Source organism: Streptomyces sp. NBC_00104 (assembly GCF_045160825.1).
In the GTDB taxonomy this organism is placed as follows: Bacteria; Actinomycetota; Actinomycetes; order Streptomycetales; family Streptomycetaceae; genus Streptomyces.
The window spans coordinates 1-57,671 of sequence record NZ_CP108215.1; the positions used below are offsets into that span (position 1 = coordinate 1).

The 57,671-nt window shown below is 70.1% G+C and carries 33 protein-coding genes and 3 pseudogenes (1 of these 36 running past the window's edge); 22 read left to right on the forward strand and 14 right to left on the reverse strand.

The genetic code is table 11. From position 1 onward, the window contains the following. Positions 1-581: 581 nt before the first annotated feature. Positions 582-2,948, forward strand: a complete 2,367-nt coding sequence (locus OG272_RS00005) for a Helicase associated domain protein (RefSeq protein ID WP_328222102.1) — start codon at positions 582-584, stop codon at positions 2,946-2,948. Positions 2,949-3,041: 93 nt separating this feature from the next. Here OG272_RS00005 and OG272_RS00010 read toward each other — a convergent pair whose 3' ends face one another. Continuing rightward, a complete protein-coding gene (locus tag OG272_RS00010) occupies positions 3,042-3,227 on the reverse strand; it encodes a hypothetical protein (RefSeq protein WP_327726184.1) in 186 nt (61 codons plus the stop codon). 158 nt (positions 3,228-3,385) lie between these two features. Between OG272_RS00010 and tap the strand changes: the two genes are divergently transcribed. The 10 genes and pseudogenes from tap to OG272_RS00060 form a co-directional block, all read left to right on the forward strand. Beyond that, entirely contained in the window at positions 3,386-5,503 is a 2,118-nt protein-coding gene (tap, locus tag OG272_RS00015) for a telomere-associated protein Tap (protein WP_327726185.1), read from the forward strand. A gap of 91 nt (positions 5,504-5,594) precedes the next feature. Then, on the forward strand, positions 5,595-6,152 hold the full coding sequence (gene tpg / locus OG272_RS00020) for a telomere-protecting terminal protein Tpg (protein WP_327726186.1): 558 nt from the start codon (positions 5,595-5,597) through the stop codon (positions 6,150-6,152). 214 nt (positions 6,153-6,366) lie between these two features. After that, positions 6,367-6,885 (forward strand): TniQ family protein, encoded by a 519-nt coding sequence (locus tag OG272_RS00025; RefSeq protein ID WP_327726187.1) that lies wholly within the window; start codon positions 6,367-6,369, stop codon positions 6,883-6,885. 35 nt (positions 6,886-6,920) lie between these two features. After that, on the forward strand, positions 6,921-7,208 hold the full coding sequence (locus OG272_RS00030; RefSeq protein ID WP_327726189.1) for a transposase: 288 nt from the start codon (positions 6,921-6,923) through the stop codon (positions 7,206-7,208). 92 nt (positions 7,209-7,300) lie between these two features. Next, positions 7,301-7,669 carry an IS3 family transposase gene (locus OG272_RS00035; protein WP_405892061.1) on the forward strand — a complete coding sequence of 123 codons (369 nt, stop codon included), beginning with the start codon at positions 7,301-7,303 and terminating at the stop codon, positions 7,667-7,669. Positions 7,670-7,741: 72 nt separating this feature from the next. Continuing rightward, complete coding sequence (locus tag OG272_RS00040; RefSeq protein ID WP_405895966.1) at positions 7,742-8,797, forward strand: tyrosine-type recombinase/integrase; 1,056 nt, start codon at positions 7,742-7,744, stop codon at positions 8,795-8,797. Further along, positions 8,791-11,145 (forward strand): tyrosine-type recombinase/integrase, encoded by a 2,355-nt coding sequence (locus OG272_RS00045; protein ID WP_405892062.1) that lies wholly within the window; start codon positions 8,791-8,793, stop codon positions 11,143-11,145. The genes OG272_RS00040 and OG272_RS00045 overlap by 7 nt, the downstream gene beginning before the upstream one ends. A gap of 19 nt (positions 11,146-11,164) precedes the next feature. Then, positions 11,165-11,449, forward strand: a pseudogene (locus OG272_RS00050) (DDE-type integrase/transposase/recombinase); the annotation flags it as partial. Positions 11,450-11,618: 169 nt separating this feature from the next. Further along, positions 11,619-12,818, forward strand: coding sequence for an IS30 family transposase (locus OG272_RS00055; protein ID WP_327726190.1), 1,200 nt, complete (start codon positions 11,619-11,621; stop codon positions 12,816-12,818). Positions 12,819-13,127: 309 nt separating this feature from the next. Next, positions 13,128-13,400, forward strand: a pseudogene (locus tag OG272_RS00060) (IS5/IS1182 family transposase); the annotation flags it as partial. Positions 13,401-13,750: 350 nt separating this feature from the next. On the opposite strand, the gene OG272_RS00065 reads toward OG272_RS00060, so the two are convergent. Together OG272_RS00065 and OG272_RS00070 are read right to left on the reverse strand one after the other, a co-directional pair. After that, positions 13,751-14,329 carry a TetR/AcrR family transcriptional regulator gene (locus OG272_RS00065; RefSeq protein ID WP_327726191.1) on the reverse strand — a complete coding sequence of 193 codons (579 nt, stop codon included), beginning with the start codon at positions 14,327-14,329 and terminating at the stop codon, positions 13,751-13,753. Positions 14,330-14,396: 67 nt separating this feature from the next. After that, the gene (locus OG272_RS00070) at positions 14,397-15,290 is read right to left on the reverse strand and encodes an SDR family NAD(P)-dependent oxidoreductase (RefSeq protein WP_327750275.1); all 894 of its coding nucleotides are present in this window, start codon (positions 15,288-15,290) and stop codon (positions 14,397-14,399) included. Positions 15,291-15,405: 115 nt separating this feature from the next. On the opposite strand from OG272_RS00070, the gene OG272_RS00075 reads away from it, so the two are divergent. Next, the gene (locus OG272_RS00075; RefSeq protein WP_327726193.1) at positions 15,406-15,633 is read left to right on the forward strand and encodes a hypothetical protein; all 228 of its coding nucleotides are present in this window, start codon (positions 15,406-15,408) and stop codon (positions 15,631-15,633) included. A gap of 225 nt (positions 15,634-15,858) precedes the next feature. On the opposite strand, the gene OG272_RS00080 is transcribed toward OG272_RS00075, so the two are convergent. The 3 genes from OG272_RS00080 to OG272_RS00090 form a co-directional block, all read right to left on the reverse strand. Further along, positions 15,859-16,251 carry a hypothetical protein gene (locus OG272_RS00080; protein WP_326585361.1) on the reverse strand — a complete coding sequence of 131 codons (393 nt, stop codon included), beginning with the start codon at positions 16,249-16,251 and terminating at the stop codon, positions 15,859-15,861. Between the two features lie 14 nt (positions 16,252-16,265). Continuing rightward, positions 16,266-17,219, reverse strand: coding sequence for an FHA domain-containing protein (locus OG272_RS00085; RefSeq protein WP_327726194.1), 954 nt, complete (start codon positions 17,217-17,219; stop codon positions 16,266-16,268). Between the two features lie 539 nt (positions 17,220-17,758). After that, on the reverse strand, positions 17,759-18,025 hold the full coding sequence (locus OG272_RS00090; protein WP_327726195.1) for a hypothetical protein: 267 nt from the start codon (positions 18,023-18,025) through the stop codon (positions 17,759-17,761). 331 nt (positions 18,026-18,356) lie between these two features. On the opposite strand from OG272_RS00090, the gene OG272_RS00095 reads away from it, so the two are divergent. Continuing rightward, on the forward strand, positions 18,357-19,292 hold the full coding sequence (locus OG272_RS00095) for an SDR family oxidoreductase (protein WP_326585358.1): 936 nt from the start codon (positions 18,357-18,359) through the stop codon (positions 19,290-19,292). 530 nt (positions 19,293-19,822) lie between these two features. Here the strand turns inward: OG272_RS00095 and OG272_RS00100 are convergent. After that, the gene (locus OG272_RS00100; protein WP_326585357.1) at positions 19,823-20,524 is read right to left on the reverse strand and encodes a phenylalanine--tRNA ligase beta subunit-related protein; all 702 of its coding nucleotides are present in this window, start codon (positions 20,522-20,524) and stop codon (positions 19,823-19,825) included. 802 nt (positions 20,525-21,326) lie between these two features. Here OG272_RS00100 and OG272_RS00105 point away from each other — a divergent pair. From OG272_RS00105 to OG272_RS00115, 3 genes are all read left to right on the forward strand, one after another. Further along, a complete protein-coding gene (locus tag OG272_RS00105) occupies positions 21,327-23,855 on the forward strand; it encodes an excinuclease ABC subunit UvrA (RefSeq protein WP_405892065.1) in 2,529 nt (842 codons plus the stop codon). A 338-nt stretch (positions 23,856-24,193) separates the two neighbouring features. Further along, positions 24,194-25,813: a BBE domain-containing protein gene (locus tag OG272_RS00110; RefSeq protein ID WP_326585355.1), complete on the forward strand. Its 1,620-nt coding sequence runs from the start codon at positions 24,194-24,196 to the stop codon at positions 25,811-25,813. A 572-nt stretch (positions 25,814-26,385) separates the two neighbouring features. Next, on the forward strand, positions 26,386-27,231 hold the full coding sequence (locus OG272_RS00115) for a methyltransferase domain-containing protein (protein ID WP_326585354.1): 846 nt from the start codon (positions 26,386-26,388) through the stop codon (positions 27,229-27,231). A gap of 134 nt (positions 27,232-27,365) precedes the next feature. Here OG272_RS00115 and OG272_RS00120 read toward each other — a convergent pair whose 3' ends face one another. The 5 genes and pseudogenes from OG272_RS00120 to OG272_RS00140 all read right to left on the reverse strand — a co-directional run bounded on the left by OG272_RS00120 (position 27,366) and on the right by OG272_RS00140 (position 41,697). Further along, positions 27,366-29,024 (reverse strand): MFS transporter, encoded by a 1,659-nt coding sequence (locus OG272_RS00120; RefSeq protein WP_327726197.1) that lies wholly within the window; start codon positions 29,022-29,024, stop codon positions 27,366-27,368. A gap of 165 nt (positions 29,025-29,189) precedes the next feature. After that, the gene (locus OG272_RS00125) at positions 29,190-29,927 is read right to left on the reverse strand and encodes a GPR1/FUN34/YaaH family transporter (RefSeq protein WP_327726198.1); all 738 of its coding nucleotides are present in this window, start codon (positions 29,925-29,927) and stop codon (positions 29,190-29,192) included. A 127-nt stretch (positions 29,928-30,054) separates the two neighbouring features. Further along, complete coding sequence (locus tag OG272_RS00130) at positions 30,055-33,183, reverse strand: non-ribosomal peptide synthetase (RefSeq protein ID WP_405892067.1); 3,129 nt, start codon at positions 33,181-33,183, stop codon at positions 30,055-30,057. Between the two features lie 125 nt (positions 33,184-33,308). Next, positions 33,309-39,632, reverse strand: a pseudogene (locus OG272_RS00135) (amino acid adenylation domain-containing protein); the annotation flags it as partial. A 94-nt stretch (positions 39,633-39,726) separates the two neighbouring features. Beyond that, on the reverse strand, positions 39,727-41,697 hold the full coding sequence (locus OG272_RS00140) for an AMP-binding protein (RefSeq protein ID WP_405892068.1): 1,971 nt from the start codon (positions 41,695-41,697) through the stop codon (positions 39,727-39,729). 385 nt (positions 41,698-42,082) lie between these two features. On the opposite strand from OG272_RS00140, the gene OG272_RS00145 reads away from it, so the two are divergent. The 6 genes from OG272_RS00145 (at position 42,083) to OG272_RS00170 (ending at position 54,223) form a co-directional block, all read left to right on the forward strand. Then, positions 42,083-42,808, forward strand: a complete 726-nt coding sequence (locus OG272_RS00145) for an alpha/beta fold hydrolase (protein WP_326585349.1) — start codon at positions 42,083-42,085, stop codon at positions 42,806-42,808. After that, on the forward strand, positions 42,805-45,909 hold the full coding sequence (locus OG272_RS00150; RefSeq protein ID WP_327726201.1) for a condensation domain-containing protein: 3,105 nt from the start codon (positions 42,805-42,807) through the stop codon (positions 45,907-45,909). The genes OG272_RS00145 and OG272_RS00150 overlap by 4 nt, the downstream gene beginning before the upstream one ends. A gap of 54 nt (positions 45,910-45,963) precedes the next feature. Beyond that, on the forward strand, positions 45,964-46,164 hold the full coding sequence (locus OG272_RS00155; RefSeq protein ID WP_326585347.1) for an MbtH family NRPS accessory protein: 201 nt from the start codon (positions 45,964-45,966) through the stop codon (positions 46,162-46,164). Positions 46,165-46,195: 31 nt separating this feature from the next. After that, positions 46,196-50,647: an amino acid adenylation domain-containing protein gene (locus OG272_RS00160; protein WP_405892070.1), complete on the forward strand. Its 4,452-nt coding sequence runs from the start codon at positions 46,196-46,198 to the stop codon at positions 50,645-50,647. Positions 50,648-50,714: 67 nt separating this feature from the next. Further along, positions 50,715-51,719, forward strand: coding sequence for a guanitoxin biosynthesis L-enduracididine beta-hydroxylase GntD (gene gntD / locus OG272_RS00165; RefSeq protein WP_326585345.1), 1,005 nt, complete (start codon positions 50,715-50,717; stop codon positions 51,717-51,719). Between the two features lie 26 nt (positions 51,720-51,745). Further along, entirely contained in the window at positions 51,746-54,223 is a 2,478-nt protein-coding gene (locus tag OG272_RS00170) for an amino acid adenylation domain-containing protein (RefSeq protein WP_405892072.1), read from the forward strand. 622 nt (positions 54,224-54,845) lie between these two features. Here the strand turns inward: OG272_RS00170 and OG272_RS00175 are convergent. Both OG272_RS00175 and OG272_RS00180 read right to left on the reverse strand, forming a co-directional pair. Next, a complete protein-coding gene (locus OG272_RS00175) occupies positions 54,846-56,120 on the reverse strand; it encodes a metallophosphoesterase (RefSeq protein WP_327726204.1) in 1,275 nt (424 codons plus the stop codon). 109 nt (positions 56,121-56,229) lie between these two features. Then, positions 56,230-57,671: the 3' portion of an FAD-dependent monooxygenase gene (locus tag OG272_RS00180; protein WP_327726205.1), read on the reverse strand. Its footprint extends 37 nt past the window's final position; only the last 1,442 of its 1,479 coding nucleotides appear in the window; its start codon lies beyond the right edge, outside the window; its stop codon occupies positions 56,230-56,232.

Consider the following 57,671-nt stretch of genomic DNA (forward strand, 5'->3'; position numbering starts at 1 on the left):
GCAGCGCTGGCGCGCTGCATAGTGACGCCCTCCGCTTCGCTTCGGGCGTGGCTCCGCTGACGCTCCGCCAGATTCCCCCGCAAGCGGGGGAATCGAATTCCGCAAGCGGAATTCTGAGTGCATGTCAATTCGCGCAGCGCGAATTGAGGGAATCCCGCAAGCGGGATTCCTGAGGCTGGCAGTAAGGGGTGGGTGCATCGCGCGCGGGACTGTGTAGGGCTTGGGATTCCCAGTCACCACCTCTGTAACGGATGTGACGGGTCGTCGGCCTGACGGAGTGCCGGCCTCGTTTGTAGTGACGGGTTCCGCTGCGCTCCACCCTGAACCCCTCCCCCCACTGTCTAACCTGTCCCGACGTGTTCACCAATGGCCTGTCAGCATACAGGGCAACCGGCCGTTCGTGAGTGAGATTGAGTCACTGTGCCACCTTCGGGTGCGAAGTTGGTGTGCGAGTGATGCATCACGAGTCGTGACTGTGTAGAGTCTGGGATCAGATGCTACACCCCTACCGTCGCGCACCTTGCGCCTTGGATTCCAATTGTTATTACGCGCCGCATTCCGCGAAATGGAGAGCACGGGGCATGGCCGTGAAGTTGCGTGATCACCAGATCGAGGCCGTTGCCGCTATTGTGCGGGGTCTTGATGTTCCGCCGGGTGGTATTCCCTGGAATGGTCTTCGTGGGCAGGTGCACGCGGCGTGTGGGACGGGGAAGACCATCATGGCTGCCGCGTCGGCGAGGCGGCTTGTGCCCAGGGGGCGTGTGCTCGTGCTGGTGCCGACGCTGGATCTTTTGGCGCAGACGGTGAGGGCGTGGCACGAGGCTGGACACAAGGGGCCGGCGGTGACGGTGTGTTCGCTCCAGGACGATCCGGGGCTGTGGTCGTTGAAGGTGCGCTCCACGACGAACCCGATCCAGTTGGCGCTGTGGCACGGGCAGGGGCCGGTGACCATCTACGCGACGTACGCCAGCTTGGGTGTCCTGGCGGAGGCTTTCGAGGGTGTCTACGGTCAGAAGCTTGATCCAGTAGACCTTGCGGTGGTTGATGAGGCGCACCGGACAAGTGGCTCAATGGGGAAGGCGTGGGCGGACATCCACGACCAGAGCGTCATCCCGGCCTACCGGCGGCTGTACCTGACGGCGACGCCGCGGATCTGGGAGGAGCGGCTGAACCGCGAGGTTACGGAAGGGGTGCGGGATCCGCTGCCGCGTGAGATGGCGGCGTCCATGGACGACGAGAGGGTCTTCGGGCCGGTCCTGTACAAGCTCTCGCTCGCCTCTGCCGTTTCCCGGGGCTTGTTGGCGCGGTACCAGATCATCGTCCTGGAGCTGAAGGACCCGGTCGTCACGCCGGAGCGGCTGATGGGCGAGGAGCGGCACAGCGAGGAGGTCCGCGGTCAGCGGCTCGGGGCGCTGCAGGCCGCGTTGCTGCACACGATGGCGCAGCACGACCTGTCGACGTGCATCACCTTCCACCACCGCACCATCGAGGCGCAGGCGTACGCCGAGGGCCTGGAGCGCGTCGCGGCGAAGCTGCACGCCGACCAGCCCGAGACATACCCGAAGCGGATCTGGGCCAACTGGCTGTGCGGCGAGCACGTCCCCGAACGCCGGCGGGAAGTCCTCGGCTCGTTCGGGACCACGGCGCAGCGGGCCGTGCTCTCCAACTGTCGGGTCCTGGGCGAGGGTGTCGATATTCGAAGCGTGGATTCAGTCGCCCTCCTGGACCCCAAGGGCGCGCCGCACGACATCGTCCAGGCCATCGGCCGGGCGCTCCGGCAAAAACCCGGGCAGGGCAAGCTCGCCTCTCTGATCGTGCCGGTATTTCTCCAGCCGGGCGAGCAGCCGGAGGACATGTTCACCTCGGGGTCGTATCGCCCTTTGGTGAAGGTATTGGAAGGTCTACGGGCTCACGACGAAGAGGCCGTGGAGTTGCTTGCGATTCCGCAGGAGCCGCAGAAAGACGTCGCGCAGCCGTCCGTGAACATCGGTGTCGCGCCGGAGGAGGGCGAGGAAGAATCCCGGCTGCTGCTCCGTTTCGCCGCCCCCAGGGATCCGGTGATGGTCGCGGACTGGGTGTCCTTCAACGTCATCGACACCGAACGCCAGGACTGGGCCCGCGGCTGGGCCGCACTCAAAAAATTCACCGAACGGGAGCGGCACGCCCGCGTGCCCTACGGACACCGCGAGGGCGCGACACCGCTTGGACAATGGGTCGCGGAACAACGACGGGCCTACGGGGCGGGGCAGATGACCGGCCAGCGCGCGAGGCGACTCGAGCAGTTGGGCATGGTGTGGTCCCTGGCCGATGAGCGGTTCCAGGAGAACCTGGAAGCCGCGAAGGCCTACTACGACCAGCACTGGACGCTGTGCGCGCCCCGGCCCGCGACCATGCTCGACCGGCCGTTGGGGATGTGGCTCGCGAATTTGAGGCGGCCAGGTGCACTCGACGGACACCCTGAGTGGAAGGCGGCGCTGGAGGCCGTGGACGAGGACTGGAACCCGGAGTGGCCGGCGGAGTGGCAGCGGCACTACGCCGCGCTGCGCGAGCTCGTACGCGACGAAGACGGACAGGCCGACGTCCTGCCCGGCCTCACCGTCCACGGCATGGACATCGGGAAATGGCTGGCCCGACAGCGGAAACCGGCAGTCTGGCAGGCCCTGACCGACGGACAGCGCGAGCGCCTGGAGCAGCTCGGCATCACACCGCTCGCCCCGGAGCCGGAGGAGCCCGCAAGGGCTTCTACGACGTTCGAGCGGGGCGTCGCGGCCCTCGCGCAGTACAGAGCCCGCACCGGCACCGTGACCGTCCCACGCGGGCACACAGAGTGGCTGGAAGACGGAACCGAGGTCCGACTCGGGGTATGGCGCAGCAACATGCGCAGCAGGCGAGACTCGCTGCCCGATACGCGGCGCCAGCTGCTCGCGGACCTCGGTCTGTTCGACTGAGGGATGGCTCAGTGGCTGGTCGACGCGCTGCGTGGCGGGGGGCTGCTGGACGGGACTTCTGATCGCAGAGTTCTGTCTACGTCCCCGCTTCGCTCAGGAAACCGGCTCGGGAACGTCACCCGGCTTGACCGGCACGATCTCGACACGTGTGCAGCCCACAGCTTTGAGTTCGGTGCGGCGACACTTCGCCGACCGTTTGTCGTACCTGCCGGCCGACGCCTGCGGGGCACCGTCAGGGTCGGTCCACAGCAGACCGTAGTGCTGCATCACGCTCGTCATGGCGATCACACTTCCCCTCCCCCGACGGCCATAAGCACGCTGCGCGAAGCTCACCGCCGGCAAACTCACCGCACCCGCCGCGCTGGAATGGGCGCAGAAAGGTTAAGGAGTGGGATAAGTTTGTGGTTAAGGACTGCCTGGAGCAAGGGTGCAGGGTCATGCCATCCGAGGAAGAGCTGTTCGCGTCCGTTGACGCTCTGCTGAACGAGGAGCCGCACCTGCCGCCACCGGCGGAGCGTGCCCGGCTGCGTGAGGCCGCCGGCATCACGCAGGCCCGCCTGGCGGCCGCGTTGAAGACGACGACCCAGTCGGTGAAGAACTGGGAGAACGGCCGCAGCGAGCCGAAGTCGCCGCGCCTGGATGCCTACCAGCGGCTGCTGAACGGGTGGGCGGCGAAGTACCCCGCCCCCGGCACAGCTCCGACAGCTCCGGTTGCCGCGACCGTGCCTGCGGCGTCTGCCGAACCGGGTGCGTCCAGGGCGGAGACGGCAGATGCCCCGGCCCCGCAGGCTTCCGCCGTTCCGGCTGCGGCGCCGGCACGCCCCGCCACCCCCCGGCCCGCCACCGCATCGCGGCGTCCGGCCACGAAGAGGGCGGCGCAGCCGGCAGCAGATCCGCGCTTCCCGCACGGCCCGCTCGCGGTCCTGGACGGTGACGGCTGCGCGTACGGCACGGGCGGGATCGTGCTGGACTGCCCGGCGGCCACCGTTCCGGAGTTGGTGGAGTGGACGCTGCGCGAGTCCGGCCTCGGTGCCGCGAAGCTCAACCGCTACGGCAAGGACTCCGACCCGCTGATCGTCCTCACCGCCGCAGCCGCCGTGAAACTCGGACTGCCCGAGCGCCTGGAAGGCCACGAACAGCGCCGCTCCCTGCGCCTTCCCGAGGATCACCCGGTGGTCAAACAGGTGGTGAAGGCGAAGTGGCGGCTCACCCAGCGCGGGTTCGGCCCGTGGGCAAGGATCTACCGCAAGGCCCAGGGCCGCGACCGGCAGTGCGTGCAGCTCGCGATCCTGTCCTGGGACGCGCTCGATGAGCGGTCCTGGCCCGGGGTGGCGGAGATGGAGCCGGCCGACGTCGCCCGCGTCCTCGGCGTGTACGCGACCCGGGTCATCACCCCGCGCGGCTCCACAGCCGTATCGGGCCTTGAGCTGATGACCGCGCTGCGCCCGCCCACCCGCGCGGTGCGCGACGAGGCGAGCGGGAACTGGGTGCCCGGCCACAACCCCGGCAGCCTTGGCACCGAGCCGATGGACCCGGCGCCGCCGGAGGCCACCCCCGAGCACCCGGTCGTCGTGGACAGCGGCTGGAGCGGCGGGTTCTTGAACGAGGAGGCGTACCAGTGGGTGCGGCCGGTGGACCTGCTGAGCGATGAGGAGTGCACACTGCCCTTCGCGGTCGGCCTGGACCTGAACACGGCGTTCCTCGCCGCCGCGGCCCGCCTGGTCGTCGGCCTGTCCGGCCCCGACCACTTCCACGCCCCGACGTTCAACCCGAAGATCCCCGGGAGCTGGCTGGTCGACCTGTCCCACGTCGAGGTGGACCCGCGCCTGCCCTCACCGTTCACCCCGGACGGCACCCGGCCGACCGGACCTGCCTGGTACCAGACACACACCGTCGCCTACGCCCAGGAACTCGGCCACAACGTCCAGCCCCTGGAGGGGTACCTGCGCCGCGAGACCGGCGCCTACCTGGACCCGTGGCACGACCGCCTCAAGGAGGCGTACATCGACACCCTCGCCGACCTCGGCGTCACCAAGGAACTCACGGACGTGCAGTTCCTGGCGGCGATGGAGCGGCACAAGGACACCGACCCGGCCATGGCGGCGGTGCTGGCCGCCATCAAGGCCACCGTCAAGGGCGGCATCGGCAAACTGCGCGAACGCCCCCAGGGCAAGAAATACAAGGAGGGCGAACGGTGGCCGGCCCTCCAACGCCCCACCTGGCGCCCCGACATCCGCGCCGCCGTCATCTCCAAAGCACGGGTCAACATGCACCGCAAACTGCGCAACATGGCCACGATGACGGGGCTGTACCCGCTCGCCGTACTCTCCGACTGCGTCGTCTACCCCTCGCCAGGGGAGAGCCCGCTGGACTTCCTGCCCTACGCCGCATCGGGCAAGCCCCAGCCCGGCGGGTTCCGCCTCGGACCCACCCCCGGCCTGGCCAAGCTCGAAGGCGTCCAGTCGATGCTCTGGGCGGTCGACCTCATGGAACAGGGCCACAACCCCGCCCGCCACATCAAGGGCGGCGACGCCGTCCACGACGAAGGAGAGTAGGCCAGTGCCCGACACCGGCCCGACGCACACGACCCGGACCCCGCCGGCCGACACGAGCGGCCAGGCCCCCACCGTCGAGAAGGGCTGAGCCGTGGCAGAGATCGACGACGCCATCGAACGCGCCGACCGGGAAGCCTTCACCCGCCAGCCGCCCAAGACACTCAAAGGGCAGATCGGCTACCTGATCAAGCAGCTCAAGACGACCCGGGCTGTCGCTGAGGAGATCGGGGTCAGCCAGCGGTCGGTGGAGCGCTACCGCAAGGGCGAACGCAAGCACCCGCCACGCGCCATCGCCGAACGGATCGACGCTGCCGTACGGACCCGCTGGCAGCCCCAGGTCCGCAAGCGCCGACAGAAGCAGGCCGCCACCGCGACCGGGATCACCGTGGAGACCCGGGCCCGGTTCGGGTACACCGCACCCGTCGGCACCACCGACGACGGAAGATTCCGGCGCCTGACGGTGCACCTCCCCCCGGCGTACGCACAACGCCTGTTCGACGCCCGCAACACAGGCGCCAGCGACCAACAGATGCGCGGGATCATCGCCGAGGGATTCAAAGAGATCTACTTCCAAGACGGCGGAACCCGCGCCACAGGACTCTCCGACGTCACCCTCAACGACATCGACTACCTCGACCTCGACTACTGACGTGACGCTGGCCGCAGGCCAACACCTGCTTTGTGACTCAGCGGCGGACGAGGGCGGCAAGTTGGGAGGTGGCCTCTAGCCTTGTGCAGTCGGCCCTCGGAACCCGGCCAGCCCGCCGGACGCGAGCCACCCAGGCAGGGGCCCGCAGGCTGGTTGTGAGGCGCGTGGGGGGCTGGCACTGAGCAGGAGCAGGAAACGGCATCGGGGGTGTGGTGTGGCAGCGGGCGTGTTGCGGACCGTGCCGCTGGCCGGGGAGCTGACCGCATCGTTGATCAGCCGTGTGGCGGCCCGCTACGGTCTCCCGACCGCCGGTGTGCTGCGGCTGTGGACATGCCGCAACTCTCCCGCCCGGCACGACGGCGGCGGTGCGCGGGCGGACGCGGAGGTCGTCCTCAACGGGGCCGGGCGGGGTGTGCTCGCCGAGCTGTGCAGGGTGGAGCCCAAGGTACTGGCGCGCGCTTTGCCTGCCTTCACCATGGACGACCCCAAGATCAGCACCGGCCGGGAGGCCGGGGTGGCACAGGCACGGTGGCGGGCGGCGGGCACGATGGCGGGTCCGGCCGCGTTCGGCTGCCGGCTGTGCACCGCGCGGCGCACCGGGCAGGCACTGCGAGCGGTGCGCTACCTGCCACGCTGGCATCGGGTCTGCCATAAGCACGGGCGCTGGCTGCTGGACGCGGACGCCGATCAGCCGCTGGAACACCTCGATCTGCGCCTGTCCCTCCCCTCGTAGCGTGAAGACCGTGACTGCAGGGGAAGTTGGGAGTCATGGCGGAGAAGCGACGGAAGTTCGATCCGGAGTTCCGTGAAGGTGCGGTACGGATCGTGACGGAGACCGGGAAGCCGATTGCCGAGGTCGCCAAGGATCTGGGCATCAACGAGACCACGCTGGCCAGCTGGGTCTCGCGCGCTCGCCGGGCAGGGACGGCGCCGGCCGGCGGGAGTGACGAGCTGGAGCGGTTGCGGCGGGAGAATGCCCAGCTCAAGCGGGACAACAAGGAACTGGTCATGGAGCGCGATGTCCTCAAACGCTGCATGGTCCCGTGGGTGAAGTAGCCGTGGCGGACCCGTCCCAAGTGGTCGGGGTGATCAGCGACTTCAGGACCGAGCACGGTATTTCGCACCGAGTCTCGTGCCGCGCCCTGGGCGTGAGCGAGTCGTGGTTCTACAAGCACCGCACCCGTCGGCCAACCCGGCGTGAAGTACGCCGTCGGCAGCTGGCCGAGGCGGTACGGGAGGAGTTCATCGATTCCGGTGGCACCTACGGCTCGCCGAAGATCTGGATCCAGCTGGTGCGGCAGGGCTGGCGGGTCTCGGTGAACACCATCGCCAAGCTCATGGCCGAACTCGGCCTGGTCGCCCGCAAGGTCAGCCACCGGCGCGGACTGACCCGGCCGGGAAGACGACCGGCCGCCCCGGACTTCGTCAACCGGGACTTCACCGCCGAAGCGCCCGACCTGGTGTGGTGCGGGGACATGACGGAGATCGAGACCGGCGAGGGCAAGGTGTATCTATAAGTTACGTGGAATCACGCTGACGGATGGACCTTACGGCCGGGGCGGTACGACGGTGCCAGTGTCGCGTTGAACGTGTCCGTGACGGTGTTGTCGGAGAAGTGGCCGGTCCTGGGGCGGCATGAGCGGGCGGCCGAGTGGCTGCAGATCTGGTCGGATCTGGGGCGGGCGCCTCGGACGATCGACGCCTATGCCCGGGGACTGGGTGAGTTCCTGCTGGTCTGTGAGCGGGAGGGGATCGCCCCGGAGGCGGCCAGTCGCGTCCATGTTGCCGCGTTCGTACGGGAGTTGAGGACACGACCGAGTCGCGGTGGTGCGAACGTTCTGGCCCTGGACTCGGGAGCGGGCCTGTCCAACGCCACCCTGCAGCAGCGGCTCGTGCCGGTGCGGCTGTTCTTTGACTTCCTCGTCGAGGAGGGCGTGCGGGAGTCGAATCCGGTGGGCCGCGGCCGCTACACCCCCGGCCGGACCGGTGGCGGGACGGCGCGGGGGCTGGTGCCGCGGATGGTGAAGCTGCCCTGGATCCCGTCGGAGGACGAGTGGTTGCGGATCTTGGAGGTCTTCCGGGCCGAGCCGGTGCGCAACCGGCTGATGCTGGCTCTCGCCTACGACTCGGCGCTTCGCCGCGAGGAGTTGTGCTCGCTGCGGACCGACGACATCGATCCGGCCCACCGCACACTGCGGGTGCGGGCGGAAACGACCAAGACGCGTCAGGAACGGGTGGTGCCCTACTCGGCGTCCACCGGCGTGCTGCTCGGCGAGTATCTGCGGCACCGTGCTTCGTTGTCGCGGGCGCGGGGGCCGTTGTTCCTGTCGGAGTCGCGGCGCAACGCGGCCCAGCCACTGACCTTGTGGACGTGGTCCAAGGTCGTACGCCGGATCGCGCTCACCGCGGAGGTGACACGGTTTTCCACGCACACCACGCGGCACCTGTGTCTGACGGATCTGGCCCGGATGGGCTGGGAGGTGCACGCGATCGCCTCGTTCGCCGGACATCGCAGCACCGAGTCGACCCTGCGTTACATCCACCTCTCGGGCCGGGAGCTCTCCGCCCGACTGAACGCCTCGATGTCGCATCTGCACGCCTGGCGGGTCGAGACACTCACCACTGCGGGAAGGTCCCCGTGGTGATCCCGTCCCAGGTCAGGCCGCTGATCTCGACACCCGAGGTGGGGACGCAGCGGCTGAGGGTGTTCGCGCTGGACGGCTTCGACTGCCGTCCGCAGCTGCTCGGCCGGGAGCGGGATGCGCTGGCGGCCATGGACCTGCGGGCCTTGCGCCGGCAGCGGGCTCACGGCGGGATTCCGCGTCGGACCGCCGTGCACTGGAGGGCCCTGACCCGGCTGGTGGACCCTCTCGACCAGGCCCGCGGCGTCCTGCACCACGACGGTGAGGTCAGCCACCGCCGGGCCGGAGCCCAGGCCGTGGCGATCGTACTGGCCAACTGCCGCACCCTGGACCGTTCTTGGTGGGGGTGGACGCCCTGGGACTGGGCCGGGCTGTGTTCCACCGGCAGTACCGCGTTCCGCACAGCCCAGCCACTGCCGACGGACACCGCAACCCGCCCGTTCCTGATCGCCCTGGCCCATCTCCTCGGCGGCTTCACCGACTACCAGCACCTGGGCTACTTCAACCGGTTCTACCTGGCCGAGCTGCTGTTCGGGCCACAGATGCTGCAGACGGCGATGGCCGAGGTCGCGAAGGTCTCGGAGGGCTGGGGCTACCGCAGCCAGAGCCGCGAGGATGGCCGCTACCGGCTGCCCGGAGTGCTGGCCCAGGCGCTGCTGATCAACCGCAGCCCCCGCCTCGAGGACTTGACCACCGAGGCGTTCGCCCGCCTGCAGGCCCACCCGGCCACCGGCCCCCGCTATGCCTCCGGGTTCTACGCACTGCAGAAGGTCCTGGCCGATCTCGGGCACTGCCGGGTCCCGGTCCGACCCGGCTTCAACCACGCTCCGGGCCTGGCCGGAGTGCCCGAGCCGTGGGCCGGCTATCTGCAACGCTGGTACGACACCTCCACGCTCACCACGGCCGTTCGCAACAACATCCGTACGAACATGGCCAAGACCGGCCGCTGGCTGGCTGCCGAACATCCCGACGCCGTCGATCCGGCCCACTGGACGCGGTCGACCTGCGCGAACTGGGTCGCCGCAGTCGACAAGATGGCCGTCGGAGACTACGTCCAGCGCACCGACCACCTCCACGAGCGTCTCGGCGACCCGATCGCCCCACGCACCAAATCCCACATCCTGATGGGCACCCGCACGTTCCTGCGCGACCTGCAGGAATGGGAATGGATCCCCAGGCGTTTCGACACGAACCGAGCCCTGGCGGTGCCCCGCACGATCGCCGCCCTGATCTCCACCGACCCTCGCGTCATCGCCGACGAGGTCTGGGCGAAACTGCTGTGGGCCGGACTCAACCTCCAGGCCAGCGACCTCCCCGGCACCTCAGCGGGCAGCTACTACCCCCTGGAACTGATCCGCGCTCTCGCTCTGACCTGGCTCTTCTCCGGCCTGCGCAGCGACGAGATCTCCCGGCTCCGGGTCGGCTGCGTCCGCTGGCAGCACGACGGACACCCCATCGACGGTGCCTCCCGTGAGGTCCTGGCCGAACAGGCTGTCTGCCTCCTCGATGTCCCCGTGAACAAGACCAGTACGGCGTTCACCAAGCCCGTCGACCCGATCGTCGGCCAGGCCATCGAAGCCTGGCAGGCCCAGCGGCCCACCCAGCCCAAGCGCCTCGACGCCAAGACCAACGAGCGCGTTGACCTGCTCTTCTCCGTCCGGGCCCACCCCGTCGCGAAGAACTACATCAACCGCACCCTGATCCCCTCGCTCTGCGAGAAGGCCGGAGTGCCCACCGCCGACGTCCGCGGCAACATCACCAGTCACCGGGCACGCTCCACCATCGCCAGCCAGCTCTACAACGCCAAGGAGCCGATGACGCTCTTCGAACTGCAGGCATGGCTCGGGCACCGCAGCCCGACCAGCACCCAGCATTACGCGAAGATCACACCGAACACGCTGACCAGGGCATACACCGAGGCCGGATACTTCTCCCGGAACCTGCGGACCATCGAGGTCCTCGTCGACCGCGACGCGGTCGCCTCGGGCGCCGCCGCAGGCGGCGAGCCCTGGCAGCACTACGATCTCGGCCACGGCTACTGCACCTACAGCTTCTTCGAGCAGTGCCAGCACCGCATGGCCTGCGCACGCTGTGACTTCTACACGCCCAAGGACTCCAGCCGGGCTCAACTCCTGGAAGCCAAAGCCAACTTGCAGCGGATACTCGTCTCCATCCCGCTCACCGATGACGAACGCGCCGCCGTCGACGACGGCCAGGCAGCCCTCGACTCCCTCCTCGACCGGCTCGCCGACACCCCCACACCCGCCGGCCCGAGCCCCCGCGAGCTGAGCGGACCCATCACCGCCCAACTGCTACCGATCATCGAAGTCCGGCAAAGCTCCCAGAACTGAAGTCGCAGGTCACAGATTCCACAGAATGGCCACGGTCATCGATCTGTTCTCCCGCCGCCTGCTCGGCTACGCGATGGGAGAGCGGCACGACGCGGGCCTAGTCGTGGCCGCCCTGCACATGGCCGCAGCCACCCGCGGCGGAAACGTGCGGGGCGTCATCTTCCACACGGACCGCGGCAGCGAGGGTGGATTCAACTGGTCGTCGCAACACTTTGATCTCGGAGGTGTGCGACGTGGCCACGGCGGACTGGAGTTTGAAGACCAGCGATGTTCCGGAGGGTCGGCGTCGGCAGTGGCGCGCTGATCGTGCGTTGCGGCCGGCGATGCGTTCGCCGGGGCGGCCTGATCCGTCTCGAGTCGTGCAGCGCCAGTTCTGGCGGCTGATCGCCACGGGGGTCACGACGGTGGAGGCGTCGTTGGCGGTCGGCGTGTCGTGGCCGGTGGGTGCGAGGTGGTTTCGTCACGCTGGCGGCATGCCTCCGATCTCGTTGGCCGAGCCCACGGGCCGGTACCTCGCGTTCGAGGAGCGCGAGGAGATCGCGATCCTCAGGGCGATGAACAAGGGCGTGCGCGAGATCGCCCGCGCCCTGGGGCGTGACCCCGGAACGATCTCTCGCGAACTGCGCCGCAACGCCGCCACGCGCGGCGGCAAGCAGGAGTACCGCGCGACGGTCGCCCAGTGGAAAGCACAGCAGGCCGCCAAGCGCCCGAGGACCGCGAAGCTCACAGGCAACGACAGGTTGCGTGAGTACGTGCAGGACCGGCTCGTCGGCAGTGTCCGCCGCCCCGACAACACGATCGTCGCCGGGCCCAGGACGCCCGCATGGAAAGGGCTGAACAAGCCGCACCGGCAGGACAGACGATGGGCGACGGCATGGAGCCCGGAGCAGATTTCGCACCGTCTCCATGTCGACTTCCCCGATGATGAGTCCATGCGCATCAGCCACGAAGCGATCTACCAGGCGCTGTTCATCGAGGGCCGTGGCGCGCTCAAGCGGGAACTGGTCACGTGTCTGCGCACCGGCCGGGCGCTGCGGACTCCCCGTGCACGGTCACAGAACAAACCGCAGGGGCATGTCACCGCGGACGTCATCCTCAGCGAACGCCCCGCCGAGGCCGCAGACCGCGCGGTCCCCGGACACTGGGAAGGCGATTTGATCATCGGGACGGGTCGCTCCGCGATCGGCACGCTGGTCGAGCGCAGCAGCCGCTCCACGCTCCTGGTGCACCTGCCCCGGCTCGAGGGCTGGGGCGAGAATCCGCCCGTGAAGAACGGCACCTCACTCGGGGGCTATGGCGCGATCGCGATGAACGCGGCGCTCACGACGTCGATGACGCAGCTGCCCGAGCAGCTACGCAAAACCCTCACCTGGGACCGCGGAAAGGAACTCTCCGGCCACGCCCAGTTCGCCATCGATACCGGGACGAAGGTGTTCTTCGCCGATCCCCACTCACCCTGGCAACGACCGACGAACGAGAACACGAACGGGCTGCTGCGTCAGTACTTCCCGAAGGGCACCGATCTGTCCCGGTGGTCGTCCACGGACCTCGAAGCCGTCGCCATGGCGATCAACAACCGGCCCCGCAAGACCCTCGGCTGGCGGACACCCGCCGAGGTCTTCGAAGAGCAGCTACGCTCGCTGCAACAGCCCGGTGTTGCAACGACTGGTTGAACTCGCCGAGTACGCCTCGCGGAGGTTCCGCCGGTCCTGCCGCAAGCTGGGCGTTTTCCAGTCCATGGGCCGGGTCGGATCTTGTTTCGACAACGCCGTCAGCGAGGCGTTCAGCTGGATCCAGCCGCGACGCATGCTGTGGCCGGTGATGCGGCGGACGGCGGCGCGGGCGGAACGCATCCTCGCGCGCCAGGTCTTGAGGATGGCGTTGGCTTTTCGGCGGTGGGTGCGGCGTCGGTGGCCGCGAGCGCCTCCTGGCCCGGGCGGCGGCGGCGCGCTCCGTACTCTCCAGTCAGCGTCACCGCACCAGTGATCATCCACGGGGCGGTGAAGGACATCACCGTCGAGGTGGTCCGACGCAACCCCGACGACGAAGGCAAGGGCTTCGTCCCGCAACCGAAGCGGTGGGTGGTCGAGCAGGTCAACGGCACCCTCATGCTGCACCGGGGCCTCGCCCGCAACTACGATCACCGACCCGACATCGCGGCCTACCGGGTCTACTGGGCCTCCACCGCCGGCATGCTCCGCCGCCTCACCACCCCTACCCCCACCGGGCGGGACGACGTGGAGCCGGCCGCGTGAACGCCAGCGAACTCCTGCGGCTGCTGCAGACCGAACACGATGAGACCGCAGCCCGCGCCGACAACCTGCGCGAGCAGATCGATCGGCTCACCACCGCCCTCGCCGAGACCGAAGCCCGCCTGGCCGAGCTCGCCGCCTGTCAACGGTCACGAAATTCTCCGCTTTCGGCCGGTTCCGCGTCACGAGATTCCCCGCCTTCGTGGTCACGGTTCCCCATGGGGACGGCGGTCGCGGACCTGTGCGCCATGCAGTCGTCGTTGGGGCGGGCAGCCGTCTCCTGCTGGCGATCGGACTGCCCACACCGGCGGAGGGCACCCGAAGCACCCCCGGTTGGTGTGCGGGCGGTGCTCTCACGGGTGCTGTGGCGTGGCCCGCAGTCCTTCGAGGAGTGCGGCCAAGTAGCGGTGTGCGGTGTCGAGCCGGTCGGCAGGTGTGCCGCCATGGACGTTGACGGAGTAGGCGATGCCGCACATGAGCGGGACGAGGTCGGTGGCGGCCAGGTCACGTCGAACCGCCCCGGCGTCGCGCGCCCGGTCGAGGAGTGCGGTGCCGACCGACTGAAGCGTCTCTTTGAGTTCCGTGGTGCGCGGCAAGGTGTCGGTGGCTGCGGCGGCGACCGGGGCCAGGGACGCGTCCGTGACCTGCGCTTCGACGGTGCGGAACAAGAAGGCTTCGAGCGCGCGCCGGGGATCGGTGTCGGCCAGCGCCTGCCGGCCGTGGGCGGCCAGGGCTTCCAGGCAGGGAGTGGCGACGGTCTCCAGCAGCGCCTCGGGGGTGGCGAAGTGGCGGTAGACAGTGCCGACTCCGAGTCCGGCGCGGCCGGCGACGTCGTTCAGTTGCAGGGGTGTGCCCTGGTCGACGAGGGCACGGGCGACAGCGACGATCCGGTCCCAGTTGCGGGCCGCGTCCTTGCGAAGGGGCGTCGTCATGGGGGACATGCTAATCGGATGACCCATCCGGATGATGTCGCCGCCGGTACCCGTGCCGCTCGGCGGGTCAGGTTGTCGTGAGGGGCGCGTGCCGTTCGCTGAGCCGGCGCACGTCCTGGGCGACGCGGGGGTCTGTGGCTGCGCGCAGAGGTTTCACCGGGTGGGTCTGGGCTCCGATGACGATGCCGGTCCGGCCCGTAAGGGTGGCGTCGGTGGCGGCGACGATCGAGGGCCGGGCAGCCAGGGACGCCGGACCCGAAGTAGAGCGTTCGAACTTGCGGCGTACCAGCGGCCAGAGCAGCCGCAGGGCTGGTGAGACGATCTTCGGATCGGTCATGGTGCCGTTGGTCATGTCGGTTGCGGCGCCTCCGGGGTCGGCGGCGAAGACAGAGACGGCCGTGCCTTGGAGCCGGGTGGCAAGGTCGAGCGTGTAGGCGAGGTTGGCGAGCTTGGCGCGGCCATACCAATGGAAGCCGTAGTAGCCGCCGGGCGGCTCAACGGTGTCGAAGGACCGCTTCGCAAGCCCGACTGCACTCGATGTCACGTTCACGATCCTGCTGGGGGTGTCGGCCGTCAGCGTGGGCAGTAGCAGTTCCGTCAGCAGGTACGGCGAGAGGTGGTTGACGAGGAACGACGCTTCGATCCCGTCCAGGGTCTGTGGCTGCGAGAACATCGCGCCGACGTTGTTGACCAGCGCGGTCAGGGGGTCGCCAGAAGTGGCATGTTCGGCGGCGATCTGGTCAGCGAGCGCGCGCACCTGGTCGAGCGAGCCGAGGTCGGCGGGCAGGAACCGCGCGGGATGGGACGGGTTCATCGCGTTGATTCGGTCGACCGCCTGAGCACCCCTGTCGGCGTTGCGTCCGACCACGGTGACGAAGAACCCGGCGTCGGCCAGCCCCAGGGCTGTCTCCAGTCCGATACCGGCTGTCCCCGCCGTGACCACGGCTGTCTTCTTCGTCATGTGCCCCTCCACCCGGTTATGCGGATAGCTCATCCGTTTACCGGGGACCGTAACACGCAATCGGATAAGCTATCCACTTATGTTTCCGGGCCGCGAAACAGGGCTGCAGGACGGCATGAAGCCGCTCCGATCCGAGCACGCCGGACGACCTGGGTGCCCGCCCATCGACCTGGCGGCCTACCAGCTCCACCACAACGGGCACCGGCCCCACCAGGCCCGCGACCAGCTACCACCCGACGCCCGCGAAAAGCCCGCCACCGTGCACGACCTCGACACCCGCAAAGTCCTGCACACCCGGATCACCGGTGGCCTCATCAACGAGTACGACGGATATACCGCGTGACGTGCAGCCACGACTTTTCGAGCGGCACAGGCGCCGGGGACCCTGCGAGGACGGGCTGACGACACCGAATCTCGCACCCCAGTAGTGGTTACCGAGGTTTTTATTCCGTTTTCGGTGGTGGCAGATGGTGATCCCTGTGGTGAGCGGCTGAGGCCGGGCCTTGTCGGACCCGCGTGGCCCGTGTCCAACTCCGGGGTCAGGGCCCTCTCCGTCAGCCTCCTCCCATCAGCCTGCGATCGCCCGCAAGATCGGCTGGCCGAGTGCGCCAAGCCAGCCCGCGAGCGCTCCGAGCGGCCCGATCAGCCCGGTGCCGGCCGTGACCAGCGCACCCGCCGAGGACAGCAGCCGGGTGATCCGGCCGAGCCGGCCCGCCACTGCCTCCCGGTCCGGCTCCGGCCGGGCGACCTCCTCGTCCAGCGAGTCCAGCTCGGCCCGCACCTCGGGCTCGATTGCCGGCGGCAGCGCCGTCCGCTCGATCGACGCCCTCAGTTCCCGGACCAGGCCGCGCACCTCCTGCCCGCCCGCCGTGAAGACGGCCGACTGGCCACCGTGAACGGTCTGGTTCCCGGCGACGTTGTTGACCACGCCGCCCTGCTGGTTGCCAATGTTGAAGGCCATGGCTCCCCATCTCCTCACCGCTGCCGCCAGGACGCCTGCCGCTCGGCATCCTCGAAGCGGCGGCGCCGGGACGTCGTCACGATGTGCAGAACGATCCCGATGACCGTCAGAACCGTCCCGATAGCCGCCATCGCGAACCCGACCGCCCCTACCGGCACCCCGGCCACCTTCGGTCCGAGCAGCTCCGGGGAAGAGTCGAAGGTCGAACTCCCCGACGAAATATCGTCGTTGGTCCCGGAAACGAATCGAATGATCACCCAGCCGTAGATCCCGCCCCCGACCAGAAAGAGCAGGAAGCCGAGCATGATCAGGTGTCGCGCCCTGGTACGGGTCGCGGCGATCTCCCTGAAAAAGCTCTCGCGCTGCGCCTGCTGAACGTAGTTGTACTGGTCCCCGGCGACATTGCTCAGCCGGTCGGCCTGCTGCTCCCCGATGTCGAACCGCCGCTCGCCGCCGGGCGGCGTACGGCCGGCCTCGCGCGGTGCCTGGCGGCCCGGCGGGCCGGAGGGCGGCGGCCCTGCGGCGGGAGCGCCGTGAGGCGTGGGCCCGGGCTCGGGGGCGGGGCCCCAGCCCGGCATGGTGTCCGAGGTACCGCCCGGGGTGCCGCCGGCTCCGGGCTTCGGGGCCTGAACGGTCCGGTCGGCGGAGCGCAGCTCTTCGTAATGCACCTCTAAGGGACCAAAATCCAGCACGTCACCCGAGTGCAGCACCTGCTGCCCGAGCACCGGGTGACCGTTCAGCATGGTGCCGTTGGTGGAGGCGAGATCCTCGACGGTGGTCCGGCCCGAGGCCCGCCACACCACCGCGTGCCGTCGGCTGACGCCCGGATCGCCCACCTGGATCTGGCAGTCGGAGTCCCGCCCGACCAGCATCGGCTGGTCGTCGAGGACGAAGACCCGGCCGCGCAGCCGGTCCGGGCGGTCGACCACGAGGTGCGGTAGGTCGCGCTCTCGCGGAGGAGGGTCCATGGCACGACCTCCTGCCTTGGCGAAGCATCCGGCGTCGGGCGAAACGATTCGGTCGCCTGTTCCGGTGATCCTCACCTTCCAGTAAAGGCCGATCGGCCCCGTCCTGCCACAGCATCCGGACGGCCGGAACTCGGCAGTGCGTTCGGCCGCCGTCCCCTCGGCCCGCAGCCCTCCGATCCCGACGGGCTGGTCTCCGCGACTCCGGCCCGTGCCCGTCCGGGCCGCCCGCCTCTCAGCGATCCACGGCGCCTTGATCCAGGACGCCGCAGCACCGCCGTGATCGCGCCGAAGGCTAGGCCGCGGGTCAGGTCACCGACTGTGCTGCCTGTCCGCTCGCCTCGGCCCGCTCGCCAGGCAGCCACGTCGGCGTCGGTGATCCGGTACAGCACCAGCGCCACAAGCAGCGTGAGGCGGATACCGGGCCGCTTGGCCTCCGGCACGTCGGCTGGGGCCGCCCCGGCCGGGTCCCCGCCCCATCGCTGGAAGCCGATGCTCTCCCACAGCGCGGCGATCTTCTTCTTCGCCTGGCGCCGGTACGCCTAGGTGAGCTGCTCGCGGTCCTCGAGGTATTCGCCCATGGCCGGGTACGCCCCACCGCGCAACAGCCGCCGGATCGCCTCGGCCGCCAGGATCAGTCCTGGTCCGAAGCCCCTCCATGCCTTGTCGAGATGGACACGGTCGAGGATCAGCAGATCACCGACGGGATGAGTGACCGCCTTCTCGAACGCGGCACTGTAGCCCGTGCGTCCGGACCGGCCGAGGACAGCTGAAGCGATGACCTCGAGATCGCCAGATTCGGCATCCATGCAGTGGTCCTTCGTGGATTTGTCAGATCGGTAACCAGCGCAGCCGGGCGGGGGCGCTTTCGCCGGAGCGGATGGAGCAGTTGTCCGCCATCGGTATGCGCTGGGTTCAGGCCGGTCCGGTGCGGTCGACGGGTGAGGGGGCGCCTGGTGTGGAAGGCCTGGTGCGGGAGGGGTGAGGTCGCGTGTGGCATCGGGTCGGCCGCTTTCGGTGGTGTCGGTGAGATGGGTGCGGAAAGGCGACACAAGGTGTCGGGTATGGGGGTGAGGATGGTGTCACCGGTTGGCGTCGATGGCGGACGTGGGCCGGCCGTACAGAGAGAAAAGGACTTTCATGGGATTGACGCCCGACACATCGACACCGGACCTCCGCGGAAAGATCGCGCTGGTTGCGGGGGGCACGCGGGGCGCCGGGCGGGGCATCGCCGTCCAGCTCGGGGCGGCGGGTGCGACGGTCTATGTCACCGGCCGTACGACTGCGGAACGGCGTTCGGAGTATGACCGGGCCGAGACGTTCGAGGAGACCGCGGAACTCGTCAGTGCCGCGGGCGGAACCGGTATCGCGGTGGCGACCGACCACCTGGTGCCGGAGCAGGTCCGTGCGTTGGCCGAGCGCATTGGCGCCGAGCAGGGGCGGCTTGATGTGCTGGTCAACAATGTCTGGGGTGGTGAGCGGCTGTTCGAGTTCGAGAAGCCGGTGTGGGAGCACGACCTCGACAACGGGCTGCGGCTGCTGCGGCTGGGGGTGGAGACCCATGCGATCACCAGCCACTTCCTGCTGCCTCTGCTGGTGCGGCAACCGGGTGGTCTCGTGGTGGAGATGACCGATGGCACGTCCGCGTACAACGGGGTGAACTATCGCAACTCGTACTTCTATGACTTGGTCAAGAACAGTGTGCTGCGTATGGCGTTCGTGCTCGCTCACGAGCTGAAGCCGCATGGTGGAACGGCGGTGGCGCTGAGTCCGGGCTGGCTGCGTTCGGAGATGATGCTCGACGCGTTCGGTGTTGCTGAGGACAACTGGCGGGACGCGTTGGCCACGGTGCCGCACTTCTGCATCTCGGAGAGTCCGGCGTATGTCGGGCGTGCGGTCGCGGCGTTGGCCGGTGATGTTGATGTCGCTCGTTGGAACGGTCAGTCGCTGTCGAGCGGGCAGCTCGCCCAGGAGTACGGCTTCACCGACCTCGATGGTTCGCGTCCGGACTGCTGGCGCTACCTGGTCGAGGTCGACGACGCCGGTAAGCCCGCGGATGCGACCGGGTATCGGTGAGGGGCGGACCGTCGGCGGGCCGCGGTGACCATGCTGCGGCCCGCCGGCGGTGCCTGCGCGGTCGTGGCCGGGTGAGCCCTTGTGCCTGTGGGGGCGGGCGCGGTCTTCGGTGCTGTCAGCTCCGCGCTGTCCGTGGGCGGTTCCCTCGTTCGGTCACGTTCGTCACGGTCTCGGCAGGCCGGTGGGATGACCGGTGGGATGACCGGTGGGTTCGTGGCCTCGGCGGTCTTCGTGGGCTGTGCGTGCGGCGCCGTTGCTGTCGCTGCTTGTGACGAGCACGCCGGGCCCGGCCTTGTGCCCTTTCGCCGGCCGGGGATGTCCGGTCCGCCCGGGGCGGGTTGGTCGTCTCACCTGGCCGCGAGGTGGGTGCGGCCAGGTGGTGGGTGGCTCAGTGGTTCATCACGCGCAGGCTGGTGGCCGGGGGTGCGGAAGCCGTCGAGCCGGCCGGGCATTGCCTTCTTGCTTCAGGGCGGTCGGGGACGGGGTCAGCGCCGCCTGGTCGCGCTCCGGGCGGAGTCGGGCGGGCTCGCTCATCGGTCGGGGTGGGGGGCGTGCACGGTGATGTGTGCGCCGGGGCTGAACTTGGCGAGCAGTTCGGCGAGTTCGGCTGCGGCCGTCTCGACGTCGGTGACGGGCATCGGCGCCAGGCTCTCCAGCAGGAAGATGCCCGAGGTGGTCTTCTCGGTGAGCCTCGTGCGCGGGCCCTGGCGCCAGTTCCAGCGGCGGCAGGTCACGCCGGTCTCGTCCCGCCAGATCACTTCGCCGGCGTCGGGGTGTTCGATGACCTCCTCGCCGCCGGTGACGGTCAGGAAGTCCTCGTCGCCGGTGGCGCGTACCAGGCGCATGCCGCCCTGGACGTGGTCGATGTCCTCGCCGCCGACGGGGATGAGGTGGGCGACGCTGATGGCGTTGTACAGGTCGACGAGCAGGTTGATGCGGGGCAGTCCCGCCGGCGACAGGGCTCGTTTCGCCAGCGCCTCCGCCGAGTTGCGGGTGCGGGACGGCTTGGAGCCGAACGCCGTGTAGACCTCGCGCCAGGCGGCGATGTGCGGGTCCTCGTGCGGGGCGCGTCCGTCCAGGCGTACAGCGAGGCGGCGGGCGGCGTCGTCTAGGAGGACGGAGCTGGCATCGGTGCTGGGTCCGTTGGTGAGGTCGTGTGCCTCGACGGCGACGTGCGTGAAGCCGGGCGCGAGGGTGCGCACCTCGTCGGACACGGTGAGCGAGAGGGACATGGCCTGCCTCGGAGTGTGGTGGGGGTCTGTGAGTGGTGGCGGCGGTCCGGGGGCGTCGTGAAGGCGCTCAGGACGGCCGAGCGAGGTACAGCATAGAGGACTGGATAGTTCATTTCATTCGATGTCGGGTCGGGTGTGCGAGCCGGGCGGGGGACCTGTGGGTCCGGGCCCGCTCTGTTCTCCTGCCTGGCCCCTGGTACGGGAGGCGGCCGTTGTCGGTGGTGGTTGGTGTTGTCCCGGGCGGGGCGGCGGGTACCGCTGTCGGTGCTCGGTGGAGGCGCAGCGCGATGGGCACGGTCAGGGCTGTCAGGGCTGTGCGGATGGTGCTGCCGCCGGTGGCGCTGGTTTCGCTGGTTTCGATCACGTCGCTCCTTCAGGGCCGGGGGCCCGGGGGCGGGGTCATGAAGAAGGTAACGGGGGGGACGGTCCGCGGCGCCGGTGCTGCGGGCCTTGGCTCTCGCCGCGCGCGGCGGCCGGCGCCGGGTTCTTTGTGACGGATCGCGTGGTCGGTGTCGTCGGCTGGGGTGCCGTCACCTGGGGCCCGCGGCGAAACCGCTCGTGGATGCGGTGCCCGCGGCCCCGCTTTCGCCCCGGAAGGGGGCTCGTCGTCGCACGCCGGACGGGGCTGGTCATCCGGCGTGTTCAAGTGGGACTCAAGTCGGGTTCGAGAGGGTCTCGAGCCGTCCTCGACCCGACGGCAACCGGGCTGCGAATCGCCCGTAGTAGCGTGATCGATCCGTTCGGGGTGCGTGGGGGTGACCTCCCCGCTCATGCCCTGCAACGTCTGAGAGGGTGGCGGGACTTGACTGAATTCGTGCGGGACGTCGCGAGCATGGGCCGCGAGACCATCGACGTCGTGGGGGCTCGTACCAACAATCTGCGGGACGTGTCGCTGAGCATCCCCAAGGGGCAGCTCGTCGCCTTCACCGGGGTGAGCGGCAGCGGCAAGACCTCGCTGGCCGTCGACACCCTGCACAACGAGGCCCAACTGCGGTACCTGGAGGGTCTTTCGCCGTTCGTCCGGCAGTACATCACCCAGCGCAACCGGCCGAAGGTCGACCGTATTCTGGGGCTCGGCCCGACGCTCGCGGTCGACCAGCGCCGTCTGAACCGCAACCCCCGTTCCACGGTCGCGACGATCACCGGTATCGACGGGCATCTGGGGCTGCTGTATTCGCGGCTTCCCGCGTTGGGCGCGGACCCGGTGGCGGTGAGCGGGGGCGGTCTTCTGACGACCGCGCACTTCGACCGGCACTCGCCGGAGGGGAGCTGTCCCGACTGTCACGGGGTGGGCGGGCGCTGGCAGGCGCAGGAGGAGCTGATCATCACCCGGCCGGAGCTTCCGCTCTTCGAGGGGGCCTCGCCCTGGTTCGCGAAGTGGCGGTCGGGGGAGCACGCGTTCGTACCGGCGCTTGCCGAGAAGCGGGGCGTGGACCTCGGCCGGCCGTGGCAGTCGCTGCCGGAGGAGTTTCGTCACTGCGTGCTGTACGGCACGGGGGACGAGAAGATCGAGGCGACCATCGACATGCCGAACAAGAACGAGACGGCGTCGATGACCTACCGCTCGACCCAGCCGCTGCGGGGCGCGCTCGCCGAGGTGGAGCGGGTGTTCGTGAACGCCCAGACGCCCAGTGCCAAGGAGCGCTATCTGCCGTACATGCGTAAGCAGCCGTGTGCCACGTGCGGTGGCAGCGGGTACGACGAGGTGGCCCGGTCCGTGCGGCTCGGCGGGATGACGTATCCCGGCCTGCTCGGGGTCGAGGTGCGGGAGGTGCGTAGCTGGGCGGAGCATGTGGCGGACGACCTGGGTGCCGGGCAGCGTGAGGTGGGTGAGCCGCTGCTGCAGGATCTGGTGCGCAGGCTCGGGGTGCTCGAGCGGCTCGGTCTGGCCCATCTGCAGCTGTCCCGGAGCGCGGCCACGCTGTCCGGGGGCGAGTTGCAGCGCACCCGGCTCGCGGCGCAGCTCAGCACCGAACTGAGCGGCATCATCTTCGTCCTGGACGAACCCGGGACGGGGCTGCATCCGGCGGACAAGGCGCATCTGCTCGACATCGCCCTGGAGTTGCGCGAGGCGGGCAATACGGTGCTTCTGGTCGAGCACGATCCCGAGCTGATCGCCCGGGCGGACTGGGTGATCGACATGGGGCCGGGGGCGGGCCGCCTCGGCGGTGAGGTCCTGGTGTCGGGTCCGCCGGCCGACGCGGCCGCCCATCCCACGTCGCTGACCGGGCGGTATCTGGCCGGTGACGGGCCGCGGCTGCGGCGCGGGCGCCGGCCGGTCGGGGACGGCACGGGCTGGGTGGAGCTGCACGGCCTGCGTGCGCACAATGTGACCGCGGAGCGGGTGCGTTTTCCTGTCGGCCGGCTCACCTGTCTGACCGGGGTGAGCGGCAGTGGCAAGAGCAGTCTGCTCGGCGCGCTCGGGGCGGGTGTGGAGGCCGCCTTGAACGGGACGGCGACCGACACGGTGCGCAAGGTGACCGGTCTGGGCGGGCTGAGCTGGGTCGCGGTCGTCGACCAGGAGCCGCTCGGCCGGACCCCGCGGTCCAATCCGGCCACCTACAGCAAGGCGTTCGACATCGTCCGCAGGCTGTTCGCCGAGACCGATGCGGCCCGCGGGCGCGGGGTCAGTGCCTCCTGGTTCAGTTTCAACACCGCGGGCGGGGGCCGCTGCGAGACCTGCACCGGTTACGGCCGCAAGCTGGTCGACATGCACTTCCTGCCGGACGTGTGGGTGGTGTGCGACGCGTGCGAAGGCCGGCGTTACAAGCCGGAGGCTCTGCAGATCGCCTACCAGGGGCTGACCATCGATCAGGTTCTGGAGCTGACCATCGCCGAGGCCGTGGAGCGGTTTCCCGCGCCGCGGCAGCTCGCGGAAACGTTGGAGGCCCTGAACCGGGTCGGGCTCGGTTATCTCCAGCTCGGGCAGAGTGCCACCGAACTGTCGGGCGGAGAGGCGCAGCGGCTGAAGCTGGCATCGGCGATCCAGCGTGGCGCGGCAGGCCGCGGCGCCGGTCTGGTCGTGCTCGACGAGCCCGTCTCGGGCCTGCATCCTTCCGATATCCAGCGCATGGTGGACGCACTCGATGTGCTGCTGGACTCGGGCAACACCGTCGTCGTGGCCGAGCACGACATCCCCGTCGCCGCGTCCGCGGACTGGGTGATCGACCTGGGGCCGGGAGCCGGCCCCGACGGAGGTGCCGTGGTCGCGCAGGGCACTGTGGACACCGTCGCCGACGCCGACACCCCGACCGCCACGTTCCTGCGCCGGCACGCCGCCGGCCTGCCGCTGCTGGAGGTGCGGGCGGCGGCCGGCCGGTCCCGGGTGTGAGGACGGGCCCCGTTCAAGGGGTGCAGGGGGTGCTGGGGTTCTGCCGCCGGGTACGGCGTCCGGGCCGGCGGCAGGGATCGTGGTGGCCCGTGGGCGGGGCGCTGGGGTTCTGCCGCCGGGTACAGCATCCGGGCCGGCGGCAGGGATCGTGGCCCGTGGGCGCCGCGCCCCCGGGGTTCGGTGCGTCCCGGGTCCGCCGTGATGTGAAGAGGGGGCCGGAGTGCCGGCCGTCCGACTGCCCGTGAAACAGAAGGCGGGCCGACCCGCCGCGGCGCCGCTCCCCACGACGACCTGTCGCGGCGCCTGCCAATGATCGTCAACAGCAAGGAGTCTCATCCATGTCCGAATTGAAGCGCCGGGGATTTCTCACCGGTGCCGCAGTCGCCGGGGCCGGTCTGGTGTCGGCGGACGTCCTGGCCGGTGCCCGGCCCGCGGCCGCGGCCGCGGCGGGGGCGGCCGGCGGAGCGTGCACACCGGCGTTCGGCTCCGTCACCGTGCAGCCCGGGGACACCCGGTACGACAGTTTCCTGCGCGGGCACAACACCCGTTTCACGGGCCGGCCCGACCAGATAACCATCGCGACTTCCCCCGGCCAGGTCGCCGAGGCGCTCGGCCGGGCCGTCGCGGCCGGTCGACGGGTCGCCGTGCGCTCCGGGGGCCACTGCCTGGAGAACTTCACGGCGTCCTCCGAGGTCAAAGAGATCATCGATCTCTCCCAGATGTCGGACGTCTACTTCGACGAGTCACGGAAGGCGTTCTCCGTGGGGCCGGGCGCGATCGTGGCTCCGACGCAGAACACGCTCTTCAAGGGCTGGGGCGTGATGATTCCCTCCGCGGGCTGCTCGGAGGTGGGTCTGGGCGGGCACATCCTGGGCGGCGGCTACAACTTCTACTCCCGCATGCACGGGATCGCCGTCGATCACCTCTATGCCGTCGAGGTGGTCGTGGTGGGTGCCGACGGAACACCCCGTACCGTCGTGGCAACGCGAGAGGCCAACGACCCCAACCGGGGCCTGTGGTGGGCGCACACGGGCGGTGGCGGCGGCAACTTCGGTGTCGTGACGCGGTATTGGCTGCGTACGCCGGGGGTGGTCTCCACCGATCCCGGCACACTCCTTCCCCGGGCCGGGAATCAGCGGGTCCGGACGGTGCAGTGGTCGTGGGAGTCCCTGTCGCAGCAGTCGTTCACCACGCTCATCCGCAACTACTGCCAGTGGTTCGAGCGCAACAGTGCTCCCGGGGCGAAGGAGACCCAGATCTGGGCCACGTTCTCCGGGTCGCACCGGTCGGCCGGCACGATCGGCCTGATGGCCGGTGTCGAGGACACGGTCGAGGGCGGGGAGGCGCTGCTCGACAGGCTGTTCGCGGACGTCACCTCGGGCGCCGGTGTCAAGGTCGCGTCGGACACGAGGCACGAGCTGCCGTGGCTCGACCGGGACAACTGGTACTGGGGTCCCCCCGGGCGCCAGAAGGACAAGACCTCGGATCTGCGGAAGAGTTACACCGATGAGCAGATAGCGACGATCTACCGCTATCTCAACGACGACTCCATCAGCAATCCGGGCGCCCAGGTGAACCTGGCCGCTCTCGGCGGGAAGATCAACACCATACGCCCGGACGCGACCGCCTATGTGCATCGGGACTCGGTCCTGCGCGTCTATTTCACCCCCGGTGTATGGAGAACGCAGAGCGAGGACGCCGCGCACGTGGCGTGGGTGCGCAAGCTCTACCGGGACGTCTACAGCACGACCGGGGGTGTTCCGGTGCCCAACGACATCAACGCCGGGGCGTACATCAACTATCCGGACGTCGATCTCGCCGACCCGGCGTGGAATACCTCCGACACACCGTGGCACACGCTGTATTACGGAGCGAATTACGCGCGGCTGCAGCAGGTGAAAAAGGCTTACGATCCGCGTGACGTGTTCCGTCACGCACTGTCCATACGCCCCGCCTGATCCGGCATCGGTACGGAGCGCTCACCGGCCGGTTCATGTCCCGGCCGGTGGGTGCCCCGTCTTCGGAGGCGGCGTGGGCGCTCTCGATTCGGTATCCGTTTCGGTTCCGTTTCGGTATCCGTTCCGGTGTCAAGGGCGTGCCGCCACGGGAGCTTTTCTCCGCCAGGTGGAATCGGGGGCTTCACATGAAGCCCCCGATTCTGAATCCCGGACCGTTCGGGGTGTGGCGGGACTGGATGGCTGCGTATGCGTCTGGCGTCGGGAAACCCGCGGCCGGACGGCAGGAGCGGGCCGGGGTGGTCTGTGCCCGTCTCTCGGGGGCCGGCCTTTCTCATGCCGCTGGCCGGTCGCTTTCGGCCGGACCGGCTCGGCCGGGGCTGATACGGAATGCCTTGACAGCCGATGCCGGCCGTGATGTTTGTTTACGCGTAAGAGCACCATGTATCGAGCACCCCGGGAAATACTGCCGGCCGGCCCCGTTCTTTCCGCAGTGGTCCTCATGGCCTCTGCGGTGGTCCGGCCGGTCGAGCGGCCAGGGGCAGGGTGTCGCAGACACGACAGGGAGATCAGAAATGGCTGACAAGCTGTTATCCGGCGTTGACGATGTCGCGGGTTTCTACGAAGGCCTCGGCCAGGTTCTCAACGCCGCCTGGGGCGAGAACCTGCACTACGGCTACTGGGAGGACGACGCCGACGACAGCAGCGTCGAGGTCGCCACGGCCCGGCTGACCGACCTGCTGATCACCCTGCTCGACCCCGCCCCCGGCGCCGCGGTCCTCGACATCGGCTGTGGTGTGGGCAAACCCGCGCTGCAGCTCGTCGCGGCCAGGGACGCGCACGTCACCGGCATCGCCATCAGCGACGTCGAGGTGGAGCAGGCCACCGAACGCGCCGTGGAGGCGGGCCGGTCGGACGTGACCGCCTTCCACAACGCCGACGTGATGGCGCTGCCGTTCGGTGACGACTCGTTCGACGACGCGTGGGCGATCGAGTCGATGCTCCACGTGCCGGACCGGGGCCGGGCGCTCGCCGAGACGGCCAGGGTGCTGCGCCCCGGCGGGCGGCTGGTGATCGCCGACACCGTCGAACGCCCGCCGGTGAGTCCCGAAGGCCGCAAGGTGCTCGACGACATCTGCGCCGCCTACCACGTGAGCCCGTTCGCCACCGCCGCCGAGTACTCCGAGCTGCTGGCCGCCCATGGGTTCGTCGACGTCGAGATCCGTGACATCAGCGACCACGTGGTCCGGACAGGGATGATCATGGCCGATGTCGTCGAGGCCCGGCGCGACGAACTGGCCCGGCTCGACGGCCCGGAACCGGTCGACCAGTACATCGACCTCATGCGCCGCGCGGCGGCCAGCCCGGACAACGGATACCTCGTGATCGCCGCGACGCTGGACCCGGCATCCGGCTCCTGACCTCGGCCTGCCGTGCGGGTGCTGCCCGACATCCCGCTGCGGGTGTCGGGCAGTCACAGTTCGCAGCGCAGTTCGCAGTTCGCAGTTCGCAGTTCGCAGCGCAGTTCGCAGTTCGCAGTTCGCAGTTCGCAGCGTCAGTCGGTGGTGCGGCCGCCGGCTTCCTGCAGTTCCGCCGACGCCTCGCCGGGCTTGCCTGCCTTGCCGGGCTCTTCGGACGCGCCGGCCCTGCCGGCCTCGTCGGCTTCGCCCGCCTCATCGCTCCCGACGACCGCGGGCACCCTGCGCAGGCCCAGCGTCATGAACACGGTCACCACCGTCAGGACCCCGCAGATGACGCTCACCAGCACCATCCCGTGGGTGAACGCCTCCCGTGCCACATCCAGCGCGGCTGTGCCGAGGTCCTCCGGCAGACGGGAGACCTGGTCGACAGCGTTGCCGATGGTGTCCTGGATCCCCGCAGCGGCCTCCTCGGGCAGCCCGGCGGGCAGTTCGCCGGAGACCTGACCGCGGTATGCCGCGTTCCCGATGCTGCCGAGTACGGCGATGCCCAGGCCCAGGCCCAGTTCGTGAGAGGTGTCCGAGATGGCGGAGACCGCTCCGGCCTTCTCCGGCGGCGCGGAATTGATCATCATGTCGGTGCCGAGCACGATGGCGGGACCGACGCCGAAGTTCAGCAGCCCCAGCGCGACCATCACCGTGACCGGCCCGCTGTCGGCACCTGCCTGGGCCAGGACCACGAAGCCGACCGCGGTGATCGCGAGGCCCACGGTCATCACATGCGCCGCACGCGTCCACCGCAGAGCCACCGGGGCGAGCAACGCCCCCGTCACACCCCCGACGCTGCCCGGCAGCGACGCCAACCCGGCCTCCAGCGGCGACAGTCCCACCACCATCTGGATGTACTGCGCCATGAAGAACTGCGATCCCGACATCACGAAGAGGGCGAGCCCCATCGCACCGAGGGATACGGAGAAGGTCCGCTCGCGGAACAGCCCCATGTCGATCAGCGGGTGGGTGAGCCTGCGCTGGCGCACGACGAAGGCCACGCCCAGGGCGAGACCGGCGAGGAGGGCCAGGACGGGGACCGCGGCCATGCCGTCGCCGGCGAGCTTCTTGAGACCGTAGACGGTGGCGAGCAGGGAGAGCACGAGCAGGCCCGCGCTCGCCCAGTCCAGGGGGCCCGGCTCGGGGTCGCGGTACTCGGGGAGCAGCACGGGACCGAGGATCAGCGTGAGCACCATGGCCGGCACGCTCAGCAGGAAGACCGAGCCCCACCAGAAGTGTTCCAGCATCGCGCCACCGACGAGCGGGCCGATGGCGCCGCCCACCAGGAAACAGGCGATCCAGACGCTGAAGGCCACGGCACGCTGCCGGGCGTCGTGGAACATGTTGCGGATCAGCGACATCGAGGAAGGCGTCAAGGTCGCCCCGGCGATGCCGAGCAGCGCACGGCTGACGATCAGCATCTCGGCACTGGTGGAGAACGCCGTCAGCAGCGAGGCGGCACCGAAGCCCACCGCGCCGATCAGCAGCAGCCGGCGGCGCCCGATCCGGTCGCCCAACGTACCCGCGACGACCAGCAGGCTGGCGATCAGAAAGCTGTAGACGTCGACGGCCCACAGCAGTTGCAGACCGCTGGGGTTCAGGCTCGCGTTCAGGTGCGGCACGGCCAGGTGCAGCACCGTGTTGTCGAGGGTGATGAGCATCGCCGGCAGAGCGAGAACACCGAGAGCCGTCCATTCACGTTTTCCGGCGCGCGCGGGGGAAGAGACGGTCGTTTCCTGTGGAGTCATCGAGGAGAGCCCAGTCAGTGAGAGTGAACGTGCCCCCAGACAGGCCGGCCGGCGTCGAGGGCCGGCGATTCCCGGCCTGCGGGCGGGGCCGGAGGGCCGGGCACCGGGGGCGGCGTGACCTGCCGCGGTTCGGTGCCCGGCCGAGGGGGTCCTGCGAGGCCTGGACTACCGGGACTTGATGAACGGCTTGCCCAGCGGTATGCGCTTGGCGCCGGTGGCGCTGTGCACGGCGCTGGCGAAGATGTACATGCCGATGGCGATGAAGAGGAACATGGTGCCGATGCCCACGTAGACGAGCCACGGGTCGTCGGGCTTCGCCGGGTTGTTGATCATCTGGTCGATGGCCTGCTCGATCGACCCGAAGAGGACGAGCAGCGTCGTGGAGACCACCACGAACAGGAACGTGAACGCCTTGGGCAGGCGCAGGGTCGTCAGGGTCAGCAGAATGATCACAATGGCCCAGACGAGGACGAAGTTGGCCGTGGCCCTGCGCTGTTCGATGTTCTCGAATTCGCCCATCCAGTTGTTGTTCAGCGCGATGCTGAGCACCGAGAAGCTCAGCCAGAACGTGCCGAACAGGCCGTACACCGCGGCGAACACCCCGTCTCCCAGGCGCATGGCCCAGCCGGCGGCCATCAGCAGCAGGATGGCGCTGCTGAACACCATGATCGGCAACTGGGCGACCAGGGAGTTGGCCGGGATGCTGACATCCTTCAGGTAGAACGCCAGCGAGAGGGAACCGAGCAGGAAGCCGGCGAATCCCAGCATCGCGGGCTGCGGCGCGTAGAGGCCGGTGGAGGCATCCGGCTTGGGTGCGGCGGAGGTTGCGGGCACGGTCGCCTTGGCGTCACCGACGCCCGCGCCGACCGGGGAGGTGTGGAGTATGTGCTCTGTCTGACTCATCGTTTTCTCCTGGTTCGCGTGTTCCAGTGGTCCTGCTGATGGCTGTGTTGGCCGTGGCGGCCGTGGTGGTCCTGTTGGCTGTGGTGGTCCTGTTGGCCGTGGTGGTCCTGTTGGCCGTGGGGTTCGTTCAGCTCGATCCGGCACGTCCCAGGACCCGGCGTACGCGGGGAATGGCGGCCTGGGCCGGCCATGTCGCCGGATCGGGCAGCTGGGTGGCGAGGTCGGCGAGGACGGGGTACTCGAACAGCAGGTTCAGCGGGACGTCCATGCCCGTGCGCGTGGCGAGCCTGCTGGTTACGCGGCTGGCCAGGATGGAGTGGCCGCCGAGGGTGAAGAAGTCGTCGTCCGCGCCGACGCGGGGGACGTCGAGGAGTTCCTGCCAGATCCCGGCGATCAGTTTCTCCGCCTCGCTCTGCGGGTCCCGGAACACCGCCCGGGCAGCCTCGGAGTCAGGGGCAGGCAGTGCGGAGCGGTCGATCTTGCCGTTCGGGAGCAGCGGGAACTCATCCAGCGTCATGAACACCGACGGGACCATGAAGTCCGGCAACCACCGCCGCGCATGCGCACCCAACACCGCCACGTCCAGCGTGCTTTCGGCATCGGCATCAGCATCGGCGTCGGTTTTGGCGTCGGTGTCGGTGTCGGCCGCGACGATATAGGCGATCAGGCGGGTCGTGCCGGCCGCGCCCTCACCCGCCACGACCACCACCTCGCCGACCCGCCCGTGACGGCGCAGGACCTCCTCCACCTCACCCAGCTCGATCCGGTGACCGCGCACCTTCACCTGACCATCCGCACGCCCCAGATAATCCAGCTGACCGTCCGAACGCCACCGCACCAGATCCCCCGTGCGATACATCCGCCCACCACCGGAGGCGAAAGGATCCGGCAGAAAACGCTCCGCCGTCAGAGCAGCACGCCCCAGATAACCCCGCGTCACCCCCGCACCCGACAAATACAACTCCCCCACCGCACCCAAAGGAACCGGCCGCAGACCCCCATCCAGAACATACGCAGACGTCCCGTCCACCGGCACACCGATCGGCGTCCGCTCATCCCCCACACACGTCACCGCATGCGTCGAATACGTCGTATCCTCACTCGGCCCATAAAGATTGTTCACCACCTCCACCACCGGATGCGCATACAAATCCCGCACCAAACCCGGCGACAAAGCCTCCCCCGCCAAATTCACCGTCCGCGCCCCCGACGGAAAAGCATCCGCCGCCAACAACTCCCGCACCACCGACGGCACCGTATTAACCAACGTCACCCCCTCATAAAACGAAGGATTCACCAACAGATCCAGCACACTCCCCGGCGACAACACCACCGAACCACCCACCGACAACGGCGCAAAAATCTCGAACACCGACAGATCAAAAGACACCGACGTCCCCGCAAGCGTCCCCGACAACTCCCCCGCCGAAAACACCCGACCCGCCCAGCCCAACATCGCCACCACCTGACGATGCTCAATCACCACACCCTTAGGACGCCCCGTCGAACCCGACGTATAAATCACATACGCAACATCATCACCCCCACCCAAAACCGGCGGACGAGACGAAGAGAAAGCACCCCCAGCAAAACCCGGAACGTCGTCCAGAGAACGCAACACCACCGACACACCGGAATCCTCCAGCATGAACGCGACACGCTCCGCCGGATAACCCGGATCCACCGGCACAAAACCAGCACCCGACTTCAACACACCCAACAACGCCACCACCAGATCAGCGGTACGCGGCAAACACACCCCCACCAGATCACCCGGCCCCACCCCCAACCCCCTCAAACCCCACGCCAAACGATTCGCCCGCACCTCCAACTCACCGAACGTCAACACACCATCAACCGCACGCACCGCCACCGCACCCGGCACACGATCAACCTGCGCCTCCACCAACCCACACACCGACACCGGCGATGACGACGCCGGCACCCGCGACACCGACAACTCCCGCCAACGCCCCCACTCACCCCCCGACACCACGCTCAACTCCCCCAGCACCACACCCGAACGCTCCGCCAAAGCGGACACGGTCTCCGTCAGGCGGTCCACGATCAGCTGGGCCGTGGACGTCTCGAACAGGTCGGTGTTGAAGACCAGGTGTCCGGTGATGCGGCCGTCGCGTTCCTCGGCCTGGACCACGAGGTCGTAGGGGGTGGTGCCGATCGGCATCGGTGCGGGGTGCATCCGCAGGCCGGGGAAGTGGTACTGGGGCGGGGTGCCGTTGACCGCGAGGAGTACCTGGAACAGCGGGCTGCGGCTCCGGTCGCGTTGGGGGCGCAGTGCGCGGATCAGTTCCTCCAGCGGAATCCGCTGGTGGCCGCGGATCGCGTTCACGGCGTCCCGCGCCTCGCGCAGGGTCTCGGCCAGCGTGTGGCCCGGGTTCATACGCAGTCGTAGGGGCAGGGTGTCGACGACGTAGCCGACCACGTCTGCCGTGCTCGGGTTGTCGCGGCCGGCGGCCGGGGTGCCGATGGTGACGTCGTACTGGCCGGTGAGCTTGGCCAGGACGACGGACAGTGCTGTGGCAAGGACCGTGAACGCGGTGGTTCCCGCGGCCCGGGCCGCGGTGGTGAGCGCCTCGTGCGGCAGGGCCAGGGGTACTGCGGCGCCGTGGTAGGTCTGCTTCGGGGGGCGGGGCCGGTCGGTGGGCAGGTCGGGTGCCGAGGCGCCGGCCAAGTAGGTTCGCCAGAAGTCGAGTTCGGTGTGTGCGGTCTCCCGCTGCCAGTGCGCGATCTCCGCGTACTGGAAGGCCGCGGGCGGGGGCGGAGCCGGTTCGGTGGTCGGGGACTGGAGTACGGAGCCGTAGTGCACGGCGATCTCACGCAGGAGGAGGTCGAGGGACCAGCCGTCGGCGATCACGTGGTGCAGGCTCATGACCAGGACGTGGTGCTCGGGCGCGACGCGGACGAGCGTCACGTGCCACAGCGGTCCGGTGGTGAGGTCGAACGCCCGCTGGTTCTCGGCCTCGATCACCGATTCCCAGTCGGGAGTGGTGATTCGGGTCAGCGGTACTTCGGGGTCGGGTGCCACGACCTGGGACACGTGGTCCGCCACTTCGCGCAGGGACATGCGCAGGACTTCGTGGCGGTGCGCGAGGTGCCGCAGCGCGGTGTGGAATGCGTCCGCGTCAAGGGTTCCCTCGATGTGGACGGCGCCCCTGATGTGGTAGGCGAGGTTCGCCTGCTCGTCCAGGCGGCACAGCACCCACAGCCGTTCCTGGCCGGGGGACGCTCGGAACACCAGGGTGCCGTCGGGTTCGGGGACCCGGTCGACGACGGGGAGGTGCGGTGCCGGTTGCCTGTCCCCGTATGCGGCTGCTTCTGCGTCGGTGTCCTGGCCCGCGCCGGTTGGGGGAGATGGGTGGCGAGGTCGGTGAGGGTGGGGTGCTCGAAGAGCAGGGGCAGGGGTATGTGGGTGCCGAGTTCTTCGCTGAGCCGGTGGGTGACCCGGGTCGCCAGGATGGAGTGGCCGCCGAGGGTGAAGAAGTCGTCGTCCGCGCCGACGCGGGGGACGTCGAGGAGTTCCTGCCAGATCCCGGCGATGAGCTTTTCGGCTTCCGTCTGCGGGTCCCGGAACACCGCCCGGGCAGCCTCGGAGTCAGGGGCGGGCAGTGCGGAGCGGTCGATCTTGCCGTTCGGGAGCAGCGGGAACTCATCCAGCGTCATGAACACCGACGGGACCATGAAGTCCGGCAACCACCGCCGCGCATGCGCACCCAACACCGCCACGTCCAGCGTGCTTTCGGCATCGGCATCGGCGTCGGTGTCGGTGTCGGCCGCGACGATGTAGGCGATCAGGCGGGTCGTGCCGGCCGCGCCCTCACCCGCCACGACCACTACCTCGCCGACCCGCTCGTGCCGGCGCAGGACCTCCTCCACCTCACCCAGCTCGATCCGGTGACCGCGCACCTTCACCTGACCATCCGCACGCCCCAGATAATCCAGCTGACCGTCCGAACGCCACCGCACCAGATCCCCCGTGCGATACATCCGCCCACCACCGGAGGCGAAAGGATCCGGCAGAAAACGCTCCGCCGTCAGAGCAGCACGCCCCAGATAACCCCGCGTCACCCCCGCACCCGACAAATACAACTCCCCCACCGCACCCAAAGGAACCGGCCGCAGACCCCCATCCAGAACATACGCAGACGTCCCGTCCACCGGCACACCGATCGGCGTCCGCTCATCCCCCACACACGTCACCGCATGCGTCGAATACGTCGTATCCTCACTCGGCCCATAAAGATTGTTCACCACCTCCACCACCGGATGCGCATACAAATCCCGCACCAAACCCGGCGACAAAGCCTCCCCCGCCAAATTCACCGTCCGCGCCCCCGACGGAAAAGCATCCGCCGCCAACAACTCCCGCACCACCGACGGCACCGTATTAACCAACGTCACCCCCTCATAAAACGAAGGATTCACCAACAGATCCAGCACACTCCCCGGCGACAACACCACCGAACCACCCACCGACAACGGCGCAAAAATCTCGAACACCGACAGATCAAAAGACACCGACGTCCCCGCAAGCGTCCCCGACAACTCCCCCGCCGAAAACACCCGACCCGCCCAGCCCAACATCGCCACCACCTGACGATGCTCAATCACCACACCCTTAGGACGCCCCGTCGAACCCGACGTATAAATCACATACGCAACATCATCACCCCCACCCAAAACCGGCGGACGAGACGAAGAGAAAGCACCCCCAGCAAAACCCGGAACGTCGTCCAGAGAACGCAACACCACCGACACACCGGAATCCTCCAGCATGAACGCGACACGCTCCGCCGGATAACCCGGATCCACCGGCACAAAACCAGCACCCGACTTCAACACACCCAACAACGCCACCACCAGATCAGCGGTACGCGGCAAACACACCCCCACCAGATCACCCGGCCCCACCCCCAACCCCCTCAAACCCCACGCCAAACGATTCGCCCGCACCTCCAACTCACCAAACGTCAACACACCATCAACCGCACGCACCGCCACCGCACCCGGCACACGATCAACCTGCGCCTCCACCAACCCACACACCGACACCACCGACGACGAAGACGACGATGACGATGACGATGACGATGACGATGACGATGACGACGGAATCAACGCCGGCACCCGCGACACCGACAACTCCCGCCAACGCCCCCACTCACCCCCCGACACCACGCTCAACTCCCCCAGCACCACACCCGAACGCTCCGCCAAAGCGGAGACGACGACGGCGAGGCGTTCCGGGAAGAGGCGGGCGGTGGTCTCCGCGTAGAGGTCGGTGTTGTAGGTGAGGTAGCCGGTGACGGCGGTGTCGGTCTGTTCCAGGTGGAGCGAGAGCTCGAACTGGGTTTCCGCCGGGGGGATGTCGAGCCGGGTGACACGCAGTCCGGGGAGGCCGAGGGTGCGCGAGGGGGCTTCGTTCAGGGCGAGCATGACCTGGAAGAGCGGGCTGCGTGCTGGGCCCTGCGAGGCCGGCGCGACGTGGCGCACGATCTCCTCGAAGGGCATGTCGGCGTGCTGGTGCGCCTCCATGAGGGCGTGGTGGGTGCCGCGCAGGGCCTCGGCGAGGGTGGCGTGGGGGTCGAGTGTGCGGCGCAGCGGGAGGGTGTTGGTGAAGAAGCCGAGGATGCCCGCGGTGTCCGGGTGGGTACGGCCGCTGGTCGGGATACCGATGGTGATGTCGTGGCTGCCGGAGAGGGCGCTCAGGGTGATGGTGACGGCGGTCGCGACCACGGCGAACTCGGTTGTTCCCGCTGTCCGGGCGGCCTTGGCGATGGCCTCGGCGGGCAGCTCGAGGGGAACGGCCGCGCCGCGGTGTGTGGGGCGGGCGGGGCGGGGGTGATCGGTCGGCAGGTCCAGTTCGGCTGCTCCGGCGAGTCGTTCACGCCAGTGGGCGAGCCCGGTCTCGGGGGTGGGCGTACTGCTCTGCCAGTGGGCGAAGTCACCGTACTGGAGGGCGGGTTCGGCGGCGGGGGGTTGGCCTGTGGACAGCTCGGCGTAGCGGCGGGCGATCTCGTCCAGCAGGAGTGTGAGCGTCCAGCCGTCGGCGATGGTGTGGTGCAGGCTCAGCAGGAGGAGATGCTGGTCGTCGGCCTGCCGCACCACGTGTGCCCGGAACAGGGGGCCTTCGGCGAGGTCGGCCGTGGAGTGGCGCCATTCTTCGATGAGTTCGGCCTCGTCCGGGGTCGTGGCCTCGTCGGGGGTCGTGGTGGGGTCCCAGCGCCAGGTGGGGTGGACGACCTGGACGATGTCGCCGTTCTCCTCGCGCAGTGTCGTGCGCAGGATTTCGTGGTGGCGGGCGACGTCGCGGATGGCCTCCGCCAGGGCCTGGGCGTCGAGGGGTCCGGTGATCTTCGCGCCTCCGTTGAGGTGGTAGGCGAGATGGGCCCGTGGGTCGAGTGAGCACAGCAGCCACAGGCGCTTCTGCCCGGAGGACGCGGGGAGGGTGATCGTGCCGTCGCGGTTGGGGGTGCGGGTCGCCACCGGTATGGGGAGGTGGCGCTCGCCGGCTTGGGGGAGGTGCGCGGCGAGGTCGGTGAGGGTGGGGTGCTCGAAGAGCAGGGGCAGGGGTATGTGGGTGCCGAGTTCTTCGCTGAGCCGGTGGGTGACCCGGGTCGCCAGGATGGAGTGGCCGCCGAGGGTGAAGAAGTCGTCGTCCGCGCCGACGCGGGGGACGTCGAGGAGTTCCTGCCAGATCCCGGCGATGAGCTTTTCGGCTTCCGTCTGCGGGTCCCGGAACACCGCCCGGGCAGCCTCGGAGTCAGGGGCGGGCAGTGCGGAGCGGTCGATCTTGCCGTTCGGGAGCAGCGGGAACTCATCCAGCGTCATGAACACCGACGGGACCATGAAGTCCGGCAACCACCGCCGCGCATGCGCACCCAACACCGCCACGTCCAGCGTGCTTTCGGCATCGGCATCGGCGTCGGTGTCGGTGTCGGCCGCGACGATGTAGGCGATCAGGCGGGTCGTGCCGGCCGCGCCCTCACCCGCCACGACCACTACCTCGCCGACCCGCTCGTGCCGGCGCAGGACCTCCTCCACCTCACCCAGCTCGATCCGGTGACCGCGCACCTTCACCTGACCATCCGCACGCCCCAGATAATCCAGCTGACCGTCCGAACGCCACCGCACCAGATCCCCCGTGCGATACATCCGCCCACCACCGGAGGCGAAAGGATCCGGCAGAAAACGCTCCGCCGTCAGAGCAGCACGCCCCAGATAACCCCGCGTCACCCCCGCACCCGACAAATACAACTCCCCCACCGCACCCAAAGGAACCGGCCGCAGACCCCCATCCAGAACATACGCAGACGTCCCGTCCACCGGCACACCGATCGGCGTCCGCTCATCCCCCACACACGTCACCGCATGCGTCGAATACGTCGTATCCTCACTCGGCCCATAAAGATTGTTCACCACCTCCACCACCGGATGCGCATACAAATCCCGCACCAAACCCGGCGACAAAGCCTCCCCCGCCAAATTCACCGTCCGCGCCCCCGACGGAAAAGCATCCGCCGCCAACAACTCCCGCACCACCGACGGCACCGTATTAACCAACGTCACCCCCTCATAAAACGAAGGATTCACCAACAGATCCAGCACACTCCCCGGCGACAACACCACCGAACCACCCACCGACAACGGCGCAAAAATCTCGAACACCGACAGATCAAAAGACACCGACGTCCCCGCAAGCGTCCCCGACAACTCCCCCGCCGAAAACACCCGACCCGCCCAGCCCAACATCGCCACCACCTGACGATGCTCAATCACCACACCCTTAGGACGCCCCGTCGAACCCGACGTATAAATCACATACGCAACATCATCACCCCCACCCAAAACCGGCGGACGAGACGAAGAGAAAGCACCCCCAGCAAAACCCGGAACGTCGTCCAGAGAACGCAACACCACCGACACACCGGAATCCTCCAGCATGAACGCGACACGCTCCGCCGGATAACCCGGATCCACCGGCACAAAACCAGCACCCGACTTCAACACACCCAACAACGCCACCACCAGATCAGCGGTACGCGGCAAACACACCCCCACCAGATCACCCGGCCCCACCCCCAACCCCCTCAAACCCCACGCCAAACGATTCGCCCGCACCTCCAACTCACCAAACGTCAACACACCATCAACCGCACGCACCGCCACCGCACCCGGCACACGATCAACCTGCGCCTCCACCAACCCACACACCGACACCACCGACGACGAAGACGACGATGACGATGACGATGACGATGACGATGACGACGGAATCAACGCCGGCACCCGCGACACCGACAACTCCCGCCAACGCCCCCACTCACCCCCCGACACCACACTCACGTCCGCGAGGTCGCGGTCGGGGTCGGTGACGATCGCGGTCAGGGCGGTCCGGAAGCGTTCGGCGAGGTGGGTGGCCGTTTCGGCGGCGAACAGGTCGGTGTCGTAGGCCAGAAAGCCGGTGATGCCGTCGTCGCCCTGCCAGAGGTACAGCTCGATGTCGTTGCGGATGGTGGAGGGGGCCATGAGCCGCGGGCGTACGGGGAGTTCTCCCAGGCGGGTCTCGGTGAGCTGTGGCTGGAGCACGAACAGCACGTCGAAGAGTGACTCGCCGCTCTGGCCGGCCTGGCCTGCCAGGGCCTCGAAGGGCACGTGCGCGCGGCTGTAGGCGTCCAGGCAGGTGTCGCGGACGGTGTTGAGGAGGTCCCGGACGGTGCGGGAGCCGGTCGTGTCGGTGCGCAGGGCGAGCATGGTGGCCAGCGGTCCGACCGCGCCGGGGGCGCGGTGGCGTTCGCGGGTGGCGATGGGTGAGCCGATGGTGATGTCGGCGTGGCCCGCGGTGCGGGCGAGGGTGAGGTGGAGGGCTGAGAGCAGCACCATGAAGGGGGTCATGCGGGCTGTGCCGGCGAGTTCTTCGACGCGTCGCAGGAGTTCGGTGTCGACGGCCAGGTCGACGTGTGCGGAGCGGAACCGGCGGGTGCGGGGTCGGAGCCTGTCGGTGGGCAGGGACAGCGGTTTGGCGCCGTCGAGCCGTTCGCGCCAGGCGGCCAGGTCGGCCTCGCTCGGGGTGGCCGCGACGGTGGGCAGCGGGGTGGCCGGTGCCGGGGTGCGGCCCTCGTACAGGGTGGTGAGTTCGGTGAGGAAGACGCCGAGGGACCAGCCGTCGGCGACGATGTGGTGGGCGAGGAGCTGAAGCAGTGACGTGCCGTCGGACAGGTGCCAGACGGCGACGCGCCACAGGGGGCCGGTGGCGAGGTTCATGGGTGCGGCGGCGCGGGTGTCCGCCTGGCTGAGGGCGGTGTCCCGGCCGGTTTCCGCGTCGTGGGAGGTCAGGTCGACGACCGTGAGGTCGGGGTCGGGTCCGGGGGCCGGGGCGACGACGCAGGTGTGCGGGTCGCCGTCGGGGAAGGTGGTGCGCAGGACGGCGTGGCGGCGGGAGAGTTCGCCGAGTGCGGTGGCGAGGCGGTCGGTGTCGAGGGGGCCCTCGACCTCGGCGTCGAAGCGCAGCACGTTGGCCGCCGTGCCGGGGTGGATCTCCTCGAAGAGCCGCAGGCCGAGCTGGATGGGGTTGACGCGGGCGGCACCGTCGGGGGTGTCGGGTGTGGCGGGGCCGGCGGTGCGGGTGCGCCAGCGGTCGACGAGGGAGCGGCCGAGTTCGGCGGGGAACTGGTTGGTCTCGGACACGGTCGTGGCCCTCCCTTTCGTCGTCCTGCGGTGTGGCTGGTCGAGGTGCGGTCCGGTCCGCCGCAGGCTGGTGCGGTACCGGTGGTGGGGGGGGTCAGGCGCCGTGCGGGAGCAGCGCCTTGACGCGTTCCAGGGCGTGCTGGGTGCGTATGCCGTCCTCGGCCCACTGCTGGGAGAGGGTGGCGGTCAGTTCGCGGGGCGACTGGGCGCGCAGGACCTCTTCGACGGGGACGGGGAGGGTGAGTGCGTCCTCGACCACGGCGGCGATCTCGGCGGCGCGCCGGGAGTCGCCGCCGATGGAGGTGAGGGTGTCGTCGGGGCCGCAGGCGGGGACCTGGCACACGGCGGCGAAGACGGAGGAGAGGAAGGCGGTGATCAGGCCGGCGTCCTCCTCGGCGGCGAGGGTCGTGTGGGCGGTGACGGCGTGGCCGCCCAGGTCGCCGGTGAGGTGGCGGGTGCGGGCCAGGGAGTGCTGGATTTTTCCGCTGGTGGTGCGGGGGATGGTGCGGGGCGGGCAGAGGACGACGGTGTGTACGCGGGCTCCGGTGGCGGCGAGTACGCGTTCGCGGATGTCGGCGGCGAGCTGTGCGGGGTCGTGGTCCTTGCCGGCCACTTCCACGGCGATGATGATCTCCTCGTCCGGGCCGCTGAACGCCGCTGCGGCGGGGCGGACGGCGGGGTTGTCCTCGACGGCGGCGGCGCACAGGTCGTGGGCGTGGTGGTTGACACCGTTCTGGATGAGGACGTCCTTGCGCCGGCCGGTGACGGTGAGGTGGCCGTCGTGGAGTCGGCCCAGGTCGCCGGTGCGCAGGTAGCGGGTGCCGTCGAGGGTGCCGAAGAGGTCGCTGTCGGGGATGCCGGTGGTGTTCCAGTAGCCGGTGCTGATGCTGGGGCCGCTGATCCAGAGTTCCCCTTCGGTGCCGTCCGGTACGGGGAGCGTGGTGTCGGGGTTCACCACGGCGAGGTGGTGGCCGTCGATGACCGGTCCGCAGTCGACGCGGCCGTCCTCGCCGGTCTCTTCGGGGCCCGTCCAGTGGCGGCCGGTGACGATGAGGGTGGCCTCGGCCAGGCCGTAGCAGGGCAGGAACGAGGTGGCGTGGAAGCCGTGCGGGGTGAAGCGCCGGGTGAAGTCGGTGAGGGTGGCGGGCCGGATCGGTTCGGCGCCGTTGAAGGCCAGGCGCCAGGTGCTCAGGTCGAGGCCGGAGAGGTCGGCGGTTTCGGCGCGGCGCAGGCACAGGTCGTAGGCGAAATTGGGTCCGCCGGTGTGGGTGATGCCGAGTTCGCTGATCTGTCGCAGCCAGTCGAGGGGCTTTTTGAGGAAATGCATGGGGGACATGAGGCGTACCGGGAATGCGCCGTGGACCGGGGTGAGGATGAATCCGATGAGTCCCATGTCGTGATACGGCGGCAGCCAGGAGATCACCCGTGCTGTTTCGTCGAGGCGGAACACGTCTGAAATCGCCTTGATATTGGCGAGGAGATTGCGGTGTTCCAGGACGACGCCTTTGGGTTGCCCGGTGCTGCCGGAGGTGTACTGGATGAGGGCCACGTCGTGGGGGGCGGGTGCGGTGTCGAGGAGGTGGTCGATGTCCCGCTGCGGGGGTTGGTCCTTCTCCGGTTCGCCGGTGCTGTCGAGGGTCACCACGCGGGGCAGTCGTCCGGCGGGGAGGCCGGCGGTCAGCAGGCCGAGGACGGCGGGGTCGGCGAGCAGGGTGGTGGCGCGGGAGTCGTCGAGGATGCGGGCGAAGCGGGCGGCGATGCGCTCGGTCGGGCCGAACAGCGGCGGGTAGCAGGGCACCGCGGGTACGCCGGCCAGGAAGCAGGCCCATACGGCGATGACGAAGTCCAGGCCGGGCGGGTAGAGCAGCAGGGCGGGCCCGCCGGGGCGGGTGGTGTCCGCCCGTAGTCGTGTCGCCGCCCTGGCCGCCCGGTCGAGGAGTTGTCGGTAGGTGAGGGTGTCCACTCGGCCGTCGTCGTGCAGGTACTCGTAGGCCGTCCGGTCGCCGCGGGTGGCGGCGTGTCCGGCCAGGGTGTGCACGAGTGTGGAGCGAGCGGGGGTCGACATCGGCGGACTCCATTTCCCTTGGCCGCTGGGGCCCTGTGTGTCTCGGTGGAGCGGGGACCGTGGGACGGCAGCACGGAAGGCGCCGGACGTGCCGCCGCACCATCAAAGGGGCCGTGTCTCTCGTTCGGGTCTCACTTCGTTTCTCACTCGGCTCTCAGTTTCTTATCGCTCGCCTATCAGGCGGGCGATGGGTCATTGACGTGCCCTCCCTTGGAACTGGTAGGCATTGATGGCCGCGTTGTGACTCGGTCGGGAGATCTGATTCCTGGGCCTGATCCGGTGGTGTGGGAGCAGTGCTTTTCGCGATTTACGTTCGTCATCTCCTGTGGAGGTACGCGTGGGCCCGGTCCGGCTGAGTTCGAGGTGGTTCAGATCCTTCGGTGAAGTGACGGAGCCGCTCTGCGAATTGGTCTGTCTGCCGCATGCCGGGGGCAGTGCGTCGGTGTTCGGGAACTGGCACCGTCATACGTCGGCGCTGCGGGTCACCGCCGTGCAGTTGCCGGGGCGGGAGGCCCGGATCCGGGAGCCGGCGTTCACCGAGGTGGGCGCGCTCGTCGATGCGGTGGTGCCGGTGTTGCGGCCGCTGACGGGGCGGCGTTACGCGTTGTACGGGCACAGCATGGGTGCCTTGGCGGCGTATGAGCTGGTCCGTGGGCTGCAGGTCCGTGAACTGCCGTTGCCGGTGGCGCTGTTCGTCTCCGGCCGGGATGCGCCGGGTTACGGCGACGCCGAGGAGATCCGGCATCTGCCGGACGAGGAGCTGCTCGGCCGGCTGCGGGCCTGGGAGGGGCTGGATGTTCCGGTTCTGCCGCAGTACGCCGATCTGATCGAGCTGATGCTGCCCACCATCCGGGCCGATCTGACGCTCGCGGAGACCTACCGGCATACGCCGGGGCCGCCGCTGCCCGTCCCCGTGCGGGTGTTGCGCGGATCGCGGGACCCGCTGGTGCGGGGCGGTGACGGCGGCTGGAGCCGGCATACGTCGGTGGACTGTGACGTACGCGAGTTCACCGGCGGTCATTTCTTCGTGCAGGACCACGAGAGGAGTGTCGTGGCGTACATCGAGACAGCCGTCGGCGCACTGCTGGGAAGGGAGGCGTGGAGCCGATGAGCAGTTCCTCGTATGTCGGCGGTGTCAGCAGTGGGGAGATCCGCGACTACAGCGACTACTTCGTGCTGCCGGCGGCGCCGGCTCAGCGGAGTCTGTGGTTCGTGTGCCAGCTCGCGCCGGAGAGCAACGCCGCCTACAACGTGGTCAGTGCGGTCGGTCTGGCCGGTGACCTGGATGTGGTGCTGCTGCAGCAGGCGGTCAACGAGGTGGTGGCCCGGCACGAGAGTCTGCGCACCGGCGTGGGTCTGGTCGACGGGGTGCCGCATCAGCTGGTGCTGCCCGAGGCTCTGGTGTCGGTGCCGGTGGTCGACTGCTCGGGCCTGCCGTCGCGGGAGGCCGGGGCGCGGGTGCAGCGTCTGGCGCGGGAGCAGGCGGAGCAGCCGTTCGCCCTGGACGCGCCGCCGTTGGTGCGTCTGGTCCTGGTGAAGGAGGGGCCGCGGCGGCACACCCTGATCGTGACGGTTCATCATCTGGTGTGTGACAGCTGGTCGATGGATGTGTTCTATGCCGATCTCGCGGCCGCCTACCGGGGGTTGAGCGAGGGCGGCGGTGCCGGTTGGGCCGAGCTTCCCGTGCAGTACGCGGATTACGTCGGCTGGCTGGAGCGGGAGGTCGCCGGGGAGCGGATGGAGCGGCTGCTGGGGTACTGGCGCGAGGCCCTGGCGGGCACGGAGCCCCTGCGGCTGCCGGTGGACCGGCCCCGTGGTGAAGGGGCCGGCGGTGCGGGCGGCCGGGTGGAGCAGCGGCTGGCTCCCGAGGTGGTGGCCTCTTTGGAGGGTCTGGCCCGGCAGTCGGGCGGGACGCTGTTCATGGTGCTGCTCACCGGGTTCATGGTGGCGCTGGCGCGGGTGACGGGGCAGGACGACGTGGCCGTGGGTACGCCGGTGGCCGGGCGGCACCATCCCGACGCCGAGCATCTGGTGGGGTTCTTCGCCAACACGCTGGTGCTGCGTGCCCGGCTGCCGATGCGGGAGGGGTTCGGTGCGGCCGCGTCCGTGGTCCGTGATGTGTGTGTGGGCGCGTTCTCGCACGACCGGATGCCGTTCGACCGGCTGGTGCGGGAGGTCGGGCAGGCCCGTGCTGTGGACCGCAATCCGCTGTTCGACGTGATGTTCTCGATGCCCAACACACCGGGTACGGCGGTGGAGTTGCCCGGTCTGACGATGAGCCCGGTGGAACTGACCGGCACGGCGGCGAAGTTCGATCTGTGGCTGACGGTGCTGCCGGACGGCGACGGGCTGCGCCTGCAGCTCGACTACAGCCAGGGGCTGTACGACGAGGAGACCGCGGCCCGTATCGGGGAGCTGCACCGGCAGATCCTCACCCAGGCGGTGCGGGAGCCGGAGACGCCGGTGGGGGCGCTGCCGTCGGGGGGCGGGGGCGGGGGCGAAGGCGTCGCCCGGCGCGTCCCCGACGCCGTTCCCGTTCCCGACGCCGTTCCCGTTCCCGGTGCCGGGCGCACGGTTCTTGACCTGCTTGCGGGGCGCGGCGCGGAGGAGGTGACGGTGTCCGCCGCGGACGCCGTGGTGAGTCTGGGTGAACTGCGTGACTGGGCCGCCGCGCTGGCCCGGGCGCTGCGCGCGGAGGGCATCGCCGGTCCGGGGACCGTGGTCACCACTCCCCCGCAGGCGTCGGCGGGTCTGCTCGCCGTCGTCCTCGCGGTGTGGGAGGTGGGGGGTGTGGTGGCGTACGGCGATCGCCACGACCGCGACGGCGCCTTCGTGCGGCGGGACGAGGGCGAGCCGGGTGGGTGGCTGATCACCACCGGGCCGCGTTTCGATCCGGTGGGGGCCGGTGCCGTGCCGGGCCCCGGCGCACCCGCGTGGCGGGGGGCGGGCGGTGGGCCGGCGTGGACGCACGGGGCGCTGGCCGCCGCGGTGGCCGCGGTGGCCGAGCGGCTGTCGGTGAGCGCCGAGGACGACGTGCTGCTGCTCGGCGATGACGTGCCGCCGTCCCCGCTGGACCTGCTGATGCCGTTGGTGCACGGCCGCAGCCTGATGCTGTCGGGGCCGGCGCCGGCGCCGGGCGGGCCGCCCGGGGCGCTGGTGCTCGCCGCTCCCCCGGCGTGGCAGCGGGCGCTGACCGCGGGGTGGACGCCGCCTGCGGGGTCCCGGCTCGTCTGCGTCGGCGGGGTCCTCGACCCGGAGCTGGTGGACATGCTGGCGCGCACCGGCTGTCAGGTGTTCCTGGGCCGTCCCGCTCCCCGGCCGCTGGCCACGCCGCTGGCTCTGGCGCCGCTCGACGGCTCGCGGGGCCGTCACCTGGGGCCTGCCCTTGCGGGCACCGTCCGCAGCGTGCTCGACGTGCGAGGCGTTCCGGTGCCCGAGGGAGTGGTGGGCGAGCTGCATCTGGCCGACGCCGCGCATCCTCCGGTTTCGGCCGGGCTGCTCTGCCGTCGATCCCGGGGCGGTGCCCTGGAGGTCCTGGGGCCCGCGGAGGGACGGCTGTTCGCCGGGGATCAGGTGATCACGGCGGCGGCGGTCGAGCAGCGGCTGTGTGCCCTCCCGGGCGTGCGCGGCGCGGCCGTGACGGCCGATCGGCGTGGCGCTCTCGTCGCCTGGCTCGTCGCGGAGGGCACGCCGGCCGGGCGGGCGGAGCGGGAGGCGTTCGCCGCCCAGGTGCGGGCCCGGGCCCGGGCCGCGCTGCCCGCCTGCGAGGTTCCCGAGGTGTTCGTGGTGGTCGACGGACTGCCGCTGGGTGCCGACGGGGCGGTGGACCGCGGGGCGCTGCCCGCGCCGCCGGAGCAGCCGGCGCAGGGGCTGGAGGACGCCGCGCCGCGCAACGACGTGGAGCGGCAGCTGCTGGAGCTGTTCCGGGAGGTTCTGAAGCTGCCGCAGGTCGGTGTGCACTCCGATTTCTTCGGCCTCGGGGGTCATTCCCTGCTCGCCGCCAAGCTGCTCAGCCGGGTACGGGAGGAGTTCGGTCTCCAGGTGCCCGTCCGGGAGTTCTTCCGTCAGCCGACCCCGACCGGTCTCGCCGCGGCCGTCGAGGAACTCGAGCGGGCCCGCGAGCGGCGGCCCACCGTCGACGAGGCGGTGCTCAGCCAGCTCGCGGGGATGTCCGACGACGAGATCGACCAGCTGCTGCGGCAGCTGAAGTGATCCGCGCGAGCCACATTCGCACAACCGACCACCTCACATCACCAGGAGCCACGCATGGGTATCGACGACGCCGACACGGTCTTCCAGGTCGTCATCAACGAACAGGACCAGTACTCCGTCTGGTTCGCCGACCGGGCGGTGCCGGCGGGCTGGTCCGCCACCGGCCGGACCGGGAGCAAGCAGGAGTGCCTCAAGCACATCGAGAAGGTCTGGACCGATATGCGTCCCCGCTCGGTTCGCAAGCGCGCTGCCTGACCACCACCACAGCGAGGACGGGAGTCCGCACATGAGCACGGCGCATGAGATCAGTTCACTGTCCGCTGACGAGAAGCGCGCGGCCCTGGCCGGTCTTCTCGACGGCTCGGCATCGGCGTTCACCAGCAACCTCACCCTGGAGCAGCGCCGTCTGTGGCTGCTGATCCAGCTGGACGAGAAGCGGCCGTGGCAGACCAGCACCGCGGTGCGGCTGTCCGGCCGGATCAACCCGGCCGTGCTCCAGCAGGCGCTGGCGGCGGTCGTGCAGCGCCATGAGGTGCTGCGCACCACGTTCCGCACGGTGGACGGCAACGCGCTCGCCACCGTCAAGCCGGTGGCGTCGCTGCGGCTTCCGGTGGTCGAGGTCGATCCCGGCCGTCTGGAGGAGGAGCTGGAGCGGATCGCGGCGGCCGAGACCCGCCGCCGGTTCGACCTGGCGCAGGGCCCGCTGGTGCGGGCGAGTCTGCTGCGGCTCGGGGAGGAGGACCACATCCTGCTCCTGACCGTCCATCAGCTGGTGGCCGACCGTCCCTCGGTCGGGCGGCTCACCGACGAGATCCTGTCCGGGTACGCCGGGCAGCTCGGCGGCGGCGGTGCGGCCGGCGCCGGTGTCGCGGACATCCAGGCCCTCGGCTCCGCCCAGCAGGCGTGGCTCGGCGGTGACGACGCGGAGCGGGACGTTGCGTTCTGGCGCGGGCGGACGTCGGGTCTGAACACCCTGGAGCTGCCCACGGACCGGCCGCGTCCGCCGGTGAAGACCATCGACGCCGACGTGGTGAGCGTCTCCGTGCCGCGCGGGCTGCACGCGGCTCTCGAGGGGGTCGCGGCGGCGGGCGGCGGCACGCTGTCCGGGGTGCTGCTGAGCGGGTTCGCGGCGGTGCTCTCGCGCCATGCCCAGCAGAGCGACTTCGCGGTCGGTGTGCCGGTGCCGCCCACCTGGCAGGAGGGCGCCACCGATCTGGTGGGTCCACTGGAGAACACGCTGCCGCTGCGGTTCGAACTCGAGGCGGGCGAGTCCCTGTCGAGTCTGCTGCGGCGCTCGCAGTCGGTGCTGTCGCAGGCGCTGGGGCATGCGCGGCTGCCGTTCGAGCAGATCGTGGACGCGGCCAAGCCGGCCCGCGACCTGAGCCACACGCCGCTGTTCCAGGTGCTGTTCGGTTTCGAGGAGCAGTGGGCGGTCCGCGAGCTGCCGGGCGCCACCGCCCGCCCGGTCGACCTGCCGGTCACCTGGACGGCGCACGACATCGACCTGTACGCGGTGGTGCGCGACGGGGAGCTGGTGCTGCGCGCGCAGTTCAACACCGCCCTGTTCGACCGGGACACCGTCGAGCGGCTGCTGGGCAGGATGCTGCTGCTGCTGGAGTCGGCGGCCGCCGCTCCCGAGCGTGCCCTGGCGGACTTCCCGCTGCTCAGCCATGACGAGCAGGAGCGGCTGGCCGCATGGAACGCCACCGGTGCCGCGTACGGGGGTCCGTCTCTGCTGCACGAGCTCGTCGAGCAGAGCGCGGCGGCCCGCCCCGACGCGGTGGCGCTCACCTCCAGCACGGCGGAGCTTACGTACGCCTCCCTGAACCTGCGCGCCGAGGCGCTGGCCGCGCGGCTCGCGGAGCACGGAGCGGGTCCGGAGAGCCGCATCGGTGTGCTCGCCGACCGTTCGGTGCACACGATGGTGGCCCTGCTCGGTGTGCTCAAGGCGGGCGGCGCGTATGTGCCGATCGACCCGTCCTATCCGGCGGACCGGATCGCGGCCATCACCGAGGACGCGGGCATCGAGTGCGTCGTCGGCGCCGAGAGCGCGCTTAAGGCCCTGTCGGGCAAGCTGCCCGGCGTGCGGGGTGTGCCGCTGCCGGTCGCCGACCCCGAGCAGCCGGTCGAGCGGGCCGCGGTGGAGGTCGCCCCGGACGGCCTGGCCTACATCATCTACACCTCGGGTTCCACCGGCCGTCCCAAGGGTGTGGCGGTGGAACACCGGCACATCGTGCACTCCACGCTCGCCCGGTCGGCGTGCGAGCAGCCGGGGCTGCCGGAGCGCTATCTGGTGCTCGCCCCGTTCACCTTCGACGCCTCCGGCGGTGGCCTGTACTGGACGCTGCGGCGCGGCGGCACGCTGGTCCTGCCCAACGAGACGGAGGTGCTCGACCCGCGGCTGCTGAGCGAGCTGATCCGTGCCAAGCAGGTCACGCACGTCGACGGTGTGCCCTCGCAGTACGCCGTGCTGCTGGAGACGGACGACGAGGCGTTCGCGTCGGTGCGCACCACCGTCCTGGCCGGTGAGGTGCTGCCGCCCGGCCTGGTGGAGACGCATTTCCGTCGCTCGCCGGGGGTCGCGCTGTTCAACGAGTACGGTCCCACCGAGGCGACCGTGTGGGCGTCGGTGCACGCGGTGTCGGCCCAGGACGCGCGCGGCAGCCGGGTGCCGATCGGCCGTCCTATCCCCAACGCCCGTATCCATCTGCTCGACAAGGCGCTCAACCCGGTGCCGCCCGGGGTGCCCGGTGAGCTGTACATCGGTGGTGCGGGTGTGGTGCGCGGCTATGTCAACCGGCCGGCGATGACGGCCGGGAGCTTCCTGCCGGACCCGTTCTCCGAGGAGCCCGGGGCGCGTCTGTACCGGACCGGTGACCTGGCCTGTTTCCGGCAGGACGGCACCATCGAGTTCCTGGGCCGCGCCGACACGCAGGTCAAGATCCGTGGCTTCCGTATCGAGCTGACCGAGATCGAGAACGTGCTGCGGCGCCATCCGCTGGTGGCCGCCGCGACGGTGATGGTGCGCGAGGACCAGCCGGGTGTGCCCCGTCTGGTGGCCTACGTCGTTCCGGTCATCGGCCGGGTGGTGACGAAGGAAGCGCTGGTCAAGCATGTGCTGGAGCAGGTGCCCGACTACATGGTGCCCAGCGCGTTCGTGACGCTGGAGAAGATGCCGCTCACCCGTAACGGCAAGACGGACACCGCGGCGCTGCCCGCCCCGGACCTGGGTCTGGAGGACTTCGTCGAGCCGGGCACCGAGCTGGAGGCGGAGATCGCCGAGACGTTCTGCTCGCTGCTGGGGCTTGCCACGGTCAGTGCCACCGCGGACTTCTTCGAGCTGGGCGGCAACTCGCTGCTGGTGGCGCGGCTGACCGCGCAGCTGTCGCGGACGCACGGGGTGACGCTGCCGGTGGAGCAGATCTTCCGGGTGCCGACCGTGGCCGGTGTCGCGCAGGCCATCGAGGAGGACCGGCGCCAGCGCGACAACGTCGACAGCGAGGTCCTGTACGCCCAGCAGCTGGAGGAGCTGCACGCGGAGATCACGCTTCCCGAGGAGATCACGCCCGGGAATCTGCCGCGCGCCGAGCTGTTCAACCCGCGCCATGTCCTGGTCACCGGTGCCACCGGCTACCTGGGCGCGTTCATCGTGGTGGAGGCGATCAAGCGCACCGAGGCGATGGTGCACTGCCTGATCCGCGCGGAGAACGAGGAGGCCGCGTGGGAGCGCATGGAGCAGACGCTGCGCACCTACCACGCCTGGGACGAGTCCTACCGCTCCCGTATGCGGATGGTCATCGGTGACCTGGCCAAGCCCCGTCTGGGCCTGGACGACGAGGACTTCGCGGCCTGCGCGTCCGAGATCGACGTGATCTACCACAGCGGTGCCGTCGTCAACTTCACCTATCCGTACGAGGCGGCGCGGCCGGCGAACGTCGAGGGCACCAAGGAGGTGCTGCGGCTGGCCACCACCGAGACGCTGAAGTCGGTGCACTTCGTCTCCAGTGTCGACGTGTTCATGGGCACGGCCACGGAGCGCCCGTTCACCGAGGAGGACCTGGACCCGCGGCCCATCAAGATCCCCACGGGCTACCCGCGCAGCAAGTGGCTGGCGGAGAAGATCATGTACATCGCGCGGGACCGCGGCATCCCGGTCACCATGCAGCGCCCGTGGATGATCACCGGCCACACCGAGACCGGTGCCTCGCACCACACCGACTACCTGTACGTCTACCTGCGGGGCTTTTTGGACCTGGGGGTGCTGCCGCTCTACAACGACGTCATCAACGCGGTGCCGGTGGACTTCACGGCCGAGGCCATCGTCTACACGTCCCTGCGGGAGGAGAACTTCGGCAAGAACTTCAACATCACCAACCCGGCGCCGACCACGATGACGCAGTGCTACCAGTGGCTGCGCTCGTTCGGTTACGACCTGAACGTGATCGACGAGGAGGACGCCCGCCAGCAGGCCCTGAACGTCGACGAGGACCACATCCTGTTCCCGATGACGCCGCTGCTGCGCGTGGCCACGATGCGCCACGCCGCGCTCGACCCGGAACTGCAGAAGCAGATCAACCCGATGGACGAGTGCCGGATGCTCACCGAGGCGCTCGAGGGCTCGGGCATCAGCTGCCCTCCGGTCAGCGAGGAGTGGGCGCACTCCTGCTTCCGCTTCCTGGTCGACGCCGGCTATCTGCCGGCACCCGAGGACATCGTGCCGCAGGACGCCGCCAGTTGATCGCGGCGAAAGGGGATGTGATGAACATACGAGAATGCTTGCGTGTGCCGGGGCCGGGGGGGTGCGCGTGATCCGCTACGTGAACCTCGACGACGCCGACCGGAGCGCGCTGCGCACGCTCACCGCATCGGTGCTCGCCCGGTACGGGTCGAGCAGCGCACCGGAACTGTTCGACGACCTGCCGTCCCAGGGCCACCGGCTGCCGTCGTCCCTGGTCAAGGAGTTACAGGAGTTCCGGGCCGGTGAAACGGCGTCGGCCCTGGTGGTGCGGGGCGTGCCGGTGGGCGACGACCGGATCGGTCCGACCCCGCAGCACTGGCACGACGTACCGCGGGACACCGAGGCCGAGGCGCACGCGGTGTTCCTGCTGCTGGCCTCGGCACACCTCGGTGACGTCTTCGGATGGTCGACGTTGCAGGGCGGCCGGCTCGTGCACGACGTGCTGCCCATGCCGGGGCAGGAGGAGTCCCAGAGCGGGCACGGCACGGTGGAGCTCGCCTGGCACACCGAGGACGGCTTCCACCCGTACCGCTGCGACTACCTGATGCTCCTGGGGCTGCGCAATCACGATGCCGTGCCCACGGTGGTGGCCAGTGTGGACGATGTGGAACTGACGGACGGTCAGCGTGCCGTGCTGTCCGAGCCCCGGTTCCTCATCCGCCCGGACACGCTGCAGCTCAAGAACGCGCAGCAGCTGACCGAGCACCAGGGTACGGCGCACTCCATCCATCTGATGGAGGACGATCCGGAGCCGTGCGCCGTGCTGTTCGGCCATCCCGAGCAGCCGTACCTGCGCATCGACCCGGAGTTCATGTCGGCCCTGCCGGGTGATGGGGAGGCCACCGAGGCGCTGGACGCCCTGTGCCGGGAGCTGCAGCGCAACCTGGTCGACGTGCCGCTCAGTGCCGGGGATCTGCTGGTGGTCGACAACTTCAAGGCGGTGCACGGGCGCAGCGCGTTCAAGGCCCGGTTCGACGGCACCGACCGCTGGCTGAAGAAGGTGGTCGTCACCCGGGATCTGCGCAAGTCCCGCACGCACCGGCGCACGGCGCGGGAACGCGTCCTGATCTGACGCCCGTGACGAGAGCAGGAGGAACCGTGTCCGACAACACGAGGCCGGTGGCGGACAGTCCGCTCGCCGACGCCTGGCTCGTCGGCGGCCCGGCGGACGTGCCGGCGCTGCGCACCCGGCTCGCCGCGCAGCGGCCGCAGGTCACGCTCACCGTGCACGACCTGACGGGCGTGGCGGACGAGTCGGCGTGGGGCGAGCTGGTCCGGGAAGAGGTGGCCGCCGCCCGCGCGGACACCGGGCACGCCCGCGTGCTCCTGGGCCGGCTCACCGAGAAGCGGTTCCTCCTGGTCGTCGTCACCGCCGCCCCGCTGCCGCCGGCCGCGGTCATGCGGTGGCTGTTCACCCCGGGCTCCCCCTTTCCGCGGGCGGGGGCCGGGGACGTCGCGGCACCCCTGGCGGCAGAGCTGCCGGCCGCCCTGCGGTCCGGCGGTTCGCCGTCGGGGGTCGCGGCGACGGTGCACATCCCGGCCGGGCCGGTCGCCGACCGGCTGCGGGCGGCCGGGATGCCCGCCGAGGCGGCCCTGGCGGCCGCCGTGAACCTACTCCTCGCCCGGTACGGCGGCCCGGAGGAAAGCCGACTCCTCCTCGCGGGCGCCGACCCGGCGGCGGTGTCCCTGCGGGTGGACGAGACGCTCAAGGGGACCGCACTGCTGCGGCGGGCCGAGCGGGCGGTCGACGCGGGCACCCCCGTGCCCGCGCAGACCCGGGCGACGCTCGCCGTGGCCCCGGGCGGGCGGCTGGGGGCGCAGCGCGTCGGCGACCGTACGGTGGCGGGGGTACGGCTCCCCGACGCCGTGGCCCGGCACGGCCTGCTGGTCCTGCTCGACCCCGACGGGGACGGGCTGCGCGTCGACTACGACACCGGGCTCTTCGAGCCGGACGCGGTCGCCGCGTTCGCCGCGCGGCTGCCGGGCGTCCTTCAGGCGCTGCTCGGCGACACCCCGGTCCATGACATCGACGCGCCGACCGGCGCGGAGCGGGCCGCGCTCCAGGCGTGGTCACGCGGCCCGGCGCGCCCGGTGGAAGAGGTGTGCCTGCACACCCTGGTCGAACAGTGCGCCCGCCGCACCCCGGACGCGGTCGCCGTGGTGTGCGGCGACACCGAACTCACCTACCGTGAACTGGACTTCGCCGCCAACCGGGTGGCCCACCGGCTGCGCGCCGAGGGCATCGGACCGGGCCGCCTGGTGGCTCTGCTCACCGAGCGCGCCGCGCAGTCGGTGGTCGCGATGCTCGGCGTACTGAAGTCGGGCGCGGCCTACGTGCCCATCGAGCCGACCTATCCGGCGGAGCGCATCCGGCACATCCTGCGCGACGCGGGCGCCGACGCGCTGCTCGCCCCGCGGCCGCCCGAGGCCGACGTGCCGGTGCCGGTGCTGCTGCCCGCCGACATGGAGGGCCTGCCCGGCCACTGCCCCGGAGTGCGGGTCAGCCCCGACGACACGGCGTACGTCATCTACACCTCCGGTTCCACGGGGGTGCCCAAAGGCATCGCCGTGCACCACGGGGCGATCGTCGCGTCCACCGCGGCACGGGCCGCCGCCGGGCCCGCGCCGGGCCGTGATCTGGTGCTGCCGCCGCTGTGCTTCGACGGTGCGGCGGGCGGCATGTACTGGGCACTGACCGGTGGCGGCACCGTGGTGCTGCCCACCGAGAAGGAGGCGCACGACCCGATCGCGCTGCTGCGGCTGCTGGAGCGCGCGGACATCACCCATGTCCACGCCGTGCCCTCGCACTACCGGATCGTGCTCCAGGTCGCGGACGCGACGGTGCTGAGCCGGTTCGCCATGGTGGCCGTGGGCGGGGAGCAGCTGACACCCGAGACCGTCGCCGAGCATCTGCGGCACTGCCCCGACGCGCCGCTGTTCAACGACTACGGGCCCACCGAGTGCGCCGTATGGGCGACCACGCACCGCTGCGGGCCCGCGGAGCCGGCCGGCGCGGGCATCCCGATCGGCCGCCCGGTGCCCAACTACCGTGCCTACGTGCTCGACGCGCGGCTGCGGCCGGTACCGCCGGGCGTGCCGGGCGAGATCTACCTCGGCGGTCCCGCCGTGGCCCACGGCTACCACCGTCGGCCGGCGCTCACCGCCGAGCGGTTCCTGCCCGACCCGTTCGAGGCCGGCCGGCGCCTCTACCGCACCGGTGACCGCGGCCTGTGGTCGCCCGGCGGGCGGCTGCACATCCTCGGCCGGGTCGACCACCAGGTGAAGGTCCGCGGGTTCCGCATCGAACTCGGCGAGGTCGAGGCGGCGCTGCGCCGGCATCCGGCGGTCGCCGACTGCACGGTGCTGCTGCGTCAGGAGAAGGCGGGCGAACGGCTCGTCGCCTTCGTGGCGCTGGACACCGAGGTCGCGGACGCGGAACTGCGCCGGAAGATCGCCGAGACGCTGCCCGACGCGATGCGCCCCGATCACATCGAGGTGCTGCCCGCGCTGCCGAGGACGGCGGGGGGAAAGGTCGACGCGCTCGCCCTGCGGTCCATGGCGATCGCCGGCCGGTGATGAGGCCACCGTGCGCTGCGCACGGGCGCCGCACGGCCATGTGATCGATCCGTTCGGGGTGGTGGGACCTCCGTGCCCCTGCCCTGAGACGTGGCGAGAGGGCGGACGGACGTGACCGGGTTCGTACGGGACGTCGCGGGGCCGGGACGGGCCGCGCCGCACGGGTCGTCGGGTGCGGGTGGTCGGGTGCAGGTGGTCGGGTGCAGGTGGTCGGGGAGGGAGTCCCGGGCCGGGATCTCCCCCGCGAGAGCCGCGCCGGTTACGGCCGCAGGCCGGTCGGCGTGCGCTTGACGGCCGTGCTCGACGAGGCCGCCCCGGGCCCGCGCCCCTCCGGCACCCCGCACCCCGCATCCGGCATCCGGCATCCGGCATCCGGCATCCGGCATCCGGCATCCGGCATCCGGCATCCGGCATCCGGCGCAGGGTGGACGCCCTCGATGTGCTCCTCGGCCCGGGCGGCACCCTCACCGGCGCCGGTACTCCAGGCAGCCGCCTTCCACTCCCGCCCCCGCCCCGCCGCGCCCCGCCGCGGGCGTGCCCCTGCCGCAGGGGCCCGAAGGCGCGCGGCACGGAGGGGCCGGGCCGGGTCTTCGTCGTCCTCGCCGCGCCGGACCGGCGTGGATCACGCGCGCGGCGACGCCAGTTCGACGACCGTGATGTCCGGGTCCGCGCCCACCCGCACCGGCGGCCCCCAGAAACCGGTGCCCCGGGTGACGTAGAGCTGGGTGTCGCCGTACCGGTCGAGGCCGGCGACGGTGGGCTGGGACAGGGCCGGGAGGTAGGTGAAGGGCCAGAACTGCCCGCCGTGGGTGTGGCCGGACAACTGCAGGTCCACATCACGCTCGGCCGCCTCGTGGACCTGCACGGGCTGGTGGGCGAGAAGGACCACGGCCCGGTCCGGGTCACGCCCGGCGAGGGCGGCGTCGTAGTCGGGGCCCTGGCCGTGCTCCTCGCCGGTGACGTCGTTGACTCCGGCGAGGTCGAACCCCTCCAGCGCGACGTGCTCGTTCTCCAGCGGGCGCAGGCCCAGATCCCGTACCAGGTCGAGCCACTGCTCCGCGCCGGCGTGGTACTCGTGGTTGCCGGTGACGAAGAAGCTGCCGTGGGCCGCCCGGAGCCGGGCGAGCGGTTCGGCGGCCCGCCCCATGTCCCGTACGGAGCCGTCCTCCACGAGGTCGCCGACGACGGCGACCAGGTCGGGTTCGGTCCCGTTGATGAGGTCCACGATCTGCTCGGTGCGAGCGCGTCCGGCGATGGTGTTGAGGTGGATGTCGCTGACCAGGGCGATCCGGAAGCCGTGGGCCCGCGGGTCGAGCCGGGTGAGCGGCACGGTGAGGTGCTTGAGCCGGGGCGGGCCGAGCGCGGTGCGGGCGCCGTGGCCGACCGTCGCGGCCGCCGCGGCCCCCGCGGCCAGGGCGATGCCCCGGGCGACGAACAGCCGCCGGGACGGATCGGGGACGGCTGCCTGTGCCGTGTGCGCCGTGCCCGCGGCCGCCGTGCCCTCCTCCGCTGCCGTCCCCGTCCCCGTTCCGGGCACGGCAGCGGGGGCAGGGGCGGGGACCTGGGCCGGTTCGGCTGCGGCGGCCGGCCGGTGCCGCGCCGCCCGCAGCAGGAGGGGGCGTACGGCCTCGCCGACGAGGAGCGCGAGGGTGAGGTAGAGGAGCACGGCCGCCCACAGGAAGCCCGCCCAGACCACGGCGACGGCCAGCGGCCTCGGCAGCGTCCACTCGCCCGGCGGCGCGAGGACCAGGCACAGCCCGAGCAGCATGATCACCGCGGTGCCGATGCGGCGCGGCCGGGAGCCGCGGACCGTGGTGTCACGGACCGTGCGCCGCCACACGTAGTAGTGGACGGCGGCGAGGAGAGGAAGCATCAGGGCTACGAAGAGCGCGGACATCGCAGATGTTCTCCCAGCCGCGCGCCCGGACGGACCGCACGGCAGTAGGGCCCGTCGTGGGCCGCGGAAGGCCGGGCGCAGGCGTGGCCCGGCCGTCGGTCGGCGCGGGTCAGCCGGCGGCCGGTCGCGGGGCGCCGCACCAGCGGTGCAGCGCGCCTTCCAGGCCCGCGTCCGGGGTCCGGCCGGCCCAGGCGACGTATCCGTCCGGCCGGATCAGGACGTGACGCGGCCAGCGGTCGCCGATCGGTTCGGCGAGCACACCGGTGCGCAGGCGCGCCGACCACGCGGTCGCGGCCGGTGGTACGCGGTCGTCCGGGCCGAGCAGGACGAAGTGGCCGTCACGGAACAGCTCGTAGAGCCGGCCCGCTGCCTGCGGCGCGGCGAGCGGGCGGTCGGGCACGCGGCGGCCCACCCAGCGGCCGCCCCGGTCGGGCGGGTACCGCAGGGCGTGTCCGGACAGGTGCTCGACGTTGAGCCGGTGCACCGCCCTGATCCGCATCGACCACATGGTGACCTTGCGCAGGATGCGGGCCGGCAGGCCGTCGGAGGTCTCGAAGCGGAAGGACAGGTCGGTCTTGCGCAGGGTGTCGGCGGCGATCGGGTAGCGCTCGGCCTCGTAGCTGTCCAGGAGGGCGTCGGGCGCCGCGCCCTCGATCACCAGCCGGAGTTTCCAGCCGAGGTTGAACGCGTCCTGGATGCCGGTCTGCAGCCCCTGGCCGCCGGAGGGGATGTGGGTGTGCGCGGCGTCCCCGGCGAGCAGGACCCGGCCGGCCCGGTAGTGCTTGGCGTGCCGCTGGGAGCTGCGGAACCGCGACAGCCACAGCGGGTCGTGGATGCCGGCGTCCAGGCCGAGGATGGCCGCGCAGCTCTCGCTCAGGTCCTCCAGGGTCAGCGGCTCGTCGGCGGGGACGGTGAACTTCTGGCGGTCGAGCACGATGATCCGGTACGTGCCGTCCTTGAAGGGGAAGAAGGCCGCCATGCCGCGCCGGGTGATCCGGGCGTATTCGGCCGGCCCGGGCGGGCTGCTCAGCCGGGCGTCGGCCATCATCAGGGACTGCTCGTAGTTCCAGCCGTCGTACTCCACCCCGATCGCCTCGCGCACGGTGCTGTACACGCCGTCGCACCCGACGACGTACCGCGCCCGCACGGTGAGGGGACCGGCCGGTCCTTCCATGCGTACCTCGACGCCCGAGTCGTCCTGTTCCAGGCCGGTCACGGACGTGCCGAAGAGCAGTTCCGCGCCCGCCTTCTCTGCCGCCTTCTGCAGCGCATCCTCGGTCCTGGACTGCGGAATCGACAGGCTGAAGGGGAAGTTGGTGTCGAGGAGGCCGTAGTCCAGGTGGCCGTCCTCGTTGCCGAGCGGCGGGTTGGGGCACTCCAGTCCCGCGGCCAGGACGTCGTCGGCCCGCCCCCGCATGTCGAGGAGTTCCAGGGTGCGGGGCTCGACGGTGCAGGCACGGGAGAGCGTGCCGCGCTCGGTGTGCCGGTCGACGACGAGGCAGGAGACGCCGGTCCCGGCAAGTTCCGCCGCGAGCGCGAGTCCGGTGGGGC

What these genes read in the sequence shown, in the direction of transcription:
- OG272_RS00100 (WP_326585357.1), bottom strand. Translation starts at nt 20,524, where the DNA reads ATGTCCCTCTCGCTCACCGTGTCCGACGAGGTGCGCACCCTCGCGCCC.
- OG272_RS00030 (WP_327726189.1), top strand. Translation starts at nt 6,921, where the DNA reads ATGGCGGAGAAGCGACGGAAGTTCGATCCGGAGTTCCGTGAAGGTGCG.
- OG272_RS00055 (WP_327726190.1), top strand. Translation starts at nt 11,619, where the DNA reads ATGCCTCCGATCTCGTTGGCCGAGCCCACGGGCCGGTACCTCGCGTTC.
- OG272_RS00120 (WP_327726197.1), bottom strand. Translation starts at nt 29,024, where the DNA reads ATGACTCCACAGGAAACGACCGTCTCTTCCCCCGCGCGCGCCGGAAAA.
- OG272_RS00005 (WP_328222102.1), top strand. Translation starts at nt 582, where the DNA reads ATGGCCGTGAAGTTGCGTGATCACCAGATCGAGGCCGTTGCCGCTATT.
- OG272_RS00070 (WP_327750275.1), bottom strand. Translation starts at nt 15,290, where the DNA reads ATGACGAAGAAGACAGCCGTGGTCACGGCGGGGACAGCCGGTATCGGA.
- OG272_RS00085 (WP_327726194.1), bottom strand. Translation starts at nt 17,219, where the DNA reads ATGGACCCTCCTCCGCGAGAGCGCGACCTACCGCACCTCGTGGTCGAC.
- OG272_RS00080 (WP_326585361.1), bottom strand. Translation starts at nt 16,251, where the DNA reads ATGGCCTTCAACATTGGCAACCAGCAGGGCGGCGTGGTCAACAACGTC.
- OG272_RS00155 (WP_326585347.1), top strand. Translation starts at nt 45,964, where the DNA reads ATGGGTATCGACGACGCCGACACGGTCTTCCAGGTCGTCATCAACGAA.
- OG272_RS00010 (WP_327726184.1), bottom strand. Translation starts at nt 3,227, where the DNA reads ATGACGAGCGTGATGCAGCACTACGGTCTGCTGTGGACCGACCCTGAC.
- OG272_RS00125 (WP_327726198.1), bottom strand. Translation starts at nt 29,927, where the DNA reads ATGAGTCAGACAGAGCACATACTCCACACCTCCCCGGTCGGCGCGGGC.
- OG272_RS00065 (WP_327726191.1), bottom strand. Translation starts at nt 14,329, where the DNA reads ATGACGACGCCCCTTCGCAAGGACGCGGCCCGCAACTGGGACCGGATC.
- OG272_RS00175 (WP_327726204.1), bottom strand. Translation starts at nt 56,120, where the DNA reads ATGTCCGCGCTCTTCGTAGCCCTGATGCTTCCTCTCCTCGCCGCCGTC.
- tap (WP_327726185.1), top strand. Translation starts at nt 3,386, where the DNA reads ATGCCATCCGAGGAAGAGCTGTTCGCGTCCGTTGACGCTCTGCTGAAC.
- OG272_RS00160 (WP_405892070.1), top strand. Translation starts at nt 46,196, where the DNA reads ATGAGCACGGCGCATGAGATCAGTTCACTGTCCGCTGACGAGAAGCGC.
- OG272_RS00140 (WP_405892068.1), bottom strand. Translation starts at nt 41,697, where the DNA reads ATGTCGACCCCCGCTCGCTCCACACTCGTGCACACCCTGGCCGGACAC.
- OG272_RS00090 (WP_327726195.1), bottom strand. Translation starts at nt 18,025, where the DNA reads ATGGATGCCGAATCTGGCGATCTCGAGGTCATCGCTTCAGCTGTCCTC.
- OG272_RS00115 (WP_326585354.1), top strand. Translation starts at nt 26,386, where the DNA reads ATGGCTGACAAGCTGTTATCCGGCGTTGACGATGTCGCGGGTTTCTAC.
- OG272_RS00095 (WP_326585358.1), top strand. Translation starts at nt 18,357, where the DNA reads ATGGGATTGACGCCCGACACATCGACACCGGACCTCCGCGGAAAGATC.
- OG272_RS00110 (WP_326585355.1), top strand. Translation starts at nt 24,194, where the DNA reads ATGTCCGAATTGAAGCGCCGGGGATTTCTCACCGGTGCCGCAGTCGCC.
- OG272_RS00075 (WP_327726193.1), top strand. Translation starts at nt 15,406, where the DNA reads ATGAAGCCGCTCCGATCCGAGCACGCCGGACGACCTGGGTGCCCGCCC.
- OG272_RS00150 (WP_327726201.1), top strand. Translation starts at nt 42,805, where the DNA reads ATGAGCAGTTCCTCGTATGTCGGCGGTGTCAGCAGTGGGGAGATCCGC.